A 47,656-nucleotide genomic window follows, 5' to 3' on the forward strand; every position below is an offset into this window, starting at 1 on the left:
ATCGTCTCACAGGCTGATGTCTTCCGTTCCGATACACCGACAGGACCTTGAGTATTCCGGGGTCGTTCAATTGGCAGGACACCAGATTTTGGTTCTGGCTATCCAGGTTCGAGTCCTGGCCCCGGAGTTTAGGTATTTCGAATCATTTGAGATTTCAGCTTTGTATACTACGGTCATCACGGGAATTAACTGATTTCAATATTTTGTCTTCGGTTTGCCATAACAACTCCAACGACTTCACCACTGACTCCAGACTCGTTACATCCCATTGTTCTGCTATCTGCACAGCACGCTTTCGCGCGTGACTTAAGAACGCTTCCGTTGCCCTCCTGCCTTGTCCCGTCACTTCACAGATGATCATCCTGCGGTCATTTGGGTTTGAGCTTCGCTTTACGTAGTTCTTGCGAACTAAATTCTTCACAATGATCGTCGTGTGTGCGATTGAAGTGCCCAATTCGCCGGCGATAGCACTCATCCTCAGCGGGCCGAAGTATTCCAGCAAGAACAAGGTGTTAATCTGGTGAGCATTCAGATCCAATCGTTTGAGTTCAGCAATACGACCACTGAACATCAAGCGATTCAGATGTTCCACCGCAAACACGAACCTTTCAATCAATTTTCCTTCCGGGCCTGCTTCTGGTTTTCTCTGCATCGTGGACTTGCCGGCAGTGTTGGTTCACATACGTCATGGATTGAGTGGATCCACATGCCGGCCCACATACTGAGTTGTTGAGGAACTGGCAAGTTACAATACTGCAACCCGGGGAGCAACAACAATCGCGGGGTTAAAGTCGGAAGAGCCTGATAGTTGAAACCCCGGCCCGCCCTGTGATCGGGGCCCTGTCAACCCCCAAACCGCGGAAACCGACTGGCTAGTCTATCGACAGACTCAGACCGGCCGTAATCGGGATTATCTTGTAGTCTTCATCTATAAAAGCGTGTTGGTAACGCCCTTCGACAAACACCAGGATTTTCTCCGCGACCGGAAACTTTATCCCCACTCCAGCCGTAATGCTCAGCCCGCTTTCGTCTTCGCCGATGCTCATTCCAAGCACCTCGATGTTCGCTTCAGCCCGGACGAATCCGCCTCCGGCGAGTCCGTAGACCACCAGTGTACTACCGCTCGTTATCAGCGCACCACCGTGGAAGCCAAGCGACGAAATCGATGCATCCAAATCAGGTATCAATTCCAGAATGAAGTAGATGGATGCGCTCGTGGCACTCAATAGAGCGTTATCAGCCAACTCGCTGGCGCCAAGAACCGAACGTGATGCAAGAAGTTTATTATTGGAAGTTGAAATGTAAAATATTTTAATTATTTATCGACATCATCCCCCGGGGACCATCTCACGGCCGCATTGGCTTGACGCGCTTTTCGGTAGATCGCTTCGGGATTACGCGCGTTCCAATCTATCCGGTATTTTAATCTGGCTTGTATAGCGACAGGGGATATGTACTACTACAAAAACAAGCCGGGACACCTACGGGGCAGGGGATTTGGCCATATAATGCAAGGTGTGGCAAGCCAGGATCGCAGATGGTCGCGGATATCTTATCCCCACGACACTTCAACCCAGGGTCCGTCTATATCTTCTCCAGGGCCTGTTCCAGGTCGGCGATCAGGTCGTCGGCGTTTTCAATACCCACCGAAAACCGGACGAGTTCGTCCTTGATGCCGATTTCGAGGCGTTCGGAACGGTCCATTTCGTAGAACGACATGATGGCGGGCTGTTCGATCAGGCTCTCCACGCCTCCCAGGCTCGGCGCGATGTAGGGGATGCGCAGCGCATCGATGAATCGGATGGTCGTTTCCATGTCGCCGTCGACCTCGAAGCTCACCACGCCCCCGAAACCGCTCATCTGCCTGCACGCCGTCTCATGGCCCGCGTGGCTTTCCAGGCCGGGATAGTATGTTTTCCGGATGCGGGGGTGCCCGTCCAGAAAACGGGCGACGGCCAGACCGTTCGCGTTGTGCTGTTCCATGCGCAGGGCGAAGGTCTTCAGCCCCCGGATCAGCAGGTACGCGCCGTGGGGATCGACGATACCGCCCGTGACGTCGCGGAACTCGCGGATGGCGGCGATAAGGGGGGCACTGCCCACGACGGCGCCCGAAAGCAGGTCGTTGTGGCCGCCCAGGTACTTGGTGGCGCTGTGGAGGACCAGGTCGATCCCGAAATCGAGAGGCTTCTGGTTATAGGGCGTGGCGAAAGTGCCATCAATCAGCACCTTGACGCGGTTCGCCGCGGCGATCTCGACGACCTGTTCCAAGTCGATCACGTTCAGGTACGGATTCGTGGGAGATTCGGATACGATGAGCCGGGTTTTGCCGGTGATCGCCGACGCCAGCTCCTCGCAATTGCCCGTCTCGACGAAGGTCACGTCGATGTTGTACCTCGGAAGGATCTGCCGGCAGAACTGGCGGCTGCGCCGGTAGCACTCGTCCATGACGATCACGTGGGCGCCGGAGGAGAGCATGGCGAGCAGCACGGAAGTGAACGCGCTCATGCCGGAAGAGAAAAGGGCGGCGTCCTCTCCGCCCTCCAACTCGGCGATCTTGCGCTCCGCCACCGACTTGGTGGGGTTGCCGTAGCGCCCGTATTCTTCCCGGTCGACCTCTCCCGTCGTGTAGTCGATCAGTTCCTGGGTATTCTGAAAAACGTACGTGGATGTCTGTACAATGGGATTGGTCACCGAGGAAAACGGTTTGTCACGATGCTCCCCTCCATGCACGGAGCGTGTGGACAGTCCCTTGTTGGCACGCGGCATGTAGTCGGTTTCCTTTGAGATATGACGCCCGGCCGAACCCACGGGCGCGACTTAAAATACGACGGGTTCTTCGTACGGCCCGTGCACTTCCTGCAGCACGCCCACGATTTCTCCCAGCGTCGCATAGGCCCTGACCGCGGCAAGCATGGCCGGCATGACGTTCGCCCCCTCCCTCAGGGCGGCTCCCAGGACATCGAGGGCCTTGCCCGCCTCGCGTTCGTCCCGCCGCCGACGGACCGATCCGAGACGGACGCGCTGTTCCCTTTCGATGCGCGGGTCGATCCGCAGCGTCTCGATGTCGCCGTTCCTCGGGGAGGCGAATTCATTTACGCCGGTAATGATCCGGTCCCGGTTTTCGATCTCCGCCTGGTGACGATTGGCCGCGGCCATGATCTCCCGCTGGGGAAAGCCCGCCTCGATGGCCGCCACCATGCCCCCGAAGGCGTCGATCTTCTCGAAATAGGCCTCGGCTTCTTCTTCCAACCGGTCCGTGAGGGATTCGACGTAGTATGATCCGCCGAGGGGATCGACCGTATCGGCCACGCCGGTTTCGTGGGCGATGATCTGCTGGGTTCTCACGGCGATGCGGGCCGCCTGTTCCGACGGCAGGGCGTAGGCTTCGTCCAGCGCGTTGGTATGGAGCGACTGGGTGCCGCCCAGCACGGCGGACAGGGCTTCCACGGCCGTGCGCACGATGTTGTTCTCCGGCTGCTGCGCCGTCAGGCTGCATCCCGCCGTCTGGGTATGGAATCGGAGCATCCAGGACCGCTCCGACCGGGCGCCGTACCGCCGGCGCATGTGGCGCGCCCAGATCCGCCTCGCGGCCCGAAACTTCGCGACCTCTTCGAAGAAATCGATATGGGCGTTAAAGAAGAAGGACAGCCGCGAAGCGAACCGATCGACGGCCAGGCCGGCGGCCAGGCAGGCGTCGACATAGGCGAAACCGTCCGCCAGGGTGAAGGCGAGTTCCTGGGCGGCCGTAGCACCCGCCTCCCGGATGTGGTATCCGCTGATGCTGACGGGATTCCACTGAGGTACCCGTTCGGTGCAGAAGACCACCGTATCGGCGACGAACTTCAGGGCCGGGGCGGGTGGGCAGATCCACTCTTTCTGGGCGATGTACTCCTTCAGGATATCGTTCTGCAGCGTGCCCCTCAGCGCGGTCCAGGGGATATCCCGTTTCTCCGCCACGGCCAGATACATGGCCAGCAGCACCGCGGCGGGGGCGTTGATCGTCATGGACGTGCTGATCTTGTCCAGCGGGATGCCGGAAAACAGGATCTCCATGTCCTCCAGCGTGTCGACGGCGACCCCGCATACGCCCACTTCCCCTTCCGACGACGGGTGGTCGGAATCGAAACCCATCAGCGTGGGCACGTCGAAGGCCACGGACAGGCCGTCCTGTCCCTGATCCAGAAGGAACTTGAAACGGGTGTTGGTATCCGCCGCAGAACCGAAGCCGGAGAACTGCCGGATGGTCCACGGGCGGCCCCGGTACAGGGAAGCGTGGACGCCGCGCGTATAGGGGAACTGTCCCGGGAAACCTTCGTCCCGCAGGTAGTCGGAGCCGGACCGGTCACCCGCCGTGTACAGCTCCTCCACCGGAGACCCGGAGATGTTCGTAAAGGACGGCTTGCGAAGGGGGCGTCCGTCCTGTTTCCCGTCCCTCGACTTTTTGCTGTTCAGGGTCTCGTCCATAACGACCGCCTTGCCAGACCTAATTGCGCCAAACTATTTCAGTTACACCCGGAAGCAACACCGTAATATAGGCGGAGGCCGGAGGCCGTCAAGCAGGAACTGGTCCCGTGAAACACCGGTCGGGGGCCGAATTCCGTTGACAGATCCGACGGGGCCTGATTAAGATGCGCGTGTCCCGGTCACGCCACTTCGCGAGCGGCGATTCCCGGATTTTCGCCCACCATGCTGCGCTCGTGTTCCATTACAACCAGTGAAATTCCGCCTCTTTTTCTCGTACGTCACACCGCCATGAATACACGCGAGATACCCCTCTTCCCGCTCAATACCGTGCTGTTCCCGGGCATGCCCCTGCACCTGCATATTTTCGAACCCCGCTACAAGGAAATGGTGCAGAAGTGCCTGGACGAGAAACTGGAATTCGGCATTCTTCTCCTCCACGAGACCCAGTTATGCCAGGTGGGCTGTACCGCCCGGATCACGCAGATATTGAGACAGTTCGAAAACGGGTCCATGGATATCCTCACCGAGGGACGGAGACGATTCCGCGTCCTTGACGTCCTGAACCGCGAATCCTACCTGGAAGCGGTCGTGGAGTACTTCGACGACGACAGCGAGGACATCCCCTCCGACCTGCTGAAGAAGGTGCTGAACGCCTACCAGAAGATGATCAGGCTCCAAACCAGGGGCGTGGGCGCCATCCGCGGCATCTTCGACCCGGTACACTTCTCCTTCATCATCGCGTCGACGATCGATATGGTCCTGCAGGAACGGCAGTCCCTGCTGGAACTGACCTCGACCACGGAACGGATCAGGAAACTCGACACGGCGCTCCTCGATACGACGCAGAAGCTGAACGAGCAGGAAAAGATGAAACGCCTAGCCGACATGAACGGACATGGCAAGCACGAGCCCGAAGAAAGCGAATCCGCAGACGACGATTAGTCCCGGAAGCACGCGCCGCCTGACGGCCATGGCCGTGGCCGTGGCGCTCGCGGTCCTCCTCGGTTTCATCCGCCTGTACCGGCTGCCCTGGGGTGGCTCGCTTTCGCTGAAGATCCTGCCTCTGGTCTACCTGGCCATCACGTATGGCCCCAGGGCCGGCATGGCCGGCGGTCTGGCGGCGGGCCTCGTCACGCTGATCGTCGATCCCGTCATACTGCACCCCATCCAGGTTGCCCTGGACTACCTGCTCCCCTACGCCATCCTGGGGATCATCGGATTCTTCCCCGCCTGGCCCAGGCTGGGAATCCTGGTGGCCGGCGCACTCCGGCTGGCCAGTCACGTGGTGTCCGGGGCGGTCTATTTCGCGGCCTTTACGCCCCCGGAACTGAACCGGCAGGTTTACGAACTGGTCCGGGATTACACGGGGATCATCCTTTCCCCCTTGCTCCAGCAATGGACGGCGCCGTGGCTCTACGCCCTGCTGTATAACGCCAGTGTCGTCGTCCCCGAGACCGTCCTGATGATACTTTTCGCCCCCCCGCTGATTCGCCGGCTCAACCGCGGCTTCGCGCCGGACCGGTACGCGTGAACCGGGGCCGGGGCCGGATTCCCGTCCCGGATCAGGCCGGCCGGCCCGGGGTACTGCGTCCGTCGCGGCCGAACGCTGTGGACCGGCCGCTACGCGGGTATTTTTCCTCTTGCCTGCCTGCATGCCCGCCCATATTATGAGACAGTTCACCCGGACCGTATTACCGGTAACGCCACTGCTTACGCCTCTTCCATTCAGGAGCGTTTGAACCATGTCGGAATCCCTGGAGCTGATCACCACCTCCAGCGACGAGGGGACGCTGCCGCTGCCCGAGCCGCTGTGCCGGGAAATATACGAGAAAATGCTGACCATCCGGCGATTCGAGGAAGCCGTACTGGAGATATACACGCAAGGCCTGATGCGCGGTCTCGCCCACCTGTACATCGGCCAGGAAGCCTCGGCGGTGGGCATCTGTTCCGCCCTGAACGACGACGATTATCTCACCAGTACCCACCGCGGGCACGGACACCTGATCGCCAAGGGCGGCAAGGTCGACCGCATGATGGCGGAAATGATGGGCAAGGTGGACGGTTACAACCGGGGCAAGGGCGGCACCATGCATATCGCCGACATGAGCCTGGGGATCCTGGGCGCGAATGGGATCGTCGGGGGCGGCATGGGCATGGCGACCGGGGCGGCCTTAAGCGGCAAGATGCGTAATTCCGGACAGGTGGCCGTGTGCTTCTTCGGCGACGGCGCCATCAATCAGGGCGCCTTCCTCGAATCCGCCAACCTGGCTTCCATCTGGTCGCTGCCGGTGCTCTTCGTCTGCGAGAACAACCATTATGGGGAGTATACGGCCGCCAGCGACGTTACGGCCGTCAGGGAACACGTGGCGGAACGGGCTGCGGGATTCGACATGCCGGCCATGGTGGTGGACGGCAACGACGCGGTCGCCGTGCACCAGACCGCGGTGGAGATGGTGAAACGGGCCCGGGCCGGCGAGGGGCCGTGCCTGATCGAGAACAAGACCTACCGGTACCGCGGGCACCACGTGGGCGACGGCGATCCGGAGAAGACCTACCGGACCCAGGAGGAGACGGACACCTGGCTCGCGAAAGATCCTATTCCCCGCTTCGCCCGGCGCATGATGAAGGCGGGCATGGTCGACGAGGCGGAACTGGAGTCCATCGATACCACCATTACCGGACTGGTGGAAGACGCCGTGGCTTTTGCGAATGACTCCCCCTATCCCACCGCCGACGAGGTGACCGAACATGTCTACGCCTGAGCGCCGGATCACCTACGGCGAAGCCGTCCGCGAGGCCATCGCGGAGGAAATGCGGCAGGACGAGACCGTCTTCTTCATGGGCGAGGACGTGGCCGCGGCGGGCGGGGTTTTCAAGGTCACCGTGGGACTGCTCGACGAATTCGGCGAAGAACGGGTGCGGGACACGCCCATCTCGGAAGCGGGCATCATGGGCGCGGGCGTGGGGGCCGCCCTGACCGGCATGCGGCCCATCGTCGAGATCATGTTCGGCGACTTCATCACCATCGCCATGGACCAGATCGTCAACCAGGCGGCCAAGATGTGCTACATGACGGGCGGTCAGGCCAGCGTGCCGCTCACGATACGGACCACCATCGGCGCGGGCCGTTCATCGGCGGCACAGCACTCCCAGAGTCTCCAGGCCTGGCTGTCCCACATTCCCGGGGTCAAGGTGGCCATCCCCTCCACGCCGGCGGACCTGAAGGGACTGCTCAAGACCGCCGTCCGCGACGACAACCCCACTGTCATCTACGAAGACAAGATGATGTACGCCCTGAAGGGACCGGTGCCCGATGACGACGACCATACCATTCCCTTCGGCGTAGCCGACATAAAGCGGGAAGGGTCGGACGTAACCCTCGTCGCCACTTCAAGCATGGTGCACACCGCGCTCAAGGCAGCGGACATGCTGGATAAGGAGCGAATCAGCGTGGAGGTGGTGGATCCCAGGACGCTGTCGCCGCTCGATATGGATACGATCATTCGTTCCGTCGAGAAGACCAGCCGCGCCGTGGTGATCGACGAAGCCTACCAGAGTTACGGCGTCACCGGCGAACTGGCCTCCCGGATCGCCGACGAGGCCTTCGACTACCTGGACGCCCCCGTCAAGCGGCTGGGCGCCATGGACGTTCCCGTACCCTTCAGCCCCGGGCTGGAGCCGGAAACCATCCCCGACGAGGGAAAACTGGTCCGGACCGTTCAGGGCCTCTTCCACGACGTCCCCATATAGCCGTATAGAAACCGGAGCATAATCTTAAATGAACCTGTGGCGCCTGCCCCTGCACTGGAAGATCATCATCGGGTTGATTCTCGGATTGCTATACGGGATCCTCTCCGCGGCCATGGGCTGGAGCCGGTTCACCGAGGACTGGATCACGCCCTTCGGCGACATCTTCCTGAACCTGCTCAAGGTCATCGCCGTACCCCTCGTGCTGGGCTCGCTCATCATGGGCGTCGCCTCCCTGTCGGACGTGAGGAAACTGTCCCGCATCGGGGGCCGTACGATTGCCATTTACATCCTCACGACGACCGTCTCCGTGACCATCGGGCTTTTCATGGTCAATCTGCTCGAACCGGGGACGGGCGTGCCCCAGGGATTGCAGGAACAGCTGCAGGCCGCCTACCAGTCCGACGCGGAATCGGACATGGAACGGGCCGAAACGGCCAGGGAGCGGGGACCGCTTCAGGTCTTCGTGGACATGACGCCCGATAACATCTTCGGCGCGCTGAGCAACAACGGGCGCATGCTCCAGGTCGTCTTCTTCTCCCTCCTCTTCGGCATCGCCCTGGTATTGATTCCGTCCGACAAGAGCAAACCCCTGGTGGATTTCTTCTCCAGCCTCACGTCGGTCATCATCCAGATCGTGAACATGATCATGGTCGTCGCCCCCATCGGGGTCTTCGCCCTGATCGCCAAGACCATCAACCAGGTGGCGAAAGACGACCTGTCCGCCGTCGGAGAACTCCTTGGAGCCCTTGGCTTCTACTGCCTGGTGGTCCTCCTGGGACTGCTGATCCACGGCATCGTCACCTACCCGGTCATGCTCAAGATCTTCTCCAACATGAAAATCGGGCGGTTTTTCCGGGGTATCGCCCCGGCCCAGCTCCTGGCCTTCTCCTCCAGTTCCAGCGGGGCCACGCTCCCCGTCACCATGGATGTGAGCCAACGGAATCTCGGAGTCTCGAAAGAGGTTTCCTCCTTCGTCCTGCCTCTCGGCGCCACGATCAACATGGACGGCACCGCGCTCTACCAGGCCGTGGCCGCCGTGTTCATCGCCCAGGCCCTCGGCCTCGGGCTCGACATGACCGCCCAGCTGCAGATCGTCCTCACGGCCGTCCTCGCCTCCATCGGCACCGCCGCGGTGCCCGGCGCGGGCATCATCATGCTGATCATCATCCTGGAGACCATCGGCGTGCCGGCCGCGGGCATCGCGCTGATCCTCGGCGTAGACCGCATTCTCGACATGTGCCGCACCGCGGTGAATGTCACGGGCGACGCTGCCGTGGCGACCTCGGTGGACGCCATGGAGAAACGGGCCGCCGCCAGACCGTCCGCCTAGCGTTCACGACAGACCGCTCGCATTCGAGTCAAAACAACGAAAGTTCGGGGCTTTTCGAAATGCGGGCGTGATGAATATCACTGCCGCCGGCCGTATTCCTCGTAGAACCAGGCCGCGCTGTCGATTCCCCGGTAGAAATTGGGCAGGTGGAACTTCTCGTTGGGCGCGTGGGCGTCGCAATCGGGCAGGCCGAAGGCCATCAGGACCGTGGGCAGGCCCAGTATCTCCTCGAACATGGCCACCACCGGGATGCTGCCGCCCTCCCGGATGTAGACGGGCTCCTTGCCGAAGCCCCGGGTGATGGCCTCGTGGGCGGCCGTCACCGCGGGGTGGTTCCGCGCCGTGAGGACCGGCTTCCCCGTACCGTGACGGATGACGTCCACCTTGACCGAGGGCGGCGCAAGGCTTCTGACATAGTCTTCGAATGCCCGGGCGATCTTGTCGGGGTCCTGGTTCGGCACGAGGCGCATGCTCACCTTGGCCATGGCCTTCGACGGGATCACGGTCTTCGATCCCTCTCCCGTGAACCCTCCAAGCATCCCGTTTACATCGAGCGTCGGCCGCGCCCACAGGCGCTCAAGGGTCGAGTACCCCTTTTCGCCCGTGGCTTCCGGCAGGCCCAGCTTCCCGGCGAAGCCTTCCTCGTCGAAGGGCAGCGCGGCAAGCGACGCACGTTCTTCGCCGTCCAGGGGAAGAACGTCATCGTAGAACCCCGGCACCGTGATCCTTCCGTCGCCGTCCACCATCCTGCCCAGCATCTCCGACAATACGTTCAGGGGATTGGGGACGGCGCCGCCGTAGACGCCCGAATGCAGATCTTTGTTGGGTCCCTCGAGCCGGACCTCCATGTAGGCCATGCCTCGCAAGGCATACCCGATCGAGGGCTGCTCGTAGTCGAACATGGACGTGTCGGAAATGACCACCACGTCCGCCGCCAGTTCTTCCCTGTGGCTTTCCAGGTAGGCTTCCAGGTTCTCGCTCGACACCTCTTCCTCGCCTTCGATCAGCATACGGACGTTCACCGGCAGCCGGCCGTTCTCCCGCAGGTGGGCCTCCAGCGCCTTCACGTGCAGCCAGACCTGGCCCTTGTCGTCTGTCGATCCGCGGGCGTAGAGATTGTCGCCCCGGATCACGGGATCGAAGGGATCGCTCTCCCACAGTTCAAAGGGTTCCGCGGGCTGAACGTCGTAATGACCGTAGAATAGGACGGTGGGCTTTCCGGGCGCGCCAAGCCATTCCGCCGTCACGATGGGATGGCCGGCCGTGGGGTTTACCGCCACGTGGTGCATGCCGATGCGTTCCAGTTCGCCGGCAAGGAAACGGGCGCATCGGCGCAGATCCTCGCGGTGATGGGGATGGGTGCTCACGCTGGGTATGCGGAGGAAGTCCTTCAGACCCTCCAGGGCCCGGGGCCGCTGGGCCTCCAGGTAGGATATGACGTTTTTCATGGTCCACGCTTCCGTTCATAGGGTTCAAATGACCAGGGGCAGGGCACCGGCCGTATGTGAGACGACCGGACCGGCACGTACTTTCGGCAGGGTACAGGAACAGGGGACGCCGGTGCAAGGGAAAAACAAGAGAAGAAACCGTTTCGGCCGGCGTGCGGGACGGAACATCCGAGATGCGGCTTTCACGTACGGGCCGGCCGTGCGGACTTGACAGTACGTGAGGATGGTCTTAGACTGGTAATCCGACATACGGCGTCCGGCGCATCAGGTGATTCCAAAGGCGACCGGACCGTTTCCGGAACAACGGGATAACGGCATGCGGACCTTCATCAGACAGTACCTGGGCGTGTTGCGCACGACGATCGGATCGGGGAACCTCAAGTTCTTCTACCGGTTCTTCATCTTCCTCTTCCTGTTGATCCTGGTCTATACGTTTCTGTTTCACGAACTCCAGGAAATGGAAGGGCGGGAACATACGTGGTTCACCGGATTCTACTGGACACTGGTCACGATGACCACGCTCGGGTACGGTGACATCGTCTTCACCAGCGACCTGGGCCGGATTTTCTCCCTGTGCGTCCTCATGACCGGACTGACGACGCTGATCATCGTGCTTCCCGTGGCCTTCGTCGAGTTCATCTACCGGCCGTGGCTCAGCGCCCACTCCATCGCGCGCGCGCCCCGGTCGCTGGAATCGACCTTCCAGGACCACGTGGTCATCACCCATCACGACGAGGTGACGAGTTCCCTTGCCGCCAGGCTCAAGCAGTACGGGAACGACTATGTATTCATCATACCCGACCTGGACGAAGCACTGCTCCTCCACGACCGGGGCCTCAACGTCGTGTACGGCGATCTGGATAACTCGGAGACCTATCGGCACGCGAACGTGGACCAGGCGGCGCTCGTCGTGGCAACCGGCAAGGATACGCTGAATACCAGCATCGCCTTCACGATCCGGAACATCAACCAGGACATCCCCATCCTGGCCACGGCGAATTCTCCCGATTCCGTGGATATCCTCGAACTGGCGGGCTGTACCCACGTGATCCAACTGGGCAAGCAAATGGGGCAGCTCCTCGCCCGGCTCGCTTCGAGCGTGGATTCCATGTCCCATGTACTCGGAAATGTCGAAGACCTGATGGTCGCCGACGCGGGCATCGTGGATACCCCGCTCATCGGCAAGACCCTGCGTGAAACGCGTCTTCGCGAACTGACCGGCGTTACCGTCGTCGGCGTATGGGAGCGGGGCAGGTTCCGCGTGATCGCACCCGACACGCAGCTTACCGAACGGATGATCCTGGTGCTTTTGGGGACGGAAAGCCAGATCACCTCCTACAACGAACTCTTCGCCATCTACAACGTGTCCGATCCGCCCATCGTCATCATCGGCGGCGGCCGCGTGGGACGGTCCGCGGGAGGAACTCTTGCGCAGAGCGGGCTGGACTACCGGATCATCGAGCAGCAAACCGGGCGGATACGCGACGAAAAGCACTACGTGCTGGGCGACGCGGCGGATATCGAGACCATGAAGAAGGCCGGCCTCATGGAAGCCCCTACCGTCATCATCACCTCCCATGAAGACGACATGAACATCTACCTCACGATCTATTGCCGCAAGCTGCGGCCGGATATCCAGATCATCACGCGGGCGAAAGAGGAACGGAACGTGGAAGCGCTTCACCGGGCAGGGGCCGATTTCGTCATGTCCTATGCTTCCATGGGGGCCAATATCATTCTGAACCTACTCAAGCGGAACGACATAGTCATGATCACGGAAGGGTTGAATTTCTTCCGTGTCCGGCTTCCCCTGGAACTGGCCGGCAAAACCATCGCGGAATCCCAGATCTACCCGGAAACGGGCTGCTACGTTGCGGCCGTCTTCACCGGGAAAGAGAGTATCGTGAGCCCTCCGCCGTCGATGAAGCTGCCCAGCGAAAGCGAGATCCTCCTTATCGGCACGATAGAGGCCGAGAACCGGTACCTGGAGCGTTACGGCAATAAGCTGTGAACTGGAGCCGAACGGCGCCGCCATTGGATCGGCCGGACGAATCCCGCTAGACGTCCCCCGGCTCCCGCTTCGTCGACGCGACGTTTACCCCGAGGGCGCGCGTCAGCCGCTCGAGTTCGACAGTCAGTGCGGTCCAGGCCTCCTCCGCTCCGTCCAGGCTTCCCTCCCTGCCCATCTGTTCCAGGCGCTGCGCGGCGTTCACGGTGGCCCGAGCCAGGAAAACTCCGGCAGAACCCTTCAACGTATGGGCATGCAGCCGCAGATCGGCGGCGTTCCCGGAACTGATCGCATCACGAATAGCGGACTTCAGCCCCGGGCACTCGGCCACGAAAAGTCCGGCCAGTTCCAGCATCACGCCTTCGTCTCCGCCGAACCGTGTGACGGCCTGTTCCCAATCGATCACCGCTGAGTCGGTCGCTGCCGCTTGGGTCGCGGCGTCGGGCGGCTGCGCCGCGGCTTCCTCCCCGGACGGTGCGGATACTGCCGCTGAAGGTGCGGCATCCCGGTGAGCTGCCGGAGGAGCAGCCTCGCCGGAAACCGCCCCTGATCCAGCCGGGACGCCTTCCACCGCCGCGTACAACAGTTGGGCCTGAATGGGCTTGGACAGATATTCGTCCATCCCGGCCTCCAGGCACTTCTCACGGTCGCCGCGCATGGCGTGGGCCGTCATGGCGATGATGAGGATATGGGCGTCGCCGGTTTCCAGTCCGCGAATCGTCCGTGTCGCCTCCAGTCCATCCATCCCGGGCATCTGGACATCCATCAGGATCAGGTCGAACGCGCCGGTTTTAAACCGGTCGACCGCTTCGCTGCCGTTGTTTACCACGGTGACCTCGTGGCCCCTGGACTCCAGCATGAGTACCGCGACGCGCTGGTTCACGATCCCGTCCTCTGCCAGTAAGATGCGTCGCGGCGGGACCCCTTCCGCCAAGCCATCGGCTCCCTCCTCCAGTGCGGGTCCGCACGTGCCGGCCACCGTTTCCATGATGGCGTTCAGCAGGTCGGACTGCTTGACGGGCTTGCTGACCGTACAGGCGATTCCGAATGACTTGCCGAAGTCCGGGTCCTCCCGCTGTCTGGCGGAGACCAGCAGGATGACGTCAAGGTCTCTTCCGTCGGCGCACTGGTTGATTTCCCTGACGAGGCCGTATTCTTCCATTTCCGGCATGGTTTCGTCCAGCAGGACCAGCTGGATAGTCTCGCCGCCCTCGCCGGTAAGGGCGGCGAGGGCTTCCACGCCCGTACCCGCTTCCGCCGGTTTCATGGACCATTCGGCCAGCATGTCGACCAGGAACCGCCGATTGGTGGGATGATCGTCGACCACGAGCACCCGCAGGCCGGACAGCGGTCCGGCGTCGACGCCCGTCTTTTCGGCCACGTCGGGCTGTTTTTGCATTTCGACGGTAAAATGGAAGGTGCTTCCCCGGTCCACCTCGCTTTCGACCCGGATGCTGCCGCTCATCATCGCAGTCAACTGCGCGCTGATAGCGAGCCCCAGTCCCGTACCACCGTACTTGCGCGACGTGGAACTGTCCGCCTGGCTGAAAACGTCGAAAATCAGTTTCTGCTTGTCCTCCGGTATGCCGATGCCGGTATCCGATACCGAGCAGGCCAGCGTGATGGCGTCTTCCGTTTCCGACTTCAGCGCCATGGTCAGGACCACTTCCCCGGAGTCCGTGAACTTGATGGCGTTTCCGACCAGGTTGATCACGATCTGGCTCAACCGGCCCGGATCGCCCACGAGACGATCAGGAACGTCCGGAGATACCTGGTAGGCCAGTTCCAGGCCCTTTTCCGACGCGGGGATCGACATGGCCTGCACGGTATTGGCGATACGCTCCCGCAGTTCGAAGGGAATCGATTCGAGTTCCAGGCGGCCCGCCTCTATTTTCGAAAAGTCCAGGATATCGTTCAACAGGCCCTGAAGCGAGCCCGTGGACTGATCGATCAGCCGCATGAATTCCCGCTGCCGGGACGACAGGTCGGTATTCAGCATCAACTGGGTCATCCCGGTGATCCCGTTGATGGGCGTGCGAATCTCGTGGCTCATATTGGCGAGGAACTCGCTTTTGGCCCTGCTGGCCTCTTCCGCCGACTCCTTGGCTTCCTGGAGTTCCTGTTGAAACAGGACCATGTCGTGGGCGGTCTGTTCCAGCAGGGCGTTCTGGCGATGCAGCTCGTGGGCGATCCGTGTACGTTCGGCGTCGATCTGTCCGATCGAACGGGCGTTCCACCAGATCAGGATGTTGAAGGCGATCACGTTGCAGACGACGAAGAGCGAATGGCCGAATTCCACCCCGTAGAATCCCGCTCTTTCCCCCTGGAACTGCACCCAACCGAGGACGATGGGGATGAGAAAAGCCGCGGGAAGGAGGCGGCGGGCCATGAGACCGCCGGCCGTGGCGCTGACTAGCGTGGCGGCCGGTTCGCGCCGGGGCCGCGCGCAGAAGATGCCGGCGCACAGGACGCCGAAACCCAGTGCGGTGTTCAGGGTAATGGGAATCGCGCCGGAAACCCTGTACAGCACCAGGGTACTGTAAATCGCCCCGGCGAGAGAAAGCAGGGCGATGATCCCGGCGTTCATGACGCAGACGTGAGACAGCCAGTGTCTCGGACCGCGCAGATCAAGCAGCAGGAGCGCCAGTCCCACCAGCATGAAGGTGAAGGCGGTATGGGGGGCCATGCGGTTGCCGCTGAGGGACGCTGCGAACAGCCACTCGTCAACACCTCTGCCGCCCAGGTCGAAGTCGAGGAGCTTGACGGCCCCCAGCGCCATGAGCAGGCCCGCGCCGGCGAAACCCGTCCATCTGCGATACGTGGAAGCGTTCCTCGGCAACAAGGCGCACAGCGTACCGCCGGCGAGCAGAAAGGCGGCGGCCGTGAGCGGGTTCATGGGAACCCGGCCGGGGTTGATCAGGCCCCGCAGATCGGCAAGACCGAACTGCCAGCCGGCGAGCACGAGGACGGAGCACGCGATAACGATGACACTGCACAGGAAGGCGGCTTTCTGGAGCAACCGCACCCACGCTGCATCGATTTCCGTCGAAGCCGCATCGATTTCCGTGGAATCCATGGCCTACCTCCCGGTAAACGCAGGCCGGTGGCTTTCAGGGGTCAGGGGAAGATTCCCCGAAGCAGTTTCGCCTGGGTCACCCGGTTGATCCCCTCGATCAATGCCGAGGTGCGCATATCGATCTTCTCTTCGGCAGCCCGGCGGACGGTCCGTCCGAAGGCGTCAATGAGGATATTATGCAGCCTGCCGTTGATCTCCTCGAGCGTCCACATGTAGTTCTGGGTATCCTGCACCCACTCGAAGTAGGAGACGGTTACGCCCCCGGCATTGCCCAGCACGTCCGGCAGGATGAAGACGTCCTTTTCCCCGAGGATTTCGTCCGCCTCAAGCGTGGTTGGACCGTTGGCCCCTTCCGCGAGCAGCCTGCACTTCAGCCGGTCCGCGTTGTCGCCGGTGACCTGGTTCTGCAGCGCGGCCGGCGCGAGGATGTCGCAGGGCAGTTCCAGCAGTTCTTCGTTGGTTACCGCATCGGCCTCGGGATAACCCGCGAGGAAGCGGTTTTCCCCACAGTACTTGAAAACGTCCTTCAGCGACAGTCCGTTGGGATTGTAGATACCGGTAGTGACGTCGCTTACCGCGACCACCCTGACCCCGTCCTCATCCAGAAAACGCGCCGTATTGCTGCCCACATTGCCGAAGCCCTGGACCACCGCCGTGGCGCCGTCGAGGTGCATGCCCATATGTTCCGCGGCCGCCTCAATCAGGTAGACCAGGCCGCGGCCGGTGGCCTCGCGGCGTCCCAGAGACCCGCCCAGCACCACCGGCTTGCCGGTAACCACGCCCGGTACCGTGTAGCCCGCCTGCTGGCTGTACGTGTCCATGATCCACGCCATGACCTGCTCGTCGGTTCCCATGTCAGGGGCCGGGATGTCCTTGTCCGGTCCGATGATGTCGATGATCTCCGACGTAAACCGGCGGGTGAGGCGCTGCAGTTCGCGGCGGGACAGATCGGTGGGATCGATCCGGACGCCGCCCTTGGCTCCGCCGAAGGGCAGGTTGATCAGCGCGCATTTCCAGGTCATCCACATGGCCAGGGCGGAAACCTCCCCCAGGTTGACGGCCTCGTGGTAGCGTATGCCGCCCTTGGTCGGCCCCATGGTGAGCAGGTGCTGCACACGGTATCCGAATACGTTTTCCACGAGGTGGTATTCATCCCGCCGGAAGGGGAGCGTCACGATATGGGTCCGCTGGGGAAAGAGCAGCCGCTCCCGGATGTTCTCGTCGAGCCCCATGATCTGCGCCGCCTTCAGAAACTGCTGCTGGGCCAGTTTGAACATGGCCGAATCCCATTCGCCGCTACGCGCGCGCATGCGTTCGATAGCGTAGTGTATGGACCGGGAGAGCAGGGTGGTGTTGGCCTGGGTCTTTACGATGTAATCCTGTGCGCCCGACTCCACGGCCGTGGCGGCCAGCGACACGTCGTCCAGCCCCGTCAGTATGATGACCGGCAAATCCGGAGCGGCCGCCCGGACGCTATGCAGCGTGTCGAGATCCGCGCTGTCGGGCAGGACCAGGTCCAGCAGCACCACGTCGAAAGACTCCTGCTCGATCAGATCCAGCCCTTCCCGGAGCGTTCCGGCCACGTGGAGCCGGGTGGTAAGCCGGCTGGAATCCATGAAATGGCGTATCAACTGCACGTGCACGGGGTTGTCTTCGATCATCAGGACTTCGATGGTGTTTTCCGCCATGGCTTCCTCTCCAGGGTCCTAGGTGCCGGGGGCCGTCTGGTACTTTCTAACGGCTTCCGACAGGTCGATCCGGCCTTCGTACAGCGATTTACCGAGCACTACGCCCTCCAGGCCGTCCGCGACAGAACGGGAAGCCCGTTCCAGGTCGTCCAGCGAAGCCACGCCCCCAGACGCGATCACCCGCATGCCGCTTTCCCTGGCAAGACGCGCCGTAGCCCCGGTATCCAGGCCGTTCATCGTGCCGTCCCGGTCGATCTCCGTGTAGATGATCCTGCAGACCCCGGCCGCCTTCATGGCCTTCGCCAGTTCGAGGGAGGAACACGATCCGCCGGCCGTCCATCCCTTGACCGCGACCCGTCCCGCCTTCGCGTCGATTCCGACGACGATACGCTCCGGCCCCCAACGGTCGACCGACATTCTCACCATTTCGGGGTTCTCCACGGCCGCCGTACCAAGGATAACGCGGCGCACCCCCAGGGCCAGCCACTTCTCCACCGCTTCGGGCGTTCGAATACCTCCCCCGAGCTGTATCGGGATTTCGACCTGTTCGAGCATGCGGAGGACGCTCGACCGGTTCCCCGCGGCGCCGGTGAAAGCACCGTCCAGATCGACCACGTGCAGGTAGGTGGCCCCCTGCTCCTTCCATTTCAGCGCGATTTCCTCCGGGGACTGGGTATACACCGTCTCGCGGTCCTTCCTGCCCTGGAGGAGCCGGACGCATCGCCCCTGTCGTATGTCGATGGCAGGGTAGAGCTGCATATGGATATCATCCCGCGGAACCCGGTCGATCGGCACGCTTTCAAACCAACAAAAACCTGCTTTAAAGATGACCGGAAACACGCCGGCCTGTCAACCCACAAATACCTTGACACGGGCGGGACAGAGGCCTAGTATTCCGTGAAATCCGGCCCGATGGCCACCTGGTTTCCCGGCCGAGTCTTCGCCGGTCATCCTCGTGCATTTGTCGTTCTCCTCGCCGAAAACACGACCGCCCACCCTTCGAATCCCGATGCCTGCCCTTGCCGATCGTATCCAGCCCCTGTTCGAGGTCCACCCACGGCTGTCCGCCGAATTGAGGAATCTGTGCGGAGAGGTGGATCGGGAAATCTACGTCGTGGGAGGGTCGGTGCGGGATGCCATCCTGGGTCGCAGGGTCCGTGACCTGGATCTGACGCTCGCCGAGGACGGACTGAGGCTCGGGCGGATGCTGGCGGACCGTCTGCGGTGTCCCTTCGTGCCACTCGATGACGCGGACAGAACCGGACGCATCATGCTGCGGCCCCGGTATACGATAGATATCTCGTCTTTCAAAGGCGACACGCTCCTGGAAGACCTGGGCAGACGGGACTTTACCGTCAATGCCATGGCGGTCCGCCTGGCGGACGTCCTGGAAGGCAGACCGTCGATCATCGATCCGCTGAACGGTGCGAACGACCTCGCGTCGCGAAGGCTGCAAGCCCTCTCCGGGCAGTCCTTCCGCGATGACCCGTTGCGTATTTTGCGGGCGTACCGCCTCGCGGGGCAGTTCGGCCTGGACATCACGCCGGAGACGGCTTCGTGGAGCACGGCATGTTCCGGAGGCCTGCGTGACGTTTCAGGCGAACGCCTCCTGTACGAACTGGCCCTGATCCTGGGCGCGCGCAATGCCGCGGACCGGGTGTCGGCCATGATCGGCGCAGGGGTGTTCGGGGTCCTTTTCGCCGGATGGACGGGACCGGCGACGGCGGAGTTGGACCGGCGTCTTGAACGGACGGACCGGCTCATGGCCCGGGATGCCTACCTGGCGGACCACGGTCTCTACTCCCATCTTTCCGGATCCGACACGAAACTGGCCGGAGACCGATCCGGTCACTGGATCCTCCGGTTCGCTTCCCTCGTGCTGTTTTTTCTCCCGGCAAACGGCGCGGGCCCGGCGCTTGATCACATCGAAAGGACCGCCGACCGGCTGAAACTCAGCAACCGGGAAAGGCGGGCGCTGCACCAGTTGGTCTTCGGATCGAAGCGCCTGCTCGAAGGGATCGCCTCCCGGAAGACGAGTGACGAGGCGCTCTGCCGGATTGTCCGCGGGACGAAGGACGAAACGCCCGGCGCCGCGCTGCTGGCCCTGGCGCATGGGACGGACGAGGCTTCCGCGGCGGCGGGAAGCGTCGGCCCGGTCGTGGACCGGCTGCTCCAGCTGTACAGCCGGCACAGAACGGTCCGGTCAAGGGGCCTGCTGCTGGATGGCGCGGACATCATGGAAGATCGGGATATCCCGGAGGGGCCGGAGATCGGCCGCATGCTGGATAGGCTTGAAAATATCCAGATACTGCACGATATTCGGACAAGGGAAGAAGCCCGGAATCTTCTCTACGACGATCACGCAATCAGCGTGGACAACCCATAGTCCCGCCGGACCCCGGATTTCAGGCATGAGACTCTGCACCAACGCGCAGATGCGGTCGATCGACCGCCGAACAATCGAGGATCACGGCCTTTCCGGATACGAACTCATGGAAAGAGCCGGCTGCCGGGTAGCCGAAACCGCGAAGCAGATGCTGGGCGGCGTTTCCGGCAGATCGATCGCCGTGGCCTGCGGCAACGGGAACAACGGGGGAGACGGTTTCGTGGCCGCGCGGTATCTCCACCAGTGGGGCGCTTCCGTCGCCTGTCACGTGTTGGCCGCCAGGCCGTCCATTTCGGGCGAGGCGGCACAGCACCTGGAACGGCTCGAGGAGGCCGGCCTGTCCCCGGCATATCGGGAAGACGGTCCACTTGATCTGCTGGACCGCTTGGACCGCCTGGACCGCCTGGACCGCCCCCCTGCGCTGATCATCGACGCGCTCCTCGGAACCGGGCTGAAGGGACCGCTCCGCGGCCCGTACGGACCGGCCATCACCGAGATCAACCTGTGCCCTTCCCCGGTCCTCGCCGTCGATACCCCGTCGGGTCTTGCGCCCGGCAGCGGGTTTCCGCAGTCCCGGCCCAGCGCGGAATGGACCTGCGTTCATGCCGACCTTACCCTCGCGATCGGGCTGATAAAAATCGACCTGGCCACCTATCCCGGCCGGTCCTGGTGCGGCACCGTGGAAGTCGCCGACATCGGTTTTCCCGACAAGGCCGTAGAAGCGGAACAGTTGTACCTGGCCATACCGGAACGAAACGAGATGGCCGGCCTGGTCCCGGGACACCTGCCTTGCGACCACAAGGGCAGCCGTGGACGCGTCGCCATAGTCGCCGGTTCGGCGGGCATGGCGGGAGCGGCCACGCTGGCTTCGCGCGCGGCCCTGCGCAGCGGCGCGGGCATGGTCATGCTTGGGTCGCCGGCCGGCCTCATGGACGCCTTGACGGCCCGGCACACGGAAGTGATGCTTCGGGGTCTGCCGGAAACCGCTGAAGGTTCGCTTTCTCTTGAGGCCGAGCCCGGCATCGAATCGCTGCTGTCCTGGGCGGACGTGCTGGCCGTCGGTCCGGGTCTCACGCGCCACGAGGAAACATCGGCGCTGGTCCGCCGCGTCGTTTCGAATACCGAAAAGCCCGTTGTCATAGACGCGGACGGCGTGAACGCCTTCTCGGACCGCTCCGGCGAACTGGAGGATGCACCGGCCGAGATCATCATGACGCCCCATGTGTTCGAACTTTCCCGGCTGACCGGCGTACCGGCCGAGGAAATCGAGGCAGACCGGGTCGAGGCGGTGAGGCAGACCGCCTGCTCCCTCCAGGTTACCCTCGTGCTCAAGGGCGCCGACACGCTGGTGGCTTCCCCCCGCGGCCAGGTATCCGTGAATCCCACGGGGAACCCGGGCATGGCCACTGCCGGATCGGGCGACGTGCTTACCGGGACCATCGCCGCCCTGCTCGGGCAGGGACTCGGTGCCTGGGACGCCGCCCGCCTGGGTGTCTATCTCCACGGCCTGGCCGGCGATCTCGGCGCGGAAGCCATGGGTCCCCACAGTCTGGTGGCCGGCGATCTCATCGACCATTTGCCGGGAGCGTTTCTGAACACCACCGAGACGCAGAAATCATGAAAAAGGCGGGACGCCCTGGATACGAAGTACGATCTGGAATCACTTAAAGCGCTCGTGCGCCGGGCCTTGCGCGAGGACGTGGGAGACGGCGACCTCACCACCGAGTGGACGATAGCGCCCGAAGCCCGCGCCCGCGGGCGGTTCGAGGCCAGGCAGCCGGGTATCGTCTCCGGCCTCTTTCCGGCATGTCTCGCCTACCAGGAGGTGGACCCCGGCCTGGAATTCCAGGTCTTCCTCACCGATGGCGACCGGGTCGAAGGCGGCCAGCCCATTGCGGAAGTACGGGGAGACGCGCGGGCGGTACTGACCGGTGAACGCACGGCCCTCAACTTCATGCGCCACCTTTCCGGCATCGCCACGTTGACCCGTCGATACGCGGACGTCGTGCAGGACACCCGCGCACGTATCGTGGATACACGCAAGACGACGCCCGGACTCCGTGAGCTTGAAAAACGGGCCGTACTGCACGGCGGGGGTGAAAACCACCGCCACGGCCTTTTCGACATGGTGCTGATCAAGGACAATCATATCGCCGCCGCGGGAGGCATCCTCGCCGCGGTGCGTCAGTGCAGATCAAAAAGGGAGCAAACCGGCCGGCGCGTGGCCATCGAGGTGGAGACCAGCGACCTGGCCCAGGTCGAAGAGGCGGTGTGCAGCGGGGCGGACTGGATCATGCTGGACAATATGAACGACGAAACGATGCGGAAGGCGGTCCGGGCGATCCGGGCGGACCAAGCGGGCCAGGCGGACCAGGCGGGCCGCAGCATTCGCGCCGGGTCATTGCAAGACCGGTCCATCGTAATCGAGGCGTCGGGAAGGATCACGCTGGACCGGGTGGAAGCGGTCGCGCAGACCGGCGTCGACATCATATCCATCGGCGCCCTGACCCATTCCGCGCCGGCGCTCGACATCAGCCTGGATATCGATACATCAGCCTGATCGGACGCGACGGGACCGGCACCCCGCCACCAACGCCGGGATTCGGCACCTGCTTCCAGCCTGAACGGGAACGACGATGAAAACGAAACAGCGAGCCAGGACCGTTGCCCTTGGGGGATTCCAGGATCGATTCGACACGGACCGATTGCGCGCCGCGTTGCCGGCGCGGGGTTTCGGCCGCGTATTGAGATACAGCGATCAGGTGACGTCCACCAACGATGTGATCCTGGACATGGCCGAAGACGGCGCTCCGCACGGGGCCGTCTGCCTCGCCGAAGAGCAGACGGACGGACGGGGCCGGCGCGGTTACCGGTGGTATTCGCCGCCCGGATGCGGCATATGGGCTTCCGTTCTCCTGCGGCCATGCCTGTCCGCCTCCCGCACCCCACCGCTCACGTTGTGCGCGGCGGCCGCCGTGGCCCGCGCCTTGGAGGCGACCGCCGGGGTAACCGTGGAAATCAAGTGGCCCAACGACCTGCTGATTCGAAACCGCAAGGTCGCAGGCATGCTTGCGGAGACCCGCGTCACAGCCTCGGACGAGCCCGTCGTCGTAGTCGGCATGGGGATCAACGTAAATCATACCCGCGCCCTGTTTCCAGAGGACATCTCGGAATCCGCCACGTCGCTTCGAATCGAATCCGGCGGGCCCTTTGCGCGGCAGGACCTGTTCCTGGCCATCCTGGCTTCCTTCGAATCCGCCTACGAGCGCTTCCTGGGTTCCGGACCCGGGTCCCTGATCGCCGAGGTAAACGCCCGGCTCGCCTGGCGCGGACGGCTGGTCGAGGCCGAATCCCCCGCCGGAGCCGCCGGCCGGCTGTCCCGCGTCGACGAAGAGGGCGGCCTGCTCCTCGAAGGTGAAAACCGCGGTGCCGTCGTGATCCGTTCAGGTTCCATCCGGCTTCGTCCCGATCGATAAACCCTCGGCGCAACACCCTTCCTGCATCGCGCCGAACAAAAAACTTGCATTCTCCGACCCCTCTTCATATATTAGCAGACTGGACGATCGAGTGCTAATCGTGAATGCGCTACTTGTTGTATACATAAGCATTTAGTCCATGATAAAGCGCGGGCGGCACGTCCTGCCCGCCGTGATCGGAAACACCCGGATACGACCGGGAAATCATAGGGGGAAGCAGCAGTGTCAGCAAAACAACTCTCCTTCGACGCAGACGCCCGCCAAGCCCTCAAAAGAGGCGTGGACGCCCTGGCGGACGCGGTACGTGTCACCATGGGTCCCAAGGGTCGATGCGTCGTGCTCGATAAGAAATTCGGTTCGCCCACCTTCACGCTGGACGGCGTCACCGTGGCGAAGGAAATCGAACTCGAGGACAAGTACGAAAACATGGGCGCGCAGATGATCAAGGAAGCCGCGTCGAAGACCAGCGACGTGGCCGGTGACGGGACCACGACAGCCACCGTGCTCGCCCAGGCCGTTTTCGCGGAAGGCTTGAGGAACGTGACTTCCGGCGCCAATCCCATGGATCTCAAGCGGGGTATCGACAAGGCCGTGTCCGAGGTAGTCGATGCGATCGCGGACATGTCCAAGGCCGTGGAAGGCCGGAAGGAAATCTCGGAAACCGCCACCGTTTCCGCCCATGGCGACTCGACGATCGGCGATCTGATCGCGGACGCGATGGAAAAAGTGGGCAAGGACGGCGTCATCACCGTCGAAGAGGCCAAGAGCATGGAAACCTCCCTCGACGTCGTCGAAGGCATGCAGTTCGACCGCGGTTATCTCTCCCCTTACTTCGTTACCGACTCGGAGTCCATGGAAGCGGTGCTGGAAGACACGAAGATCCTGATCCACGACAAGAAGATCAGCGCCGTCAAGGATATATACCCCGTCGTCGAGAAGATCGCCCAGAGCGGATCCCCGCTGCTGATCATCGCCGAGGACATCGAGGGCGAGGCCCTTGCCCTGCTCGTCGTGAACAAGCTTCGCGGCACCCTGAAGGTCGCCGCGGTCAAGGCGCCCGGTTTCGGCGACCGCCGCAAGGCCATGCTCGAGGACATCTCCATACTGACGGGCGGTACAGTCATTTCCGAAGACGCCGGTTTCAAACTGGAGAACGTGACCGTCGGCGATCTCGGTACGGCCAAGCGCGTCAACATCGACAAGGACAATACGACCATCGTCGAAGGCGCCGGAAGCACCGACGCGATCCAGGGCCGCATCAACCAGATCCGGGCCCAGATCGAGGAAACCACCTCCGATTACGACCGCGAGAAGCTGCAGGAACGCCTGGCCAAACTGGCGGGCGGCGTGGCGGTAATCAACGTGGGCGCCGCGACGGAAGCGGAGATGAAGGAAAAGAAGGCCCGCGTCGAAGACGCCCTGAACAACGCCAAGGCGGCCATTGAGGAAGGGGTCGTTCCGGGCGGCGGCGTTACCTTCATCCGCGCTTTGTCCGCGCTGGAGAACGGATTGGACGCGGAAGGCGACGAAGCAGTAGGCGCCAACATCGTGCGCAAGGCGCTCGAGGCGCCCGTGAGACAACTGGCGGAGAACGCCGGTCTCGAAGGCTCCATCATCCTGCAGAAGATCCGGGAAGGCGAGGGCGGATACGGTTACAACTTCGAATCCGATACCTACGGCGACATGTCCGCAACGGGCGTGATCGAGCCGGCCAAGGTTTCCCGTGTCGCGCTGCAGCACGCCGCGAGCATCGCCGGCCTGCTGCTTACCACCGAGGCGCTGGTGGCGGAGATGCCGGAAGACAATCCGCCTCCGGCCATGCCCCACGGCGGCGGCATGTATTAAGCGCGGTGAAACGATAACGAACCGGGCGACTGCCGGTTCACCGAAAAACCCCGGTGGCGCCACCGGGGTTTTTTCTTGCTGCGGACCTGCCCCGTTTCTATATTCCCCCGAAGATCGGCGGCTTGTTCGGAATCATGTCCTCGGGACGTAGAGACCATGAGAAACCCGGTGGTTATAGAACGGGCGGAACGACTTCACCAGGTCCCGCTGAACCGCCCCCTGGAACATTCGCGCTATCTCAGAAGGCTTGCCGCCAGGGGGATCGAGCCCATTGATCTGACCACGGGCTCAACCGAAACCTCTATCCAGCCGGAAACCATGGAGAGGTCATTCAACGCCATGGCGACCGCTGGCGGACCGGACCATCCAGGCGGACCAGGCGGACCAGGCGGACCAGCAGATCCGGCCGAGGCGGGCCGACTCGCAGGCGCCGGGTTCCGCAGGGTATTCAGCAACTGGTTCGCGTATCGGTTCGACGTGGAGATCGATCCGGACGTGCACGTCCTGCCCTTCGCGGGCGCCGCCGCGGGACCGGCCAGCGTGGCCATGGCACTGGTCAACCCAGGTGAAACCGTGCTGGTCCCCGACCCGTCCCATCCGGCTTACCGGACCAGTGCCGTACTGGCGAACGGACAGATCCATCCCTATCCCCTGTACGGACGGAACGATTTCCTGCCCAACCTGAAGCAGATCGAGTCCGGCGTAGCGGGTCAGGCAAAGCTGATGTATATCGGCTATCCGAACGATCCCACGGGGGCCGTGGCGGACCATTCGTTCTTCCGGGAACTCGTCGATTTTGCGCGACGGCATAACATCATCGTCTGTCACGATGCCACCCAGCACTTTCTGACGTACGACGGGATCGAAGCCCCCAGCCTGTTGCAGACGCCCGGCGCGATGAACCTGGGAATCGAGCTGTTCTCCCTTTCCGTGCTGCCCGGCGGGGTGTTCCGCGACCTGAGCGTCGCCGTCGGCAATCCATCCGCCCTGGCCGCCATGTCCCAGTTGACCTCCCATTTGCACGCCCCGCTTCTTCCCGGCCTCCAGGCGGCCGCGGCCGCGGTGTTTCCGGATTTGAACCGGCACGTCGAAGAGGCGGCTTCGAAACACCAGTTGCGGCGGGACCTGATGGTATCGGGATTGCGGGACCTCGGCTGGAACCTGCGCGCTCCCCGAGGCGGTCCCTACGTGTGGCTTCCCGTACCGCCCCGCTATTCTTCCGTTCGATTCAGTGTCTTGCTGCGCAAGGCGGGCGTGTTCGTCGTGCCCGGCGTGTACCTGGGCGAATACGGCGAAGGATACGTCCGTATGGCCTTCAACGTCAACGAATCACAGATACAGACCGTGCTGGAACGCATAGACCGGCTGATGTCCCGTTTCCGGTTGCGCAAGCGGGCGTTTCCTGCTGTCAGCCTGGCCTGAACGAATCGATCCCATGCCCGAAGACCGGATCAGCGTGCGGGGCATTCACGCTTTTGGCCATCATGGCGCGACTGCCCGGGAACGGACACAAGGGCAGGTCTTCGAAGCCGACGTCGGCCTGTGCCTCGAACTGTCGGGGGCTTCCCGCTCGGACCGCCTGGCCGACACCGTGGACTATGCGGACGTCTGCCGGCGCGTGGAACGGATCCTCGGCGGCAAGCCGCACCGGTTGCTCGAGGCGGTCGCCGGCCGCGTGGCCGACGAACTGCTCTCCGCCTATCCCCGGGTGGACCGCGTTGTGGTCAGACTGCGAAAGCCCGCCGCGGCCCGGACCCTGCGTGCAGGGACCGTCGAGGTCGAGTTGAATAGAAGCAGAGAGGTGGAAAACACCGGCCGGTAAGGTGCGAAATGGCGTCTGTCGCCCTGGGACTGGGCAGCAATATCGGGGATCGGATCGCATGGTGCCGGCGGGCGGTGCACGAACTGGCCGAACATCCCGAGATCCGGATCTTGCAGCGGTCGTCGTGGTATGAGACGCGGCCGGTGGGCTATGCCGGCCAAACCGACTTCGTCAACGGCGCGGCCCTGCTGGAAACCACCCTGGCGCCTGTACCGTTGCTCGATACGCTTAAGGAAGTCGAACGGCGTCTGGGACGGTCGGCCACGTGGAAGAACGGACCCCGTGAAATCGACCTCGATCTGCTGCTGTATGACGACCTGGTACTCGATCTTCCCGGCCTTGACCTTCCTCATCCCGCCATGGCGGAGCGGGCCTTCGTGCTCGTTCCGCTTTCGGAGATCCATCCGGACCTGGTTCACCCGGTGCACGGGCGGACCGTAGCGGATCTGCTGGAAGACCTGAAACCGGTGGACCATCTCGTCCGCCACCTGGCCCGGAAATGACAGGAGACCCGATGGAAAAGGCAAGCAGCGATCTGATCACGGTGATCCTGGCCGCCGGAAAAGGCACCCGGATGCATTCGGACCTGGCGAAGGTGCTGCACCCATTGAACGGCCGGCCCATGATTCACTACGTGCTCGACACCGCACGGGCGCTTCGGTCGCGACGGATCATCGTCATCGTCGGCCACCAGGCAGACGCGGTTCGGCGGGAACTGGCCGGAATGTCCGTGGAATTCGCCGTGCAGGAAGAACAACGGGGTACCGGGCATGCGGTCCGCCAAGCGGGACCGCTACTGGCCGGTGAAAAAGGCGTCGTCCTCGTCCTCGCCGGCGACATGCCCCTGATCCGTAACTCCACCCTGGAGGCGTTGATCCTCGCCCACCGCCGGGAAAGCGCCGCGGCCTCGGTACTTACCGCCCGCGTCGACGATCCCACGGGCCTGGGGCGCGTCCTTCGCGACGACGCGGGACACATCGATCGGATCGTCGAGGAAAAGGACGCCACCCCGGAACAGCGCGCGCTGAGGGAGATCAACACCAGTACGTACTGCTTCGAACCCACCCGGCTGTTAGGGGCCCTGGATCGGCTCACGCCGGAGAACAGGCAGGGCGAATACTATCTGACGGATACCATCGGGATTCTCCGCCGGGAGGGCCACCGCGTTGCGGACGCGCCGGCAGGGATGCCGGAAGAAACCATCGGGATAAACATGCCGGAACATCTGTCGGCGGCCGAATCGTGGCTGCTGGAAGACGCCCGTGCACGCGTCCCCCAACGGGGAAAAAACAGTTGACACCACCCACTTCCGCCAGTATATATAGGGGTCTGGAAAGCGAGTCGAGTTCCGCCTGTCGAGCCTGGGTTCGATTTGACAGGCAGGACTGCGTAAAGGCCGGGGTAGAAAAGGGGGATCGCATGGTGAAAGGAGTCGGTCGATGATGAACTGTTGGTACCCTACCTATGTTTCCCTTCCTGGTGTTTCTCCCTAGTACGCTCTCCGGTATTCTTTGGAAAACCAAGATCGTTTGTCACACGGTCATCATGCAGACCGGAATCCGGACGTGAACCGTGTGGAATCTGCCATGGCGAGACAAGACGTCCAACCCGCCGGAGGCCGGCAGGACTCCGTTTCGGACGGTAACCGGCGCGGCGGCCGGTGGCGCGTCCGATTGCTGGAAGGCGTGATCGTTCTCCTGATCGGACTGAACGCATACCTGGTTTACTCCGTGGCGACATCGTCGGCCTTCTCTTCATCCGCCGGACGATCCGCCGAGGCGGTACTCGACCCCTCGGCCTTCGAGATCCAGGTGGAGGTCCTGAACGGATGCGGAGAACCGGGAATCGGGCAACTGGTCATGCGTTTCCTCAGGGAACAGGGATTCGACGTGGTCCATATCGACAATGCGGATCACTTCGGGTATCGCGAAACGATCGTGCTGGACCGCAGGGGCGGGAACGGTCCGTCCGAGGCGGCCCGCGCCGTCGGCGGCGCGCTGGGAACGCCTAACGTACTGCTCCAGCAAAACGATGAACGCATGGTGGACGTATCGGTGGTTATCGGCAGGGACTACAACGAACTGCTGTTTCACGAGGAGAAGGACTGACCGTGGCATTGGCATCGCAGGAAATCGCGGAGCAGGCGACCCTTTCCATGCTGGCCAAGAACGCGGCGGACGTGATGATTATCGATCTCAGGGGACTCTCCTCCATAACGGACTACTTCGTCATCGGGACGGCCGGTTCCGAACCGCAGATCAAGGCGGTCGTCGAGCAGGTGACGGTGGATCTCAAGGAGAGAAAGACGACCCCGTGGCACACGGAGGGCAAGCAAAGCTGGCGATGGGTCCTGCTCGATTACGTGGACGTGGTGATACATGTGTTCAGAGGCGAGGTCCGCTCTTTCTACGGACTCGAGCGACTCTGGGGCGACGCGCCCCGCGTCACCGTCTCGGCGGACGCGGCAACGGGTGAAATCATACGCAGTCCCGATGTGGGCGCGGACGGGGACCGGGTGGACGTGCTGGAACACGAGGCATAGGATTTGGGCATACTCGTAGTCGGTACGGTGGCGTTTGATTCGGTGAAGACGCCGGAAGGGGAGGCAAGCGACGCGGTCGGAGGTTCGGCGACTTATTTTTCCGCGGCCGCCAGTTTCTACGCGCCGGTGGACGTCATCGCCGTCGTGGGGAACGATTTCCCCCTGGATTCCCTGGATTTCCTGCGGGAGAGACAGGTCGACATATCCGGCCTGGAGATAAGGGAAGGCAAGACCTTTCGCTGGGCGGGCGAATACGCCGCCAACATGAACGACCGGCGCACGACCGACACGCAGTTGAACGTGCTATCCGGTTTTCGACCCGTTCTGGCGGACCGGCATCGCGAACACGATCACGTGTTCCTGGCGAATCTCGATCCGGACGTGCAGCATGAAGTGTTGTCCCAGTCGGGCGGTCCGGGCCGCCCCGGCATCGTCGCCTGCGACACCATGGACTTCTGGATCGACGGGAAACGGGCGTCCCTGCTGTCGATGCTGAACCGGGTGGACGTGCTGATCATAAACGACGGGGAGGCCCGTCAGCTGGTGGACGACTACAACCTCGTGCGGGCGGCGGAACGCATCCTGGATCTCGGCCCGCGGGCGGTCGTCGTCAAAAGAGGCGAGCACGGCGCGACGCTCTGTACCCGGGACATCTGGTTCGCCGTTCCTTCGTACCCCGTATCGTCCGTAATCGATCCGACGGGTGCGGGGGACACGTTCGCGGGGGGCTTCATGGGTTACCTCGCCCGGTCGGGCGATACCGGCGTCGATGGCTTGAAACGCGCCATGGTGCACGGCAGCGTCATGGCTTCGTTCAACGTGGAAGATTTCAGTGTCCGGCGTCTGGCGTCCCTTACCGAGGATGAGATTTCGGACCGGCACGATCGATTTCTGGAGATGATCACGCCTTAAACGCTCCGGAGATGATCACGCCTTGAGCGGCATCGCGTCCATGGAGACAGATCTGTCATGAATTTTACGACCATCCGGTGGGACCACGACGAAAGCGCCCTGGTGCTGCTGGATCAGACGCGCCTGCCCGGCGAAGTCGTGTATGAGCACTGCCGGGATCTTCCGTCCGTGGCGGAGGCCATCCGGCGGCTGAAAGTACGGGGGGCGCCCGCCATCGGCGTCGCCGCGGCCTTTGGCGTCGTCGTCGGCACCCGGCACAGCCGCGCGGCCGATTACGCGTCCTTCAGCCGGGAAGTCGACGACGCCGTGGACCTCCTGGCGGCGACCCGTCCGACGGCGGTCAACCTGTTCTGGGCCCTGGAGCGCATGCGCCGAGCCGTCCGGGAACACCAGGGAGCTCCCGTGGCGGATCTCAAGAACGCGCTGCTCAGGGAAGCTGAGGCGATACAGGCGGAAGACGAAACCACGTGCCGGCTGATCGGGGAGCACGGCGCCGGCCTGCTCCATTCGGGACAGACCGTACTCACCCACTGCAATGCCGGCGCGCTCGCCACGTCCGGGACGGGTACGGCCCTCGCCGTGGTGTACCAGGCGCACAGCGAAGGAAAGCGGATTCACGTGTACGCGGATGAAACGAGGCCCGTCCTGCAGGGCGCCAGGCTGACTTCCTGGGAACTGGCCCAGGCGGGCATAGGCGTCACGCTCATCTGCGACAACATGGCCGCCCAGGTCATGAAGGAAGGCCGGATAGACTGCGTGATCGTGGGCGCGGACCGCGTGGCCGCCAACGGCGACGTGGCCAACAAGATCGGCACCTACGGCGTGGCCGTGCTGGCCGATGCGCACGACGTGCCCCTGTACGTGGCGGCGCCCTTCTCTTCTATCGACCTGTCCATCGAATCGGGCCATGAGATTCCGATCGAAGAACGCGCGGCCGCCGAAGTCAGCCAGGGGCCGGGCGGACGCACCGCACCCGAGGAGGTGGCGGTGTACAATCCCGCATTCGACGTAACCCCGGCCCGTTACGTTGCTGCGATCATCACCGAACGCGGCGTAGCCAGGCAGCCCTACGCCGAAAGCCTCGCCGCGTTGTCACACCAGGAATGGGAACCGGCCGTCACCGGATAAAGGAGCGTGTACCATTTATGAAAACACCCACGGTTAAAATGGAAGACCTGACGCGTGACTGGCACGTCGTGGACGCCGACGGCAAGGTGCTGGGCAGGCTGGCCAGCGAAGTGGCCAAGGTCCTGCGCGGCAAGCACAAGCCCATCTACTCGCCGCACCTGGACACGGGTGACCACGTCATCGTCATCAACGCGGAAAAGGTGGTTCTGACGGGCAAGAAGCCGCAGAACAAGCTCTACTACCGCCACAGCGGCTATCCCGGCGGTCTGAAGACGATCAGCTACGAACGCATGGCCGCCCGCCATCCCGACCGGGCGCTGCGCATGGCCATTAAGGGCATGTTGCCGCACAACGCCCTCGGCCGCCAGATTTTCCGTAAACTCCGCGTGTACGCCGGCGCGGAACACCCCCACAGCGCCCAGAAACCGGTCGCGCTGGACATATAAGGAGAGCAACGGAGCATGAATTCGGATAGCCATGGACATCACGCAGTGGGCAGAAGGAAACGCGCGGTCGCCAAGGTCTGGCTGCGCGCGAAGAAGGAAGGCGCGAGCCACCAGGTCAACGACAAACCGCTGCTCGACTACTTCGATCGGCCCGGCCTCGTCGCCGCGATCGAGGAACCCCTGGTGCTCACCGAGATGAACGACCAGGTGGTCGTTTTCGCCCGGACCTTCGGCGGCGGGAAGACCGGCCAGGCCGGGGCGCTGAGGCTCGGCATAGCGAGGGCGCTGAAGGACATGGACGAAAGCCTCCACGCCCCGCTTCGCGAAGCGGGCATGCTGACGCGGGATTCACGCATAAAGGAACGCAAGAAGTATGGACTGGCCGGCGCACGGAAGCGGTTCCAGTTCTCGAAGCGTTAATTTACGGGACGCAGGCCTATCCGCCTGCCAGACAAGGAGATCAGAACCGCTAATGGGGATTCCTACCATCCAGGATTTGCTGGGCGCAGGCGTTCACTTCGGTCACCAGACCCGGCGCTGGAACCCGAAGATGAAACAGTTCATATTCGCTGAGCGTAACAATATATACATCATCGACCTGAAGAAGACGCTCAGCCAGATCGAAATCGCGTACAACGCCGTGCGCACGGCCGTCGAGAGAGGGCAGTCCGTCCTCTTCGTGGGTACGAAGAAGCAGGCCCGGCCCGTCATCATCGAAATGGCGCAGCGATGCGGCATGTTCTACGTCGCGGAGCGCTGGCTCGGCGGCATGTTGACAAACTTCCAGACGATACAGACCAGCGTCAAGCGGCTGGAAGAGCTCGAGAAAATGAAAGAACACGGCACCATGGACGCGCTCACGAAAAAGGAAGCCGCGAGCCTGGAAAAGGAACGCGAGCGCCTGCAGAAGGTCCTGGGCGGAATCCGTGACATGCGCGACCTGCCCGGCGTCATTTTCGTGGTGGACGCCCGGAAGGAACGCATCGCCGTCGCAGAGGCGAATACGCTGGAGATACCCATCGTCAGCATCCTGGATACGAACTGCGATCCCGACCTGATCGACTATCCCATACCCGGAAACGACGACGCGCTCCGGTCCATCGGTCTCATCACAGAAGTCGTGGCGAGCGCCGTGGAGGAAGGACTGCGCAACTCGGGCCGGGCCGTTCCGTCGGATGAAGCGCCGGTCGAGGAAGTCGAAGAAGAGGCGTAATCCGGATTCGTGGCCGGAGAAAGGCGGCCGTAGCGGATGATCGATGTCCGCTAAGAGTTTCATGTATCCATGACTATATCAGCAAGCGACGTAAAGACCCTGAGAAACCAGACCGGCGCCGGAATGATGGACTGCAAGCGGGCCCTGCAAGAATCCGAAGGAAGTATAGAGAAGGCGGTCACGCTCCTGCGTGAAAAAGGCATCATGGCGGCGTCCAAGAAAAGCGCCCGGGAAGCGAAAGAGGGCATCATTCATACCTATATCCATCCGGGCAGCCGTATCGCCACAATGGTCGAGATGAATTGCGAGACCGATTTCGTCGCCCGGAACGAGTCCTTTCAGACCCTGGCGCACGATATCGCCATGCAGGTGGCGGCCACGCGTCCCCTCGCCGTGGACCGGGACCAGATCGAAGAGGCCGTGCTGGACAAGGAGCGGGAGATATACTGGAACCAGGCCCGGAACGAGGGCAAGCCCGATCACATCATCGAACGGATCGTCCAGGGCAGGATAGAGAAATTCAACCAGGAAAACTGCCTGCTGGAACAGCCGTTCATCCGGGATACCGACAAGACGGTGCGGGACCTGATCACGGAGGCGGTGGCCACGCTGGGCGAAAACATTATGGTAAGACGGTTCGTCCGGTACGAACTGGGCGGAGAATAGCGCGCCGTACCCCTTGCCGGTAGGATCGACACCGGTTTTCCGTTGCCAACGAGGTGTATCGTGGAAGCCAAAGAGATCATCAGAGAAACCAGTCGAAAAATGGATCAGTCCGTCGAGGTGCTTCGCATGGAGCTCTCCGGCGTACGGGCGGGCCGGGCCAATCCCGCCCTGCTGGACAACATCCAGATAGAAGCCTACGGAACCATGACCCCCATCAACCAGGTCGCCACCATCAACACGCCGGACGCGCGCACGATCTCGATCCAGCCCTGGGACAAGCAGATGATCTCCGAAATCGTCCGGGCCATCCAGACGTCCGACCTGGGACTCATGCCGAATTCCGACGGGAACGTCATCCACCTGCCGGTCCCCCAGCTGACCGAAGAGCGCAGGCTTGAATACGTGAAAGTGATCAAGAAACTGGGCGAGGACGGCAAGATCGGCATCCGGAACGTACGCAGGGAAATGAACGAGCGCATCAAGGCCGAAGAAAAAGCCCACCGGATGTCGGAAGACGAAAGCAAACGGCATCAGAAGACCATCCAGGATCTCACCGACCAGCATACCTCCTCCATCGACAGCGCCATATCGGTAAAAGAACAGGAAATCCTGGAGATATAGGCGGAAGCCGGCCATCCGGATCCATACCCGCCAGCGGCACATTCGGGGGTGACGTGGGTCGAGACGCAGAGAAAGACCGGGCGGTCTCAGAAGGACTGGATCCGGAGCGCATGCCCCGCCACATCGCGTTCATCATGGACGGCAACGGGCGATGGGCGAAGAAGCGGGGGCTTGCTCGGGACGAGGGGCATTCCGCGGGGGTGGAGTCCGTTCGCGAGATGATCCGGTGCGCCGGGGAGTTCGGCGTCCGAATACTCACCTTCTTCGGGTTTTCGACCGAGAACTGGAACCGGCCCCGGCGTGAAGTCGCCGCCATCATGCAGCTGATCGTCGAATCGCTGCGCGGCGCCTTCGACGAAGCCACCCGGCACGGGATCCGGGTCTCCTTCCTGGGCAGGTGGGACGAGCTGCCGGAAACCAACCGGCAGGTCATTCAGCAGATCACGGAACAGACGGCGGGCAACGACCGCCTGCTGTTGAATTTCGCCCTGAACTACGGCGGGAGACAGGAGATCGTCGAAGCCGCGCAATGTATCGCCATGGACGTCCAGGCGGGCAGGCTGAATCCTGAAGCCATCGACGAATCGCTTTTCGCGTCCTATCTGTACACGGAGAACCTGCCCGACCCCGACCTGCTGATCCGGACCAGCGGCGAGATGCGGATCAGCAACTTCCTGCTGTATCAGCTGGCTTATACCGAAATCCTGGTTTCTCAGGTGCTGTGGCCCGATTTCTCGCGAAGCCATTTCATCGGAGCCGTCAGGGACTACCAGTCGAGGGAGCGCCGTTTCGGAAGAACCGGCGAGCAGGTCTCTTCTCCCAGCGCGTAACGGAGTGAATCTCCATGGCGGCCTTCGCGGAGACCCGGGTTCGTATCACCGTGGGTGCGGTGGTCCTCCCGTGCATCGTGTTCCTCTGCTGGATCGGCGGAACGAGCCTCTTCGTCTTCGTCACCCTCGTCGTGCTCTTCGGCCTGCGTGAATACCACGGCATCGCCGCGGCCAAAGACATCAGTCCCAACTGGTTCATCGGCGTGCCCGCGGCCATTCTGCTGTGTGTCGACGCCTGGCTGAACGCGGGCGGCCACGCCCCGCTGATCCTCACGGCCCTGCTGCTCCTGTCCACCTCGGCGGAGGTGTTCAGAAAGAGCGCGGGTTCGCCCTTTCAGAACGTGGCCGCCACGGTGTTCGGCGTGGTCTATATCGGACTCCTCGGCAGCCATCTGATCCTGCTCGGCAAATGGCCGATCGGCGATCCGGCCGTCGTAATGTGGGGAGAGCGGGCCATGACGCCGGCCCTGCTCGCTTTCGCCATACCCTGGTCCTACGACGCCTGCGCCTATTTTACGGGCAGGCTGCTGGGACGCCGCAAGCTGCTGCCCCGCATCAGCGCGGGCAAGACCGTAGAGGGCACCGTCGGAGGGCTTATCGGGGCCGTCGCATTCATGTTCGGACTCCGCTACGCGCTGTTTCCCTTCCTGAGTCCGCTTCACTGTGTCGTCCTGGGCGCCGCGGGCGGCATGGCCGCCCAGGTCGGCGACCTCGCGGAATCCCTGGTAAAACGGGACGCGGGCCTGAAGGATTCCTCCCGTATCATCCCGGGGCACGGCGGTATCCTGGACCGGTTCGACAGCGTGTTCTTCGCGGCGCCTTTCGTATATTACTACCTGGCCTACCTGGCCGGTTGAGCACCAGACAGGAGCGTCCCGAGACCATGAAGCGCATCGCGATCCTGGGTTCGACGGGTTCCGTCGGAACGCAAACGCTGGATGTCATCGCGGCCTTTCCGGACCGGTATGCGGCCCACAGCCTGACGGCCAATACCCGGGTCGATCTGCTGGAGCAACAGATCGCGCGTTTCCGTCCCCGCATGATCGCCGTCGCCGACGGGGACAGGGCGGACAGGCTCGTCCGGGGCGACGCCGGGCTCGGCCGCGGCACCGGCGCGCCGTCGATCCACACGGGCGTGGAAGGACTGATCGAAGCCGTCGCCCACCCCGACGTGGACCTGGTGATCAGCGCCCTTCCGGGGAGCGCGGGTCTCGTCCCCACGCTCAAAGCGATCGAAGCGGGCAAGACCATCGGACTGGCCAACAAGGAGATCCTGGTCATGGCCGGGGAGGTCGTCATGGAATCGGCGCGGCGGAACGGCGTGGACATCCTGCCCGTGGACAGCGAGCATTGCGCGGTGCACCAGTGCCTCGCCGGACAGGACCCGGACCGGATCGAGCGCGTGATCCTGACGGCCTCGGGCGGCCCTTTCCGCAACAGCGATCCGGCAGCGCTGACGCGGATTTCCACGACGGACGCGCTGAACCATCCCACGTGGAACATGGGACGCAAAGTCACCATCGATTCCGCGACGCTCATGAACAAGGGATTCGAGGTCATCGAGGCCCACTGGCTCTTCGGCCTCCCCGTGTCGAAAATCGACGTGGTGATCCATCCGCAGTCCATTATCCACTCCATGGTCGAGATGGTCGACGGGTCTTTGCTGGCGCAGATGGGTCCCACCGACATGCGCATACCGATCCAGTATGCTCTCTCTTACCCGGAACGCCTGGAAACCCCCTGGCCGCGATTCGACATCACGCGGAGCTGGTCCCTGACCCTGGATCCGCCCGATGAGGACACGTTTCCCTGCCTGGGGCTCGCCTACGAGGCCAGCCGCCGGGGGGCCACCGCGCCCGCCGTGCTGAGTACGGCCGACGAAATGGCCGTAGAGGCCTTCCTCGAGCACCGGATCGGATTTACCGACATACCGGGCATCATCGCCGATGCCATGGACCGGCACGCGGCCGCGGCGGACGGCTCGGCACCCGTGACGCTGGAATCCATCGTGGCGGCGGACCGGTGGACCAGGGCGTACTGCGGGAAAAAGTTGATTGCCGGGTGAAGGTGGCCGCCTGTATATTTCTGTGTCATGTTATCCGCCGCGCGAAGTGCGCGTCGAGGGTATGAGAAAAGGTAAGAAAAGAACGGAGTTTCCGGCATGTTAACCACCGTGCTATCGGCGATTTTCGTCCTCGGGCTGCTGGTCTTCTTCCACGAGCTGGGCCACTTTCTGGCCGCCAAGCGCATGGGTATCCGGGTGGAGCGGTTCTCCCTCGGGTTTCCGCCCAAGATGATCGGCAAGACCATAGGAGACACCGAGTACTGTATCTCCTGGATTCCCCTGGGCGGCTACGTGAAAATGGCCGGAGAGCAACCCGACCGCCAGTCGGAGGAGAAGGCTGGCGAGCCCGGGGAATTCCAGTCCAAGTCCGTGAGCGCGCGCGCCTTCGTCATCGCGGCGGGTCCCGGGGCGAATTTCGTCCTCGCCTTCATCATCTTCTGGCTGTTCTACGTGACCATGGGCGTGATGCTCGTCGACACAACCACCGTCGGCCGGGTGGACAGCCGAAGCCCTTACGCCGCGGCGGGATTGCAGGTCGGCGATGAGATACTCGAAATCGACCAGGCGCCCGTCGATACGTGGGAGGATGTCCAGCGGCAACTCGCGTCCGGCACGGCGGCGGCCGTGGCGCTGAAGGTGCGCCGGGAGGGACGGGACCGTACGGTTGAAGTGCGGTATGACGGTACGGGCGCGGCGGAGCGGCTGGCCGGCCTGGACTACTTTCGGGCGTCGGCCGTGAGCACGGTCATACCGGATTCTCCGGCGGAGAAGGCCGGTCTGAGGCCCGGGGATGTCATCACTTCGGTAGATGGCGTCCCGGTTACGCAGTGGTACGAGATGGTCGACCAGATCCGAGGCCGGCCGGGCATGGAAACCACGGTGTCCTGGACCCGAAACGGGCAATCTCACCAGGTGAGCATCGTCCCCAATACGGCCCAGGACCTGGACCGGGAGACCGGGGACGTCATCGATATCGGCCAGATCGGCATTACCCAGCAGGATCACCTGAAGCGCAGCCCGGTGGGGCTTGTCTCTTCCGTCAGCCTGGCCGGGACGCAGCTGGCCGCCGTCACCTACACCATACTCGGTTTCGTCAAGAAGCTGGTCATGGGCCAGGTGTCCACCGACTCGGTGGGCGGTCCCATCGCCATCGCCCAGATGGCCGGAGACAGCGCCCGCCAGGGTCCGAGCAGTCTCTTCAGTTTCATGGCCTTTCTGAGCATCAACCTCGCCATACTGAACCTGTTGCCCATACCCGCGCTGGACGGCGGCCAACTGCTCATCCTGGGCGTCGAGAGCGTGCTGCGGCGTCCGCTTTCGCTCAGGTACCGGCTGGTATGGCAGCAAACAGGCATGGCCCTGCTGCTCTTGCTCATGGTGTTCGTGGTGTTCAACGACGTTACGCGGATATTCCGGTAGACACGTGATGACAGGTGCGAATATGACGGCGGGAAGCCGGTCGGCCGCAAGAGCCACTGCCTGGGGAATCTTGCTGCTCTGCGTGGTGCTGGCGGGCATCCATCCCCCCCTGCACGCGCTCGGCCAGGTGAACCGCGCCAAGGCCCTGGAGTTCTATGCCCAGGGCGGCCTCTACGACGCGCAGAACGACCGGGTCAACGCGATCAAGGCCTATCTGCAGGCCCTCGAGTACGATCCGACCTCCGCCGAGATCCACACCGCGCTGGCTGTGGACTACTACCTCGTGACTCAACGCGACCAGGCGCGGCAGCATGCCGCGAAGGCGGTGGAACTGGATTCGACGGCGACGGACGCATGGCTCGTGCTGGGAAAGTACAACGCCGACCTGGGCAGGTACCTGCCGGCCCGGGCCGCGTTCGAGCGGGTCGTCTCGCTGGAACCGGGTAACATCGAAGCCCACATCGCCCTGTCGCAGCTGGCGGAACGCCTGAACGACAGGGAGGCCGCCCTTCGGGCGCTGGAAACGGTGAGCCGCCTGGCCCCCCGCAACGCCGAATTCCATTTCAAACTGGCCGACGCCTACCGGAAGCGGGAGATGTACGACAAGGCGGTCATCGAGCTGCAGAAGGTCCTCGACGACTACCCGGATTCGATCCCGGCACGGGTGGCCCTGACGGAAATCTACGAGTTCAGGCGGCAGTGGGACCGGGCCGTGGCCATGTACCGGGAGATCATCGCCCTGGGACCCGATCGGGAAGCTGCCCTGAGGCACCGGCTCGCGCGGATCCTGATGTTCCTCGGCAGGCCCGACGAAGCGGCCGCCGAGTACCGGTTGCTGCTCGAATCCAACCGGACGTCCCCAGCGCTGTGGGCGGAACTGGGCGATGCTTACCAGGCCGGCGGCCGTGACGATCAGGCGCTGGCGATCCTGCGGGAGGGCCTGGATGTTCATCCGAATTCATCGGAAATCCTCGGAGCCCTTGGAGAAGCGCTGCTCAACCAGGACAAGCCGGAAGAGGCCGTCGCTCCGTTGACGAAGGCCGTCTCCTTGAACGGGGAGGATGCGAAACACTGGATCAACCTCGGCCGGGCATACCGGAGTACCGGGAATCTTGAGCGGGCCGTGAGCACGCTGAGGGAAGGCCTGGGCGTCATGGGAGAGAACCCCGATCTCTTCATGCACCTCGGATTCGTCTACCAGGAATCCGGCGCCCATCCCCTTGCCGTCGCCGCTTTCAAATCGGCCATCCGGGTAGATTCCGGACACGCGCGAAGCCGGATAGCACTGGGATACGCCCTCATTGAACAGGGCATGTTGCAGGATGGGATCGCCGCCCTGAAAGAAGGCGTGGAGTCGCTGCCGGACGACGTCACCCTTCGCCTGAACCTGGCGAACATCTACCTCGAACACGAAATGTACAACCAGTCCATCGACCAGGCTCAGAAGAGCATCGGGATAAACCGGCACGACCCCCGGGGATGGATCAGCCTGAGCCTGGCCTATCTGCGGCAGGACAAGCACGAACAGGCGGAGCGCGTGCTCAGCCAGGCCCTGTCGTTCCTGCCGGAGATCCCCGAGCTTCACCTGTACCTGGGCGTCAGTTACCTGTCCCGCGAGGCGTTCGAACAGGCGGGGACGCAATTTCGAAGGGTCGTGGACCTCAATCCGGAGGATGGCAGGGGATGGATAAACCTCGGCCTGGTGCACCTGCGCCAGGAAGACTTCGAAGGCGGTATCCAGGTCCTCCGGGACGGCCTTGAAATCGATCCGGAGAACCCCGAACTGTGGTTCTACCTCGGTTACGCCCATACGGAGCAGGAAAAGTACGAGGAAGCCATCGAGATCACGGAACAGGCGGTAGCGCGCTTCCAGGCTCACCACCGCCTCCATTTCCTGCTCGCGCAGAACTACGACCAGTCGGGCCAGTTCGAGAAAGCCGTGGCCACCTTCGAGACCGCCCTGACCATCGATCCCGACGACATCTACACGCTGAACTACCTGGGATATATCCTGGCCGACAAGGGCCTGCGGCTGGACGAAGCCAAGGTGATGATCGAGAAAGCCCTCGAGCAGAGCCCGGAGAACGGTGCCTTCCTGGATAGCCTGGGATGGGTGTATTTCAGGCTGGGCGACTACCGGAAAGCGCGGTTCTACGTGGAAAAGGCCCTCCAGTTCGAAGATACGAGCGCCACGGTACACGACCATCTCGGGGACATTTACAGCCGGCTCGGCATGAAAAGAAGCGCCATCCGCTACTGGGAGCGCGCCCTCGAGATGGAAGACGTGACCCCCGAGGAATCCGAAGAGATTCTGCAGAAACTTCAAGATGCCAGGTAAACCGACCGGTCCGGTCCGGTCCGGCCGCGGTTGGCGGGGCCGGATACTCGCCTGCGCCGGTCTTTTGCTGTTTTCCTGTCGACCTCCACATACCGTACCTGTTCCTCTGCCGGTTGATCAGTTGCTGCGGGAAATGGATGAGGCCTCGGCGCGCCTGCGGGATCTAAGAGGCAGCGCGCGCATCGAGACCTCTTTCAAAGGCCGGCGGGGCCGGGCGTCGCTTCGGATTCGGTACCACAGTCCCGCGCGATTCCGCATCGATGTGCACGGCACCATGTTCCAGGTGCCCGACATCCTCCTCGTCGATGACAGGAAGGTCCGGCTCTACCTGCCCCGTGAAAACACCGTCTTCGAAGGAGAACTCGGGACACGGTACGTCACCATACCCGGGCTCGATCTGACCCTGGAGGACATACGCGCCGCCGTAACCGGGACCATGGAACCAGGCAGATACGCCGGGATGCGAATCGTCGAATACCGCCACGGCGGAGGGACGGCAGCCGTCACGCTGCAGGACGGCGGGGCCAACCGGTCGCTGCGGATCGACACCGAAAAAAAGACGGTCACCCGGGAGGCCTGGGAATCCCCCGCGACCCGGGAATCCGTGGTACGGACTTTCGAACGTTTCCGGAAACGCAACGGGATCTGGATACCGGGATCGGTACGTATAACACGGAGCGGCGGGATGTCCGGCACCGGCATGTCCGGCACCATCGAACTGACGTACAGAACACAGTCGGTCAACCGGGGACTGCGGCCCGCGGGCGTCGACGTGCGCCTGCCGCAGACGGTCACCCGCCGTCCGCCGGAGGAAGCTACGGCAATCTCCGAGACCACGGACGAAGACGAAGCTTCGGGCCCCGGTGTGCCGCGGGAGCGTTTTCCCTGAACGCCGGGTGATTTACGGCGGCGTGTCACGGAGCCCGGCCCCTTCCCGGAACCCCGCCGGACGAGCGCCGGATCTCCGACAAATCCCTTGACAGCAGGCTGGCGGAGCGTCTATATTGCTTGCTCGATTCGTAGTCGATGGTGGGCATAGCTCAGTTGGTTAGAGCGCTAGACTGTGGCTCTGGAGGTCGCGGGTTCGAATCCCGTTGCCCACCCTGCAAGCGGAATGCTCTCGTCTCAGCCGGAGGGGATAAAGACGCGCGCGTCGCATGCCGATCGGTCCGGTAACGCGGACCAGCCGATGTAGCGGGCAGAGGAGACCAGCCGAATCCCATGGTAAACGCGACAGACCTGCGCACCGGAATGACCATCAGGATCGATGGCTCCATTTACCTCATCACGGGCTGCGAGCACATCAAGCCCGGCAAGGGAACGGCCTTTTCGCGCACCCGTCTGAAGCATATCCATACCGGGGCCGTGATCGACAAGACGTACAAGGCCTCGGACAAGCTCGAAGACGTGCGGGTGGAACGCCGCAAGGCCCAGTTCCAGTACGCCGACGGGGACATGTACTACATGATGGACCTGGAGACCTACGAGCAGGTACCGGTCGGCGCGGCGATCATCGGGGACAACAAGGATTACATAAAGGACAGCATGACGCTCGAACTGCTCACCGCGGACCAGGGCGTCGTGGGCCTCGAGATGCCGAATTTCATCGAACTGGAAGTGACGCAGACCGACCCGGGTATCCGCGGCGATACCGCGACCGGCGGCACCAAGCCGGCCACGCTCGAGAGCGGCGCCGTGGTGCAGGTCCCGTTGTTCATCAATCCGGGCGACGTGCTGCGCATTGATACGCGGTCCCGCGAATACGTGGAGCGGGTGTAACCGCCCTCCCGAGGAGCCTGTCATGGGAATCGACGAGGTGCTCAAGCTGATTGAATCGCTTCGGGATACCGACATCCAGGAAGTCGAGGTGGCCGAGGGCGACCGGAAGATCCGGATCGTCCGCATGACGCCCGGGGCGCCCGCGGCGGCGGTCCCCGCGCCCGCGGCGGACCCGCTCGCGTCGGCCGCCGCACCGCCTGTCGAGAACGTGTCGTCAGACAACGGACCGGCAACCGATGCCGACAGTACCTACGTCGAGGTGAGTTCGCCCATGGTGGGTACATTCTACCGGGCGCCCGAGCCCGACGCCGAGCCCTTCGTTCAGGAGCAGGACCGGATCACCACCGGCCAGCAGCTGTGCATCATCGAAGCCATGAAACTGATGAACCCCATCCAGTCCGAATTGAACGGGCGCGTGATGGCCATCCTGGTGGAAGACGCTCAGCCCGTCGAGTACGGCCAACCGTTGTTTCTGATCGAACCGGCATAGGCATCGATGTTTCAGAAGATCCTCATCGCCAACCGCGGCGAGATCGCCCTGCGTATCATCCGCTCGTGCAAAGAGTTGAACATCGCGACGGTGGCCGTCCATTCCGAGTCGGACCAGGACTCCCTTCACGTCCGCTTCGCCGACGAGGCGGTCTGCATCGGCAGTAACTCGCCCAACGACAGCTACCTGAACATCCCCCGCATCATCAGCGCGGCGGAAATCATGAACGCCGACGCCGTGCATCCCGGATACGGGTTCCTGTCTGAAAACCCCCACTTCGCCGAAGTCTGCGAATCCTGCGACATCGCCTTCATCGGACCGCCGTCCAGGGCTATCCGCCTCATGGGCGACAAGGCCGAAGCGCGAAAGACGGTGTCGGCGTCCGACGTCCCCACCATTCCGGGAACGGAAGACACCGTCGCCGACGAGGACGCCGCGGTGGAGGCTTCCCAGGAGATCGGATTTCCCCTGGTGATCAAGGCCTCCGCCGGCGGAGGCGGACGGGGTATCCGCATCGTCCGCGACGCGGGCGAGTTGCGCGAGGCCTTCCGCCTGGCTTCGCGCGAAGCCCAGAACGCCTTCAACAACCCTGCCCTGTACCTGGAAAGGTATATTGAAAAGGCCCGGCATATCGAGGTGCAGGTCCTGGGCGACCGGCACGGCCAGGTCGTCCACCTCGGCGAGCGGGACTGTTCGATCCAGCGGCGCCGGCAGAAACTCATCGAAGAGTCGCCCTCCCCCTTCGTCGACGACGACCTTCGTTCCGGGCTGGGAGAAGCCGCCCTGCGCGCGGCGCGGGCGATCGACTACGAAAACGCGGGGACCGTCGAGTTTCTGGTGACGGAGGACCGCCAGTTCTACTTCATGGAAATGAACACGCGCATCCAGGTGGAACATCCCGTGACGGAAATGGTCGTTTCACAGGACCTCGTGAAGGAACAGATCCTCGTTGCCTCGGGCCGTCCCCTGGGCTTCTCTCAGGAAGACGTCCAGCTGCGCGGACACGCCATCGAATGCCGGATCAACGCCGAGGACCCGGACCGGAACTTCATGCCGTCCACGGGCGAGATCACGAGTTTTCACACGCCGGGCGGATACGGTGTGCGGGTGGACAGCCACGTGTACGCCCAGTACGTCGTCACGCCGTTCTACGACTCCATGCTGGCGAAGCTCGTCGTCTGGGGAAAGGACCGGGAAGAGGCGATGACGCGGACCGAGCGAGCCCTGGACGAGTTCATCGTCGAAGGCATAAACACGACGATACCGTTCCACCAGTTCATGTTGAAGCACCCCACCTTCCGTTCCGGGAAGGCGGACACGGCTTTCGTTGAATCCCTGAGTTCCCTGAGTTGACGAACCGACCGGTGGCGGCGGCCCGCATCGGACCTAGGCGCCGGAGAAAGGAACGCATGAACACGCCCTCAGATCTCCGCTATTCGACTGAACACGAGTGGGTGCGCCTGGAGGGCGACATCGCCACCGTCGGCATCACGGACTTCGCGCAGTCCGAACTGGGTGACATCGTCTTCGTGGAACTGCCTTCGGAAGGCGACCCCGTGGCCGAGATGGGCGTCTTCGGGGCGGTGGAAGCCGTGAAGACCGTGTCGGACCTCTACAGTCCCATGGGCGGGACCGTGACGGAGGTCAACGACGACCTGGAAGACAACCCCGAGGCGGTCAACCAGGACCCCTACGGCGACGGATGGATGATCAGGCTGAAGGTGGACGACGCGGGCGCCTTCACCAGCCTGATGACCGCCGCCGATTACCGCTCCTTCACCGGCGCCTGAGGGACCGCCGATTACCGCTCCTTCACCGGCGCCTGAGGGGCCGGCTCCAGCGGAGTATCCATGACGTACATTCCCAACACCGATGCCGACCGGCGTGCGATGATGGCCGCCATCGGCATCGAGTCGGTCGAAGAACTGTTGGCCGGCATCCCCCGTGACGTTCGCCTCGACGCCCCGCTGGATCTCCCGCCGGCCCTGTCCGAACTCGAACTCCACGATACGATGGGCGAGATGGCCGCCCGGAACGCCTCGGCCGACCGGATGGCGTCCTTCGTGGGCGGCGGCATGTACGATCATTTCGTTCCAAGCGCCGTCGGCCACCTGGCCGGCCGCTCGGAATTCCTGACTTCCTACACGCCCTACCAGCCGGAGGTGAGCCAGGGGACGCTCCAGGGCATCTACGAATTCCAGACGATGATCTGCGAACTTACGGGCCTGGACGTGGCCAACGCTTCCATGTACGACGGCGCCTCGGCGACAGCGGAGGCGGCCATGCTGGCCCGGTCGGCGACGGGGCGCAGCCGCGTGCTCCTGGCGGGCGGCCTGCACCCCCATTACGCCGAAACCGTATACACTTACGCCCACGGTCCGGGCATCGAGGTGGAGACGCTACCCCGTACCGGCGGCACGCTGGACCCTGACCGGCTGGCGTCCGCCCTGACCGACGACACGGCCTGTGTCATCGTCCAGCATCCCAACTTCTTCGGCTGCCTGGAATCCATGAGAGACCTGGAACGGACCGTGCATGCCGCGGGTGCCCTCCTGGTCATGGCCGTGGACCCGATCTCCCTCGGGATCATCGAATCTCCGGGCGCCTATGGCGCGGACATCGCCGTGGGAGAGGGGCAGTCCATGGGAAACCAGGTGAGTTACGGCGGACCGGCCCTGGGTTTCTTCGCGACGCGGGACCGCTTCGTCCGGCGCATGCCCGGGCGCATTGCGGGACAGACCGTCGACCAGGAGAATCGCCGGGGGTTCGTCCTGACGCTGCAGGCCCGGGAGCAGCACATCCGGCGGGACAAGGCGACGTCGAACATCTGCACCAGCCAGCAGCTCAATGCCCTGATGGCGACCATCTACCTGGCGCTCGTTGGAAAACAGGGGTTGAAAGAGGTTGCGGAACTGTGTCTCCACAAGAGCCACTACGCCGCCGAGCGTATCGCGGACCTGTCCGGCTATGAGCTCGCCTTCGACCGGCCGTTCTTCAAGGAATTCGTGGTGCGGACGCCGGTATCGCCCGGCGAGATCGTGACCCGGCTCACCGAGGACGGGCTGCTGGCCGGCATCGACCTGGGCCACTTCCCGGCGCTGGGCCTGGAAGACGGCCTGCTGATCGCGGTGACGGAGCGGCGGACGCGGGTCCAGATCGACCGGCTGGTCGAAGCGCTGGGGCAGTTCAGTTGATTCTGAACGGCGGACTTCGAGCTGCTGAGCCGCGACCGCGGACTTCGATCCGCTGGGTCTGAGAGGACCTGCAGAAGCAGCGCCGCCTAAAACGGAACAGACGCATCCTGAGAGGAACAAGATTGTCGGAACCGCTTATATTTGAGCTAAGCTCCCCCAGAAGAAGGGGTGTTTCGCTGCCCGCGCCAGACGTGCCCGCCAGGCCGGTTTCGTCTTACCTGCCCGAAGCGGACATCCGGAGCACACCGCCCGGACTGCCCGAGGTCAGCGAGGTCGACGTCGTCCGCCACTATACCCGGCTGTCCACCCTGAACTACCATCCCGACCGGGCCATGTATCCCCTCGGATCGTGCACCATCAAGCACAATCCGAAAGTAAACGAGGACATGGCCGCCCTGCCGGGATTCGCGCGCCTGCACCCCATGCAGCAGGACGAGACCTGCCAGGGCGGTCTTCAGCTGATGTACGAACTCTCGCGGGATCTCGCGGAAATCGCCGGACTGGAAGGCGTGACGCTGCAGCCCGCCGCCGGTGCCCACGGCGAGTTGACCGGCCTGATGATCATGCGGGCCTACCACGAGAGCCTGGGACACGCCCGGCGCAAGGTCATCATCCCCGATTCGGCCCATGGCACCAACCCGGCCAGCGTCACCCTGGTGGGTTACTAGACGGTGCAGATCCCGACCAATGCCCACGGGCTCGTGGACACCGGCCGGCTGG

Annotated in this window: 44 protein-coding genes and 2 tRNA genes; 38 read left to right on the forward strand and 8 right to left on the reverse strand. The window is 63.1% G+C overall.

Annotation, left to right across the window (positions count from 1 at the left end; all coding sequences use genetic code 11):
- The first annotated feature begins 55 nt into the window (after positions 1-55).
- Positions 56-127 (forward strand) — tRNA-Gln (locus tag OXG98_00370).
- A 27-nt stretch (positions 128-154) separates the two neighbouring features.
- Here OXG98_00370 and OXG98_00375 read toward each other — a convergent pair.
- From OXG98_00375 to OXG98_00390, 4 genes are all read right to left on the reverse strand, one after another.
- Positions 155-652 (reverse strand): MarR family transcriptional regulator, encoded by a 498-nt coding sequence (locus OXG98_00375; protein MCY3770468.1) that lies wholly within the window; start codon positions 650-652, stop codon positions 155-157.
- A gap of 220 nt (positions 653-872) precedes the next feature.
- Positions 873-1,244, reverse strand: a complete 372-nt coding sequence (locus OXG98_00380; GenBank protein MCY3770469.1) for an outer membrane beta-barrel protein — start codon at positions 1,242-1,244, stop codon at positions 873-875.
- Between the two features lie 340 nt (positions 1,245-1,584).
- Positions 1,585-2,766, reverse strand: coding sequence for a PLP-dependent aspartate aminotransferase family protein (locus OXG98_00385; GenBank protein MCY3770470.1), 1,182 nt, complete (start codon positions 2,764-2,766; stop codon positions 1,585-1,587).
- 51 nt (positions 2,767-2,817) lie between these two features.
- Complete coding sequence (locus tag OXG98_00390; GenBank protein ID MCY3770471.1) at positions 2,818-4,464, reverse strand: methylmalonyl-CoA mutase family protein; 1,647 nt, start codon at positions 4,462-4,464, stop codon at positions 2,818-2,820.
- Between the two features lie 288 nt (positions 4,465-4,752).
- On the opposite strand from OXG98_00390, the gene OXG98_00395 reads away from it, so the two are divergent.
- From OXG98_00395 to OXG98_00415, 5 genes are all read left to right on the forward strand, one after another.
- On the forward strand, positions 4,753-5,406 hold the full coding sequence (locus OXG98_00395) for an LON peptidase substrate-binding domain-containing protein (protein MCY3770472.1): 654 nt from the start codon (positions 4,753-4,755) through the stop codon (positions 5,404-5,406).
- Positions 5,360-5,995 carry an energy-coupled thiamine transporter ThiT gene (locus tag OXG98_00400; protein ID MCY3770473.1) on the forward strand — a complete coding sequence of 212 codons (636 nt, stop codon included), beginning with the start codon at positions 5,360-5,362 and terminating at the stop codon, positions 5,993-5,995. The genes OXG98_00395 and OXG98_00400 overlap by 47 nt, the downstream gene beginning before the upstream one ends.
- 301 nt (positions 5,996-6,296) lie before the next feature.
- Positions 6,297-7,226 carry a thiamine pyrophosphate-dependent dehydrogenase E1 component subunit alpha gene (locus tag OXG98_00405; GenBank protein MCY3770474.1) on the forward strand — a complete coding sequence of 310 codons (930 nt, stop codon included), beginning with the start codon at positions 6,297-6,299 and terminating at the stop codon, positions 7,224-7,226.
- Complete coding sequence (locus tag OXG98_00410; GenBank protein ID MCY3770475.1) at positions 7,213-8,214, forward strand: alpha-ketoacid dehydrogenase subunit beta; 1,002 nt, start codon at positions 7,213-7,215, stop codon at positions 8,212-8,214. Before OXG98_00405 ends, OXG98_00410 begins: the two co-directional genes overlap by 14 nt.
- A 28-nt stretch (positions 8,215-8,242) precedes the next feature.
- Positions 8,243-9,544 (forward strand): dicarboxylate/amino acid:cation symporter, encoded by a 1,302-nt coding sequence (locus OXG98_00415; GenBank protein ID MCY3770476.1) that lies wholly within the window; start codon positions 8,243-8,245, stop codon positions 9,542-9,544.
- A gap of 77 nt (positions 9,545-9,621) precedes the next feature.
- On the opposite strand, the gene OXG98_00420 is transcribed toward OXG98_00415, so the two are convergent.
- Positions 9,622-10,992, reverse strand: a complete 1,371-nt coding sequence (locus tag OXG98_00420; protein MCY3770477.1) for a dipeptidase — start codon at positions 10,990-10,992, stop codon at positions 9,622-9,624.
- A gap of 316 nt (positions 10,993-11,308) precedes the next feature.
- Between OXG98_00420 and OXG98_00425 the strand changes: the two genes are divergently transcribed.
- A complete protein-coding gene (locus OXG98_00425) occupies positions 11,309-13,003 on the forward strand; it encodes an NAD-binding protein (GenBank protein MCY3770478.1) in 1,695 nt (564 codons plus the stop codon).
- Between the two features lie 46 nt (positions 13,004-13,049).
- Here OXG98_00425 and OXG98_00430 read toward each other — a convergent pair whose 3' ends face one another.
- From OXG98_00430 to hisA, 3 genes are read right to left on the reverse strand one after another with little or no spacing between them, the layout of a single operon-like run.
- A complete protein-coding gene (locus tag OXG98_00430; protein ID MCY3770479.1) occupies positions 13,050-16,076 on the reverse strand; it encodes a response regulator in 3,027 nt (1,008 codons plus the stop codon).
- 41 nt (positions 16,077-16,117) lie between these two features.
- Complete coding sequence (locus tag OXG98_00435) at positions 16,118-17,764, reverse strand: response regulator (GenBank protein MCY3770480.1); 1,647 nt, start codon at positions 17,762-17,764, stop codon at positions 16,118-16,120.
- 18 nt (positions 17,765-17,782) lie between these two features.
- The gene (gene hisA, locus OXG98_00440) at positions 17,783-18,523 is read right to left on the reverse strand and encodes a 1-(5-phosphoribosyl)-5-[(5-phosphoribosylamino)methylideneamino]imidazole-4-carboxamide isomerase (GenBank protein ID MCY3770481.1); all 741 of its coding nucleotides are present in this window, start codon (positions 18,521-18,523) and stop codon (positions 17,783-17,785) included.
- Between the two features lie 250 nt (positions 18,524-18,773).
- On the opposite strand from hisA, the gene OXG98_00445 reads away from it, so the two are divergent.
- The 31 genes from OXG98_00445 to OXG98_00595 all read left to right on the forward strand — a co-directional run bounded on the left by OXG98_00445 (position 18,774) and on the right by OXG98_00595 (position 47,604).
- A complete protein-coding gene (locus OXG98_00445; GenBank protein ID MCY3770482.1) occupies positions 18,774-20,150 on the forward strand; it encodes a hypothetical protein in 1,377 nt (458 codons plus the stop codon).
- Between the two features lie 25 nt (positions 20,151-20,175).
- Positions 20,176-21,771, forward strand: a complete 1,596-nt coding sequence (locus tag OXG98_00450; protein MCY3770483.1) for an NAD(P)H-hydrate dehydratase — start codon at positions 20,176-20,178, stop codon at positions 21,769-21,771.
- A gap of 66 nt (positions 21,772-21,837) precedes the next feature.
- Positions 21,838-22,710 carry a carboxylating nicotinate-nucleotide diphosphorylase gene (nadC, locus tag OXG98_00455; protein MCY3770484.1) on the forward strand — a complete coding sequence of 291 codons (873 nt, stop codon included), beginning with the start codon at positions 21,838-21,840 and terminating at the stop codon, positions 22,708-22,710.
- Between the two features lie 76 nt (positions 22,711-22,786).
- Complete coding sequence (locus OXG98_00460; protein ID MCY3770485.1) at positions 22,787-23,626, forward strand: biotin--[acetyl-CoA-carboxylase] ligase; 840 nt, start codon at positions 22,787-22,789, stop codon at positions 23,624-23,626.
- Positions 23,627-23,848: 222 nt separating this feature from the next.
- Positions 23,849-25,471, forward strand: a complete 1,623-nt coding sequence (gene groL / locus OXG98_00465) for a chaperonin GroEL (GenBank protein MCY3770486.1) — start codon at positions 23,849-23,851, stop codon at positions 25,469-25,471.
- A 156-nt stretch (positions 25,472-25,627) separates the two neighbouring features.
- On the forward strand, positions 25,628-26,893 hold the full coding sequence (locus OXG98_00470) for an aminotransferase class I/II-fold pyridoxal phosphate-dependent enzyme (GenBank protein ID MCY3770487.1): 1,266 nt from the start codon (positions 25,628-25,630) through the stop codon (positions 26,891-26,893).
- Positions 26,894-26,906: 13 nt separating this feature from the next.
- A complete protein-coding gene (gene folB, locus OXG98_00475) occupies positions 26,907-27,293 on the forward strand; it encodes a dihydroneopterin aldolase (GenBank protein MCY3770488.1) in 387 nt (128 codons plus the stop codon).
- 8 nt (positions 27,294-27,301) lie between these two features.
- Positions 27,302-27,796: a 2-amino-4-hydroxy-6-hydroxymethyldihydropteridine diphosphokinase gene (folK, locus tag OXG98_00480; GenBank protein MCY3770489.1), complete on the forward strand. Its 495-nt coding sequence runs from the start codon at positions 27,302-27,304 to the stop codon at positions 27,794-27,796.
- An 11-nt stretch (positions 27,797-27,807) separates the two neighbouring features.
- Positions 27,808-28,590, forward strand: coding sequence for an NTP transferase domain-containing protein (locus tag OXG98_00485; protein MCY3770490.1), 783 nt, complete (start codon positions 27,808-27,810; stop codon positions 28,588-28,590).
- A gap of 289 nt (positions 28,591-28,879) precedes the next feature.
- The gene (locus OXG98_00490; GenBank protein MCY3770491.1) at positions 28,880-29,401 is read left to right on the forward strand and encodes a LytR C-terminal domain-containing protein; all 522 of its coding nucleotides are present in this window, start codon (positions 28,880-28,882) and stop codon (positions 29,399-29,401) included.
- Positions 29,402-29,403: 2 nt separating this feature from the next.
- Complete coding sequence (gene rsfS / locus OXG98_00495; GenBank protein MCY3770492.1) at positions 29,404-29,835, forward strand: ribosome silencing factor; 432 nt, start codon at positions 29,404-29,406, stop codon at positions 29,833-29,835.
- Positions 29,836-29,838: 3 nt separating this feature from the next.
- On the forward strand, positions 29,839-30,747 hold the full coding sequence (locus OXG98_00500; protein ID MCY3770493.1) for a PfkB family carbohydrate kinase: 909 nt from the start codon (positions 29,839-29,841) through the stop codon (positions 30,745-30,747).
- Positions 30,748-30,804: 57 nt separating this feature from the next.
- On the forward strand, positions 30,805-31,875 hold the full coding sequence (gene mtnA, locus OXG98_00505; GenBank protein MCY3770494.1) for an S-methyl-5-thioribose-1-phosphate isomerase: 1,071 nt from the start codon (positions 30,805-30,807) through the stop codon (positions 31,873-31,875).
- Between the two features lie 17 nt (positions 31,876-31,892).
- On the forward strand, positions 31,893-32,321 hold the full coding sequence (gene rplM, locus OXG98_00510) for a 50S ribosomal protein L13 (protein ID MCY3770495.1): 429 nt from the start codon (positions 31,893-31,895) through the stop codon (positions 32,319-32,321).
- Between the two features lie 15 nt (positions 32,322-32,336).
- Positions 32,337-32,741: a 30S ribosomal protein S9 gene (rpsI, locus tag OXG98_00515; protein MCY3770496.1), complete on the forward strand. Its 405-nt coding sequence runs from the start codon at positions 32,337-32,339 to the stop codon at positions 32,739-32,741.
- 52 nt (positions 32,742-32,793) lie between these two features.
- Positions 32,794-33,534, forward strand: coding sequence for a 30S ribosomal protein S2 (gene rpsB, locus OXG98_00520; protein MCY3770497.1), 741 nt, complete (start codon positions 32,794-32,796; stop codon positions 33,532-33,534).
- Positions 33,535-33,603: 69 nt separating this feature from the next.
- On the forward strand, positions 33,604-34,200 hold the full coding sequence (tsf, locus tag OXG98_00525; GenBank protein ID MCY3770498.1) for a translation elongation factor Ts: 597 nt from the start codon (positions 33,604-33,606) through the stop codon (positions 34,198-34,200).
- 99 nt (positions 34,201-34,299) lie between these two features.
- Positions 34,300-34,821, forward strand: a complete 522-nt coding sequence (frr, locus tag OXG98_00530; GenBank protein MCY3770499.1) for a ribosome recycling factor — start codon at positions 34,300-34,302, stop codon at positions 34,819-34,821.
- A gap of 53 nt (positions 34,822-34,874) precedes the next feature.
- On the forward strand, positions 34,875-35,651 hold the full coding sequence (locus OXG98_00535) for an isoprenyl transferase (GenBank protein MCY3770500.1): 777 nt from the start codon (positions 34,875-34,877) through the stop codon (positions 35,649-35,651).
- Between the two features lie 14 nt (positions 35,652-35,665).
- The gene (locus tag OXG98_00540) at positions 35,666-36,508 is read left to right on the forward strand and encodes a phosphatidate cytidylyltransferase (GenBank protein MCY3770501.1); all 843 of its coding nucleotides are present in this window, start codon (positions 35,666-35,668) and stop codon (positions 36,506-36,508) included.
- A gap of 26 nt (positions 36,509-36,534) precedes the next feature.
- Positions 36,535-37,716: a 1-deoxy-D-xylulose-5-phosphate reductoisomerase gene (locus tag OXG98_00545; protein MCY3770502.1), complete on the forward strand. Its 1,182-nt coding sequence runs from the start codon at positions 36,535-36,537 to the stop codon at positions 37,714-37,716.
- 96 nt (positions 37,717-37,812) lie between these two features.
- Positions 37,813-39,135: an RIP metalloprotease RseP gene (gene rseP / locus OXG98_00550; GenBank protein MCY3770503.1), complete on the forward strand. Its 1,323-nt coding sequence runs from the start codon at positions 37,813-37,815 to the stop codon at positions 39,133-39,135.
- Between the two features lie 7 nt (positions 39,136-39,142).
- Positions 39,143-41,473: a tetratricopeptide repeat protein gene (locus OXG98_00555; protein MCY3770504.1), complete on the forward strand. Its 2,331-nt coding sequence runs from the start codon at positions 39,143-39,145 to the stop codon at positions 41,471-41,473.
- 133 nt (positions 41,474-41,606) lie between these two features.
- On the forward strand, positions 41,607-42,362 hold the full coding sequence (locus tag OXG98_00560; GenBank protein ID MCY3770505.1) for a DUF4292 domain-containing protein: 756 nt from the start codon (positions 41,607-41,609) through the stop codon (positions 42,360-42,362).
- 140 nt (positions 42,363-42,502) lie between these two features.
- Positions 42,503-42,576: transfer RNA gene (locus OXG98_00565), tRNA-His, on the forward strand.
- A 118-nt stretch (positions 42,577-42,694) separates the two neighbouring features.
- Complete coding sequence (gene efp / locus OXG98_00570) at positions 42,695-43,252, forward strand: elongation factor P (GenBank protein MCY3770506.1); 558 nt, start codon at positions 42,695-42,697, stop codon at positions 43,250-43,252.
- Positions 43,253-43,274: 22 nt separating this feature from the next.
- Positions 43,275-43,742, forward strand: coding sequence for an acetyl-CoA carboxylase biotin carboxyl carrier protein (accB, locus tag OXG98_00575; protein ID MCY3770507.1), 468 nt, complete (start codon positions 43,275-43,277; stop codon positions 43,740-43,742).
- A gap of 6 nt (positions 43,743-43,748) precedes the next feature.
- Positions 43,749-45,095 carry an acetyl-CoA carboxylase biotin carboxylase subunit gene (accC, locus tag OXG98_00580; protein MCY3770508.1) on the forward strand — a complete coding sequence of 449 codons (1,347 nt, stop codon included), beginning with the start codon at positions 43,749-43,751 and terminating at the stop codon, positions 45,093-45,095.
- A gap of 56 nt (positions 45,096-45,151) precedes the next feature.
- Positions 45,152-45,532, forward strand: a complete 381-nt coding sequence (gene gcvH / locus OXG98_00585) for a glycine cleavage system protein GcvH (GenBank protein ID MCY3770509.1) — start codon at positions 45,152-45,154, stop codon at positions 45,530-45,532.
- A 60-nt stretch (positions 45,533-45,592) separates the two neighbouring features.
- Complete coding sequence (gene gcvPA / locus OXG98_00590) at positions 45,593-46,936, forward strand: aminomethyl-transferring glycine dehydrogenase subunit GcvPA (protein MCY3770510.1); 1,344 nt, start codon at positions 45,593-45,595, stop codon at positions 46,934-46,936.
- A 122-nt stretch (positions 46,937-47,058) separates the two neighbouring features.
- Positions 47,059-47,604, forward strand: a complete 546-nt coding sequence (locus OXG98_00595; protein MCY3770511.1) for a hypothetical protein — start codon at positions 47,059-47,061, stop codon at positions 47,602-47,604.
- The last annotated feature ends 52 nt before the right edge of the window (positions 47,605-47,656 follow it).

The sequence above is a fragment of the Gemmatimonadota bacterium genome, from assembly GCA_026706345.1.
In the GTDB taxonomy this organism is placed as follows: Bacteria; JAAXHH01; JAAXHH01; order JAAXHH01; family JAAXHH01; genus JAAXHH01.

Excerpts from the sequence above, each read along its gene's own strand:
- OXG98_00375 (MCY3770468.1), bottom strand. The coding sequence starts at position 652 with ATGCAGAGAAAACCAGAAGCAGGCCCGGAAGGAAAATTGATTGAAAGG.
- OXG98_00385 (MCY3770470.1), bottom strand. The coding sequence starts at position 2,766 with ATGCCGCGTGCCAACAAGGGACTGTCCACACGCTCCGTGCATGGAGGG.
- OXG98_00390 (MCY3770471.1), bottom strand. The coding sequence starts at position 4,464 with ATGGACGAGACCCTGAACAGCAAAAAGTCGAGGGACGGGAAACAGGAC.
- OXG98_00395 (MCY3770472.1), top strand. The coding sequence starts at position 4,753 with ATGAATACACGCGAGATACCCCTCTTCCCGCTCAATACCGTGCTGTTC.
- OXG98_00400 (MCY3770473.1), top strand. The coding sequence starts at position 5,360 with ATGGCAAGCACGAGCCCGAAGAAAGCGAATCCGCAGACGACGATTAGT.
- OXG98_00405 (MCY3770474.1), top strand. The coding sequence starts at position 6,297 with ATGCTGACCATCCGGCGATTCGAGGAAGCCGTACTGGAGATATACACG.
- OXG98_00410 (MCY3770475.1), top strand. The coding sequence starts at position 7,213 with ATGTCTACGCCTGAGCGCCGGATCACCTACGGCGAAGCCGTCCGCGAG.
- OXG98_00415 (MCY3770476.1), top strand. The coding sequence starts at position 8,243 with ATGAACCTGTGGCGCCTGCCCCTGCACTGGAAGATCATCATCGGGTTG.
- OXG98_00420 (MCY3770477.1), bottom strand. The coding sequence starts at position 10,992 with ATGAAAAACGTCATATCCTACCTGGAGGCCCAGCGGCCCCGGGCCCTG.
- OXG98_00425 (MCY3770478.1), top strand. The coding sequence starts at position 11,309 with ATGCGGACCTTCATCAGACAGTACCTGGGCGTGTTGCGCACGACGATC.
- OXG98_00430 (MCY3770479.1), bottom strand. The coding sequence starts at position 16,076 with ATGGATTCCACGGAAATCGATGCGGCTTCGACGGAAATCGATGCAGCG.
- OXG98_00435 (MCY3770480.1), bottom strand. The coding sequence starts at position 17,764 with ATGGCGGAAAACACCATCGAAGTCCTGATGATCGAAGACAACCCCGTG.
- hisA (MCY3770481.1), bottom strand. The coding sequence starts at position 18,523 with ATGCAGCTCTACCCTGCCATCGACATACGACAGGGGCGATGCGTCCGG.
- OXG98_00445 (MCY3770482.1), top strand. The coding sequence starts at position 18,774 with ATGCCTGCCCTTGCCGATCGTATCCAGCCCCTGTTCGAGGTCCACCCA.
- OXG98_00450 (MCY3770483.1), top strand. The coding sequence starts at position 20,176 with ATGAGACTCTGCACCAACGCGCAGATGCGGTCGATCGACCGCCGAACA.
- OXG98_00460 (MCY3770485.1), top strand. The coding sequence starts at position 22,787 with ATGAAAACGAAACAGCGAGCCAGGACCGTTGCCCTTGGGGGATTCCAG.
- OXG98_00470 (MCY3770487.1), top strand. The coding sequence starts at position 25,628 with ATGAGAAACCCGGTGGTTATAGAACGGGCGGAACGACTTCACCAGGTC.
- folB (MCY3770488.1), top strand. The coding sequence starts at position 26,907 with ATGCCCGAAGACCGGATCAGCGTGCGGGGCATTCACGCTTTTGGCCAT.
- folK (MCY3770489.1), top strand. The coding sequence starts at position 27,302 with ATGGCGTCTGTCGCCCTGGGACTGGGCAGCAATATCGGGGATCGGATC.
- OXG98_00485 (MCY3770490.1), top strand. The coding sequence starts at position 27,808 with ATGGAAAAGGCAAGCAGCGATCTGATCACGGTGATCCTGGCCGCCGGA.
- OXG98_00490 (MCY3770491.1), top strand. The coding sequence starts at position 28,880 with ATGGCGAGACAAGACGTCCAACCCGCCGGAGGCCGGCAGGACTCCGTT.
- mtnA (MCY3770494.1), top strand. The coding sequence starts at position 30,805 with ATGAATTTTACGACCATCCGGTGGGACCACGACGAAAGCGCCCTGGTG.
- rplM (MCY3770495.1), top strand. The coding sequence starts at position 31,893 with ATGAAAACACCCACGGTTAAAATGGAAGACCTGACGCGTGACTGGCAC.
- rpsI (MCY3770496.1), top strand. The coding sequence starts at position 32,337 with ATGAATTCGGATAGCCATGGACATCACGCAGTGGGCAGAAGGAAACGC.
- rpsB (MCY3770497.1), top strand. The coding sequence starts at position 32,794 with ATGGGGATTCCTACCATCCAGGATTTGCTGGGCGCAGGCGTTCACTTC.
- tsf (MCY3770498.1), top strand. The coding sequence starts at position 33,604 with ATGACTATATCAGCAAGCGACGTAAAGACCCTGAGAAACCAGACCGGC.
- frr (MCY3770499.1), top strand. The coding sequence starts at position 34,300 with ATGGATCAGTCCGTCGAGGTGCTTCGCATGGAGCTCTCCGGCGTACGG.
- OXG98_00540 (MCY3770501.1), top strand. The coding sequence starts at position 35,666 with ATGGCGGCCTTCGCGGAGACCCGGGTTCGTATCACCGTGGGTGCGGTG.
- OXG98_00545 (MCY3770502.1), top strand. The coding sequence starts at position 36,535 with ATGAAGCGCATCGCGATCCTGGGTTCGACGGGTTCCGTCGGAACGCAA.
- rseP (MCY3770503.1), top strand. The coding sequence starts at position 37,813 with ATGTTAACCACCGTGCTATCGGCGATTTTCGTCCTCGGGCTGCTGGTC.
- OXG98_00555 (MCY3770504.1), top strand. The coding sequence starts at position 39,143 with ATGACAGGTGCGAATATGACGGCGGGAAGCCGGTCGGCCGCAAGAGCC.
- OXG98_00560 (MCY3770505.1), top strand. The coding sequence starts at position 41,607 with ATGGATGAGGCCTCGGCGCGCCTGCGGGATCTAAGAGGCAGCGCGCGC.
- efp (MCY3770506.1), top strand. The coding sequence starts at position 42,695 with ATGGTAAACGCGACAGACCTGCGCACCGGAATGACCATCAGGATCGAT.
- accB (MCY3770507.1), top strand. The coding sequence starts at position 43,275 with ATGGGAATCGACGAGGTGCTCAAGCTGATTGAATCGCTTCGGGATACC.
- accC (MCY3770508.1), top strand. The coding sequence starts at position 43,749 with ATGTTTCAGAAGATCCTCATCGCCAACCGCGGCGAGATCGCCCTGCGT.
- gcvH (MCY3770509.1), top strand. The coding sequence starts at position 45,152 with ATGAACACGCCCTCAGATCTCCGCTATTCGACTGAACACGAGTGGGTG.
- gcvPA (MCY3770510.1), top strand. The coding sequence starts at position 45,593 with ATGACGTACATTCCCAACACCGATGCCGACCGGCGTGCGATGATGGCC.